The 57,227-nt window shown below is 54.5% G+C and carries 55 protein-coding genes, 2 pseudogenes and 1 riboswitch (1 of these 58 running past the window's edge); of the genes and pseudogenes, 44 read left to right on the forward strand and 13 right to left on the reverse strand.

Going from position 1 to position 57,227, the window contains the following annotated elements; genetic code table 11:
- Positions 1 to 862 (forward strand): annotated as a pseudogene (locus DNH61_RS26430) (hypothetical protein); the annotation flags it as partial.
- Between the two features lie 132 nt (positions 863 to 994).
- Here the strand turns inward: DNH61_RS26430 and DNH61_RS14415 are convergent.
- Positions 995 to 1,381, reverse strand: coding sequence for a cupredoxin domain-containing protein (locus tag DNH61_RS14415; protein ID WP_111147386.1), 387 nt, complete (start codon positions 1,379 to 1,381; stop codon positions 995 to 997).
- 364 nt (positions 1,382 to 1,745) lie between these two features.
- Positions 1,746 to 2,114 carry a phage holin family protein gene (locus DNH61_RS14420; protein WP_111147387.1) on the reverse strand — a complete coding sequence of 123 codons (369 nt, stop codon included), beginning with the start codon at positions 2,112 to 2,114 and terminating at the stop codon, positions 1,746 to 1,748.
- A gap of 154 nt (positions 2,115 to 2,268) precedes the next feature.
- Between DNH61_RS14420 and DNH61_RS14425 the strand changes: the two genes are divergently transcribed.
- The 6 genes from DNH61_RS14425 to cysK all read left to right on the forward strand — a co-directional run bounded on the left by DNH61_RS14425 (position 2,269) and on the right by cysK (position 8,122).
- Positions 2,269 to 4,626 (forward strand): endonuclease MutS2, encoded by a 2,358-nt coding sequence (locus tag DNH61_RS14425; RefSeq protein WP_111147388.1) that lies wholly within the window; start codon positions 2,269 to 2,271, stop codon positions 4,624 to 4,626.
- 37 nt (positions 4,627 to 4,663) lie between these two features.
- Positions 4,664 to 5,086: a DUF350 domain-containing protein gene (locus DNH61_RS14430; RefSeq protein WP_111147389.1), complete on the forward strand. Its 423-nt coding sequence runs from the start codon at positions 4,664 to 4,666 to the stop codon at positions 5,084 to 5,086.
- Between the two features lie 23 nt (positions 5,087 to 5,109).
- Positions 5,110 to 5,262 carry a hypothetical protein gene (locus tag DNH61_RS26435; protein WP_181438719.1) on the forward strand — a complete coding sequence of 51 codons (153 nt, stop codon included), beginning with the start codon at positions 5,110 to 5,112 and terminating at the stop codon, positions 5,260 to 5,262.
- Complete coding sequence (locus DNH61_RS14435) at positions 5,210 to 5,755, forward strand: hypothetical protein (protein ID WP_111147390.1); 546 nt, start codon at positions 5,210 to 5,212, stop codon at positions 5,753 to 5,755. The genes DNH61_RS26435 and DNH61_RS14435 overlap by 53 nt, the downstream gene beginning before the upstream one ends.
- 92 nt (positions 5,756 to 5,847) lie before the next feature.
- The gene (locus DNH61_RS14440) at positions 5,848 to 7,161 is read left to right on the forward strand and encodes an MFS transporter (RefSeq protein ID WP_111147391.1); all 1,314 of its coding nucleotides are present in this window, start codon (positions 5,848 to 5,850) and stop codon (positions 7,159 to 7,161) included.
- A gap of 46 nt (positions 7,162 to 7,207) precedes the next feature.
- A complete protein-coding gene (gene cysK / locus DNH61_RS14445; RefSeq protein WP_111147392.1) occupies positions 7,208 to 8,122 on the forward strand; it encodes a cysteine synthase A in 915 nt (304 codons plus the stop codon).
- Here the strand turns inward: cysK and DNH61_RS14450 are convergent.
- On the reverse strand, positions 8,119 to 9,189 hold the full coding sequence (locus DNH61_RS14450) for a CotH kinase family protein (protein ID WP_111147393.1): 1,071 nt from the start codon (positions 9,187 to 9,189) through the stop codon (positions 8,119 to 8,121). The two genes, cysK and DNH61_RS14450, sit on opposite strands and share 4 nt — an antisense overlap.
- Before the next feature lie 91 nt (positions 9,190 to 9,280).
- The gene (locus DNH61_RS14455) at positions 9,281 to 9,706 is read right to left on the reverse strand and encodes a hypothetical protein (RefSeq protein WP_111147394.1); all 426 of its coding nucleotides are present in this window, start codon (positions 9,704 to 9,706) and stop codon (positions 9,281 to 9,283) included.
- Between the two features lie 146 nt (positions 9,707 to 9,852).
- Between DNH61_RS14455 and DNH61_RS14460 the strand changes: the two genes are divergently transcribed.
- From DNH61_RS14460 to rpmG, 14 genes are all read left to right on the forward strand, one after another.
- On the forward strand, positions 9,853 to 10,581 hold the full coding sequence (locus DNH61_RS14460; protein ID WP_111147395.1) for a hypothetical protein: 729 nt from the start codon (positions 9,853 to 9,855) through the stop codon (positions 10,579 to 10,581).
- 121 nt (positions 10,582 to 10,702) lie between these two features.
- Positions 10,703 to 10,915, forward strand: coding sequence for a hypothetical protein (locus tag DNH61_RS14465; RefSeq protein WP_111147446.1), 213 nt, complete (start codon positions 10,703 to 10,705; stop codon positions 10,913 to 10,915).
- A 41-nt stretch (positions 10,916 to 10,956) separates the two neighbouring features.
- Positions 10,957 to 11,676, forward strand: coding sequence for a spore coat protein (locus DNH61_RS26790; protein ID WP_245948185.1), 720 nt, complete (start codon positions 10,957 to 10,959; stop codon positions 11,674 to 11,676).
- 317 nt (positions 11,677 to 11,993) lie between these two features.
- A complete protein-coding gene (locus tag DNH61_RS14480; protein ID WP_111147398.1) occupies positions 11,994 to 12,485 on the forward strand; it encodes an Lrp/AsnC family transcriptional regulator in 492 nt (163 codons plus the stop codon).
- 57 nt (positions 12,486 to 12,542) lie between these two features.
- Positions 12,543 to 13,709 carry an aminotransferase class I/II-fold pyridoxal phosphate-dependent enzyme gene (locus tag DNH61_RS14485; RefSeq protein ID WP_245948188.1) on the forward strand — a complete coding sequence of 389 codons (1,167 nt, stop codon included), beginning with the start codon at positions 12,543 to 12,545 and terminating at the stop codon, positions 13,707 to 13,709.
- Positions 13,710 to 13,809: 100 nt separating this feature from the next.
- The gene (locus tag DNH61_RS14490) at positions 13,810 to 14,046 is read left to right on the forward strand and encodes an aspartyl-phosphate phosphatase Spo0E family protein (protein WP_111147400.1); all 237 of its coding nucleotides are present in this window, start codon (positions 13,810 to 13,812) and stop codon (positions 14,044 to 14,046) included.
- A 135-nt stretch (positions 14,047 to 14,181) separates the two neighbouring features.
- On the forward strand, positions 14,182 to 14,757 hold the full coding sequence (locus DNH61_RS14495) for a cob(I)yrinic acid a,c-diamide adenosyltransferase (RefSeq protein ID WP_111147447.1): 576 nt from the start codon (positions 14,182 to 14,184) through the stop codon (positions 14,755 to 14,757).
- Positions 14,754 to 15,722, forward strand: coding sequence for an RluA family pseudouridine synthase (locus DNH61_RS14500; protein WP_111147401.1), 969 nt, complete (start codon positions 14,754 to 14,756; stop codon positions 15,720 to 15,722). The genes DNH61_RS14495 and DNH61_RS14500 overlap by 4 nt, the downstream gene beginning before the upstream one ends.
- Positions 15,723 to 15,758: 36 nt before the next feature.
- Positions 15,759 to 16,124 carry an arsenate reductase family protein gene (locus DNH61_RS14505; protein ID WP_111147448.1) on the forward strand — a complete coding sequence of 122 codons (366 nt, stop codon included), beginning with the start codon at positions 15,759 to 15,761 and terminating at the stop codon, positions 16,122 to 16,124.
- Between the two features lie 127 nt (positions 16,125 to 16,251).
- A complete protein-coding gene (locus DNH61_RS14510) occupies positions 16,252 to 16,995 on the forward strand; it encodes a methylenetetrahydrofolate reductase (RefSeq protein ID WP_111147402.1) in 744 nt (247 codons plus the stop codon).
- Positions 16,996 to 17,233: 238 nt separating this feature from the next.
- Positions 17,234 to 18,712 (forward strand): methyl-accepting chemotaxis protein, encoded by a 1,479-nt coding sequence (locus DNH61_RS14515; protein ID WP_146241030.1) that lies wholly within the window; start codon positions 17,234 to 17,236, stop codon positions 18,710 to 18,712.
- Positions 18,713 to 18,761: 49 nt separating this feature from the next.
- Positions 18,762 to 19,643 (forward strand): 5'-3' exonuclease, encoded by an 882-nt coding sequence (locus DNH61_RS14520; protein WP_111147404.1) that lies wholly within the window; start codon positions 18,762 to 18,764, stop codon positions 19,641 to 19,643.
- A gap of 280 nt (positions 19,644 to 19,923) precedes the next feature.
- A complete protein-coding gene (locus DNH61_RS14525) occupies positions 19,924 to 21,159 on the forward strand; it encodes a GTP-binding protein (protein WP_111147405.1) in 1,236 nt (411 codons plus the stop codon).
- Positions 21,160 to 21,178: 19 nt separating this feature from the next.
- Positions 21,179 to 21,328, forward strand: coding sequence for a 50S ribosomal protein L33 (gene rpmG / locus DNH61_RS14530; protein WP_111147406.1), 150 nt, complete (start codon positions 21,179 to 21,181; stop codon positions 21,326 to 21,328).
- An 83-nt stretch (positions 21,329 to 21,411) separates the two neighbouring features.
- Here rpmG and arfA read toward each other — a convergent pair whose 3' ends face one another.
- A complete protein-coding gene (gene arfA / locus DNH61_RS14535; protein ID WP_111147407.1) occupies positions 21,412 to 22,923 on the reverse strand; it encodes an arabinosylfuranosidase ArfA in 1,512 nt (503 codons plus the stop codon).
- Between the two features lie 167 nt (positions 22,924 to 23,090).
- On the opposite strand from arfA, the gene DNH61_RS14540 reads away from it, so the two are divergent.
- A complete protein-coding gene (locus DNH61_RS14540) occupies positions 23,091 to 23,999 on the forward strand; it encodes an ArsR/SmtB family transcription factor (RefSeq protein ID WP_111147408.1) in 909 nt (302 codons plus the stop codon).
- Positions 24,000 to 24,120: 121 nt separating this feature from the next.
- On the opposite strand, the gene DNH61_RS14545 is transcribed toward DNH61_RS14540, so the two are convergent.
- Together DNH61_RS14545 and DNH61_RS14550 are read right to left on the reverse strand one after the other, a co-directional pair.
- Positions 24,121 to 24,402 (reverse strand): hypothetical protein, encoded by a 282-nt coding sequence (locus tag DNH61_RS14545; protein ID WP_111147409.1) that lies wholly within the window; start codon positions 24,400 to 24,402, stop codon positions 24,121 to 24,123.
- 44 nt (positions 24,403 to 24,446) lie between these two features.
- Complete coding sequence (locus tag DNH61_RS14550; protein WP_181438720.1) at positions 24,447 to 24,740, reverse strand: DUF3055 domain-containing protein; 294 nt, start codon at positions 24,738 to 24,740, stop codon at positions 24,447 to 24,449.
- Between the two features lie 256 nt (positions 24,741 to 24,996).
- Here DNH61_RS14550 and DNH61_RS14555 point away from each other — a divergent pair, with 256 nt between their 5' ends.
- The 7 genes from DNH61_RS14555 to DNH61_RS14585 all read left to right on the forward strand — a co-directional run bounded on the left by DNH61_RS14555 (position 24,997) and on the right by DNH61_RS14585 (position 32,159).
- Entirely contained in the window at positions 24,997 to 25,983 is a 987-nt protein-coding gene (locus DNH61_RS14555) for an HRDC domain-containing protein (protein WP_111147410.1), read from the forward strand.
- Positions 25,984 to 26,114: 131 nt separating this feature from the next.
- Positions 26,115 to 26,573, forward strand: coding sequence for a chemotaxis protein CheX (locus DNH61_RS14560; protein WP_111147411.1), 459 nt, complete (start codon positions 26,115 to 26,117; stop codon positions 26,571 to 26,573).
- 78 nt (positions 26,574 to 26,651) lie between these two features.
- Positions 26,652 to 27,425: an SDR family NAD(P)-dependent oxidoreductase gene (locus DNH61_RS14565; protein ID WP_111147412.1), complete on the forward strand. Its 774-nt coding sequence runs from the start codon at positions 26,652 to 26,654 to the stop codon at positions 27,423 to 27,425.
- Positions 27,426 to 27,459: 34 nt separating this feature from the next.
- Positions 27,460 to 28,917: a DEAD/DEAH box helicase gene (locus DNH61_RS14570; protein WP_111147413.1), complete on the forward strand. Its 1,458-nt coding sequence runs from the start codon at positions 27,460 to 27,462 to the stop codon at positions 28,915 to 28,917.
- 154 nt (positions 28,918 to 29,071) lie between these two features.
- The gene (locus DNH61_RS14575; protein ID WP_111147414.1) at positions 29,072 to 29,839 is read left to right on the forward strand and encodes an ABC transporter ATP-binding protein; all 768 of its coding nucleotides are present in this window, start codon (positions 29,072 to 29,074) and stop codon (positions 29,837 to 29,839) included.
- Entirely contained in the window at positions 29,823 to 31,067 is a 1,245-nt protein-coding gene (locus tag DNH61_RS14580) for an ABC transporter permease (RefSeq protein ID WP_111147415.1), read from the forward strand. Before DNH61_RS14575 ends, DNH61_RS14580 begins: the two co-directional genes overlap by 17 nt.
- Before the next feature lie 24 nt (positions 31,068 to 31,091).
- Positions 31,092 to 32,159, forward strand: a complete 1,068-nt coding sequence (locus DNH61_RS14585; protein ID WP_111147416.1) for an aminopeptidase — start codon at positions 31,092 to 31,094, stop codon at positions 32,157 to 32,159.
- A gap of 31 nt (positions 32,160 to 32,190) precedes the next feature.
- On the opposite strand, the gene DNH61_RS14590 is transcribed toward DNH61_RS14585, so the two are convergent.
- From DNH61_RS14590 to DNH61_RS14600, 3 genes are all read right to left on the reverse strand, one after another.
- A complete protein-coding gene (locus tag DNH61_RS14590; RefSeq protein WP_111147417.1) occupies positions 32,191 to 32,643 on the reverse strand; it encodes a hypothetical protein in 453 nt (150 codons plus the stop codon).
- A gap of 5 nt (positions 32,644 to 32,648) precedes the next feature.
- Positions 32,649 to 33,005 (reverse strand): (2Fe-2S) ferredoxin domain-containing protein, encoded by a 357-nt coding sequence (locus DNH61_RS14595; RefSeq protein ID WP_111147418.1) that lies wholly within the window; start codon positions 33,003 to 33,005, stop codon positions 32,649 to 32,651.
- Between the two features lie 211 nt (positions 33,006 to 33,216).
- A complete protein-coding gene (locus DNH61_RS14600; protein WP_111147450.1) occupies positions 33,217 to 34,527 on the reverse strand; it encodes an aminotransferase class I/II-fold pyridoxal phosphate-dependent enzyme in 1,311 nt (436 codons plus the stop codon).
- A 216-nt stretch (positions 34,528 to 34,743) separates the two neighbouring features.
- Between DNH61_RS14600 and DNH61_RS14605 the strand changes: the two genes are divergently transcribed.
- Positions 34,744 to 35,529, forward strand: coding sequence for a helix-turn-helix domain-containing protein (locus DNH61_RS14605; RefSeq protein ID WP_111147419.1), 786 nt, complete (start codon positions 34,744 to 34,746; stop codon positions 35,527 to 35,529).
- Positions 35,530 to 35,722: 193 nt separating this feature from the next.
- On the opposite strand, the gene asd is transcribed toward DNH61_RS14605, so the two are convergent.
- Positions 35,723 to 36,511 carry an archaetidylserine decarboxylase gene (gene asd / locus DNH61_RS14610; protein ID WP_181438721.1) on the reverse strand — a complete coding sequence of 263 codons (789 nt, stop codon included), beginning with the start codon at positions 36,509 to 36,511 and terminating at the stop codon, positions 35,723 to 35,725.
- 348 nt (positions 36,512 to 36,859) lie between these two features.
- On the opposite strand from asd, the gene DNH61_RS14615 reads away from it, so the two are divergent.
- From DNH61_RS14615 to thiD, 10 genes and pseudogenes are all read left to right on the forward strand, one after another.
- A complete protein-coding gene (locus DNH61_RS14615; RefSeq protein WP_111147420.1) occupies positions 36,860 to 36,973 on the forward strand; it encodes a cytochrome c oxidase subunit 2A in 114 nt (37 codons plus the stop codon).
- Between the two features lie 16 nt (positions 36,974 to 36,989).
- Complete coding sequence (locus DNH61_RS14620; RefSeq protein WP_111147421.1) at positions 36,990 to 37,460, forward strand: cytochrome c oxidase subunit II; 471 nt, start codon at positions 36,990 to 36,992, stop codon at positions 37,458 to 37,460.
- A gap of 140 nt (positions 37,461 to 37,600) precedes the next feature.
- The gene (locus DNH61_RS14625; protein ID WP_281272406.1) at positions 37,601 to 39,208 is read left to right on the forward strand and encodes a cbb3-type cytochrome c oxidase subunit I; all 1,608 of its coding nucleotides are present in this window, start codon (positions 37,601 to 37,603) and stop codon (positions 39,206 to 39,208) included.
- Positions 39,209 to 39,331: 123 nt separating this feature from the next.
- On the forward strand, positions 39,332 to 40,528 hold the full coding sequence (locus tag DNH61_RS14630) for a glycosyltransferase family 4 protein (protein WP_111147422.1): 1,197 nt from the start codon (positions 39,332 to 39,334) through the stop codon (positions 40,526 to 40,528).
- A gap of 43 nt (positions 40,529 to 40,571) precedes the next feature.
- Positions 40,572 to 40,677: riboswitch (TPP riboswitch) on the forward strand.
- 330 nt (positions 40,678 to 41,007) lie between these two features.
- The gene (thiC, locus tag DNH61_RS14635; RefSeq protein ID WP_111147423.1) at positions 41,008 to 42,768 is read left to right on the forward strand and encodes a phosphomethylpyrimidine synthase ThiC; all 1,761 of its coding nucleotides are present in this window, start codon (positions 41,008 to 41,010) and stop codon (positions 42,766 to 42,768) included.
- Complete coding sequence (locus DNH61_RS14640; protein ID WP_111147424.1) at positions 42,761 to 43,873, forward strand: ThiF family adenylyltransferase; 1,113 nt, start codon at positions 42,761 to 42,763, stop codon at positions 43,871 to 43,873. The genes thiC and DNH61_RS14640 overlap by 8 nt, the downstream gene beginning before the upstream one ends.
- Positions 43,874 to 43,893: 20 nt before the next feature.
- A complete protein-coding gene (thiE, locus tag DNH61_RS14645) occupies positions 43,894 to 44,730 on the forward strand; it encodes a thiamine phosphate synthase (RefSeq protein WP_342771444.1) in 837 nt (278 codons plus the stop codon).
- Positions 44,731 to 44,734: 4 nt separating this feature from the next.
- A pseudogene (locus DNH61_RS14650) lies at positions 44,735 to 45,502 on the forward strand (thiazole synthase); the annotation flags it as partial.
- A 160-nt stretch (positions 45,503 to 45,662) separates the two neighbouring features.
- On the forward strand, positions 45,663 to 46,802 hold the full coding sequence (gene thiO / locus DNH61_RS14655; RefSeq protein ID WP_111147426.1) for a glycine oxidase ThiO: 1,140 nt from the start codon (positions 45,663 to 45,665) through the stop codon (positions 46,800 to 46,802).
- Positions 46,799 to 47,659, forward strand: coding sequence for a bifunctional hydroxymethylpyrimidine kinase/phosphomethylpyrimidine kinase (thiD, locus tag DNH61_RS14660; protein WP_245948186.1), 861 nt, complete (start codon positions 46,799 to 46,801; stop codon positions 47,657 to 47,659). Before thiO ends, thiD begins: the two co-directional genes overlap by 4 nt.
- Before the next feature lie 224 nt (positions 47,660 to 47,883).
- On the opposite strand, the gene DNH61_RS14665 is transcribed toward thiD, so the two are convergent.
- The gene (locus DNH61_RS14665) at positions 47,884 to 48,780 is read right to left on the reverse strand and encodes a ferritin family protein (protein WP_111147427.1); all 897 of its coding nucleotides are present in this window, start codon (positions 48,778 to 48,780) and stop codon (positions 47,884 to 47,886) included.
- 97 nt (positions 48,781 to 48,877) lie between these two features.
- Here DNH61_RS14665 and DNH61_RS14670 point away from each other — a divergent pair, with 97 nt between their 5' ends.
- The gene (locus tag DNH61_RS14670) at positions 48,878 to 49,618 is read left to right on the forward strand and encodes a DUF421 domain-containing protein (RefSeq protein ID WP_181438722.1); all 741 of its coding nucleotides are present in this window, start codon (positions 48,878 to 48,880) and stop codon (positions 49,616 to 49,618) included.
- Between the two features lie 185 nt (positions 49,619 to 49,803).
- Positions 49,804 to 54,930 carry a WIAG-tail domain gene (locus tag DNH61_RS14675; protein WP_111147428.1) on the forward strand — a complete coding sequence of 1,709 codons (5,127 nt, stop codon included), beginning with the start codon at positions 49,804 to 49,806 and terminating at the stop codon, positions 54,928 to 54,930.
- Positions 54,931 to 55,196: 266 nt separating this feature from the next.
- Here the strand turns inward: DNH61_RS14675 and DNH61_RS14680 are convergent, their stop codons facing one another.
- On the reverse strand, positions 55,197 to 55,391 hold the full coding sequence (locus tag DNH61_RS14680) for a hypothetical protein (RefSeq protein ID WP_111147429.1): 195 nt from the start codon (positions 55,389 to 55,391) through the stop codon (positions 55,197 to 55,199).
- A 46-nt stretch (positions 55,392 to 55,437) separates the two neighbouring features.
- Here DNH61_RS14680 and DNH61_RS14685 point away from each other — a divergent pair, with 46 nt between their 5' ends.
- On the forward strand, positions 55,438 to 56,421 hold the full coding sequence (locus tag DNH61_RS14685) for a glycosyltransferase family 2 protein (protein ID WP_111147430.1): 984 nt from the start codon (positions 55,438 to 55,440) through the stop codon (positions 56,419 to 56,421).
- Positions 56,418 to 57,227: the 5' portion of a glycosyltransferase gene (locus tag DNH61_RS14690; RefSeq protein ID WP_111147431.1), read on the forward strand. The gene runs 78 nt beyond the window's last position; 810 of the gene's 888 nt are visible here — the first part of the coding sequence; its start codon is at positions 56,418 to 56,420; the stop codon falls past the right edge of the window. The genes DNH61_RS14685 and DNH61_RS14690 overlap by 4 nt, the downstream gene beginning before the upstream one ends.

Here is a 57,227-nt window from a genome sequence, read left to right on the forward strand (position 1 = left end):
GCGGAAGGCGGCAGAGCTGCGCGAGGAAGCTGAGCTTGCGGAGCTGCAGGCAGCGGAAGAACGCGAAGCAAAAGAGGCGAGGGAGCGTACAGCAGCGGAGCTTCGTGAGCAGCTGGAGCGTCTGGGCCGTGAGCGCGAGGAAGAGCGAGCAGCACTGGAGCGGAAGGCGGCAGAGCTGCGCGAGGAAGCTGAGCTTGCGGAGCTGCAGGCAGCGGAAGAACGCGAAGCGAAAGAGGCGAGGGAGCGTACAGCAGCGGAGCTTCGTGAGCAGCTGGAGCGTCTGGGCCGTGAGCGCGAGGAAGAGCGAGCAGCACTGGAGCGGAAGGCGGCAGAGCTGCGCGAGGAAGCCGAGCTTGCGGAGCTGCAGGCAGCGGAAGAGCGCGAAGCGAAAGAGGCGAGGGAGCGTATAGCAGCGGAGCTTCGTGAGCAGCTGGAGCGCCTGGGCCGTGAGCGCGAGGAAGAGCGTGCGGCGCTGGAGCGGAAGGCGGCAGAGCTGCGCGAGGAAGCTGAGCTTGCGGAGCTGCAGGCAGCGGAAGAGCGCGAGGCCAGAGAGCAGACGGCTGCTTCCCTCAGCGGTCGGCTGGAGCAGCTTGAGCAGCAGCGGCTTAGCGAGCAGGAGCGGCTGGAGCAGCAGTATGAGGCCAAGCGTGCCGAGCTGGAGGAAACACTGGAGCGGCTGCATGAAACGCTTGAGCAGCACAGACAGGAGCGTTCCGAGGAGCGTATGGCCGCTGAAGAAGCAGCCGCAGCGATGGAGGCCGTATATAACCGTCTCGTCCGGGAGCATGATAAGCTGAAGGATGAGTACTCCAAGCTTCAGAACGAATACAATGAGTGGATCGAACTAATGGAGCAGAGCTGATAGCTTGTTTGAAAACCCGTATTGGCGGCATACGTATATGCCTGCCGGTGCGGGTTCTTTCATTGCTTTCCGGGCAAAATAAAACAGCCGCCTGCCGGTTTAAGGGCAGACAGCTGCTGTGGAGAGTCTATGCTATTGTACAATCAGCTTGGAGACCATCTTGACATGGCCCACGCCGCAAGGAATGCTGCAGGCGATCTGATATTCACCGGGTTTGTCGAAGGTTACTGTCTTCGGCTTGCCATCAACAAGCTTGATCTCGCCACCTATGTTAACGCCATGGACGCCTTGTACATTCTCAAGCACAATGGTAACAGGCTCTCCCTGCTTGACCACATATTCCTCTTGGTCGAACTCGAAATTGCTTGCCTTGATGACGAGCTCGGTTGCTCCCGCCTCTGTCGTCTCTGTAATTCCGCCGGATGTATGGGTTGAGCCGCCGCTGCTTCCCCCGCCGCACGCTGCGAGTGTCAGCGCGAGAACGGCTGCTGCTGCGATGACGCTAAGTTTCTTGGCCATATATGAAGCCCTCCGTTCATAGCAGTGATTTTTCTCATGCTCATTTATTGTAGATGATTTTGAGGGAAAAATCAGTGACAAACTGTTGAACGCTTGACCACAGCATATACAAACTAGGTTATGTAGAAATCATTTAGAATTTGTAGGATTTGAACGAAAGCTCAGAGCGGGAAAAAAATGAAGGACATCTTCAAAGATCTGGGGCATGGTAGCGTACCGAAAACAACACGAGCGGGTTGAACGATAATTCGTTCAAAAGGGCGTCGCAGTGACCCCAACAGGGGCAGGTTGCATCTTAAGTTATGGGTTTAACTTATACAGCAGCCGCCTTTCGTAACGGAAAGAACGGCTGCTGCTTCAGGCTTCATCTGCCACGGCTGCGTTCACGGCGGCCAGCATCGTAAGGTGTGCTGACGGGTATGAACAGGTCAATAATACCGACAGCCAGAGCGGCCAGAATGGCACCAACCATCGTAACACGTACGTCTCCAACGATAAACTGGGCGACCCATATAACAACGGCACTTGCCAGGAAACCGACGATTCCCCTGCCGAAAGGCGTAACCCGCTTGCCGAAGATGCCTTCAATGACCCAGCCGAGCAGGGCAATGACAACGGCGAGGAACAAGGCGCTCCAGAAGCCGCCGACGGAGAAGCCGGGCACAAGAAAACCTACGATCATCAAGACCAGCGCTGCGACAATAAAGCGAATGACTGTTCCAAGAAATTGCATGGCTTAATGCCCTCCTTGTATTGGAATAATGGATAGGTCCGCATCCAATAGCTTCACCCGAAACCGGCTGAAGCATGTTTGGAAGGTTTCGTCAGCTTACGTGGCGCATGCGCGCGGCTTCCGCTATAATAAGGGACGAGAGGAGTTGTCGGTTTTGGACGGCAAAATTTTGAAGACACTTGAATATTTCAAGATTATCGATAGATTAACGGCTCATACGGCTACGCCGCTGGGTGCGGCCGCCGCGGAGGCGCTTAGGCCAAGTCCCGATCTTGAGGACGTGAAGCGCATGCTTCAGGCAACGGATGAGTCCTATAAGGCCGACAGACTGAAGGGTGCTGCCCCGTTTGGCGGTGTGACGGATATTACGGCGTCTCTTCAGCGGTCCCGGATCGGCGGGATGCTGAATGCGGCTGAGCTGCTGGATATCGCACTGACGGTCAGGGGGGCCCGCCGGGTGAAGCGGCATGTTGTTACGCTTCATGATCAGGACCCGATACCGCTGCTAAACACGCTGGCTGAACAGCTGTCCGAGCACAAGTCTCTGGAAGATGCTATCCTGGACTGCATTGACGAGCAGGCTGCAGTCATGGACAAGGCGAGTACGGAGCTGGCAGCCATCAGGCGTGAGCTGCGCAGCGGGGAGTCGCGCGTCAGGGAGAAGCTGGAGCAGATGATCCGGTCGTCCTCCGTGCAGAAGATGCTGCAGGATGCCATTATTACGATCCGGGGAGACCGGTATGTGATCCCGGTCAAGCAGGAGTACCGCGGCAATTTTGGCGGAATCGTTCATGACCAGTCCGGTTCGGGCGCAACCCTGTTCATTGAACCGGAAGCGATTGTGCAGATGAATAACCGCCTGCGCGAGCTCCGTCTTTCGGAGGAGCGGGAGATCGAGAAAATTCTGCGGCGCCTTACAGCGTTGACTGCTGAGTATGAGAGTGATCTGAGAGCAGACCTGGATGTGCTCGGTCAGCTGGATTTTGCGTTTGCCAAAGCAAGGCTTGCCCATGAGATGAAAGCGTCGCTGCCCCGGATGAATGACCGCGGCTTCATTAAGCTGAAGAAGGGCAGACATCCGCTGCTGGCGCAGGACGCGGTTGTCCCGCTTGATGTGGAGCTTGGCAACCAGTATTCGGCGATTATTGTGACCGGACCTAATACCGGCGGCAAGACGGTATCGCTGAAGACAATCGGCCTGCTCAGCCTGATGGCCATGTCGGGCATGTTCGTCCCGGCGGAGGATGGCAGCCAGCTGTGTGTGTTCGATGCCATCTACGCGGATATTGGCGATGAGCAGAGCATTGAGCAGAACCTGAGTACATTTTCCAGCCACTTGACCAATATCATCCGCATCCTGAAGTCGATGACACCGAAGAGTCTGGTTCTTCTGGATGAGCTGGGAGCGGGTACCGATCCGGCTGAAGGCTCGGCGCTTGCAATTGCGATTCTGGAGCATATCCACAAGCTCGGCAGCCGGCTCGTAGCCACCACCCACTACAGCGAGCTTAAAGCTTACGCATACAACCGCAAAGGCATTATCAATGCGAGCATGGAATTCGACGTTCAGACCTTGAGTCCCACGTACCGGCTTCTGGTCGGCGTACCGGGACGCAGTAATGCGTTCGCAATCGCTGAGCGGCTTGGACTGTCACGGAGCATAATTGAACACGCCCGCGGTGAAGTGAGCGAAGAAGACATGCGCGTAGAGAATATGATCGCTTCTCTGGAGGAGGACCGCCTTGGTGCTGAGACAGAGCGGCAGTCAGCCGAGCGGCTCCGGGAGGAGATGGAGAAGCTGAAGGCCAGACATGCGGCAGAGCTCAAGAAGTTTGAGGAGCAGCGCGACCGGATGATGGCCAAAGCGGAAGAGCAGGCTCATGAAGCTGTTGCCAAAGCCAAACGCGAGGCAGAGCAGATTATTGCGGACCTGCGCAAGCTTGCCTTGGAGGAAGGGGCTTCCGTCAAGGAGCATAAGCTGATCGAGGCCAGGCGCAGGCTCGAAGAGGCGGCTCCGAAGGCAGACAAGCCGAAGAAGCCTTCCGCTGCCCGAGCCGACAAACCGCAGAAGATCGAGCCTGGCGATGAAGTGCGGGTATACAGCCTCGGGCAAAAGGGTCATGTGGTGGATATCGGCGCATCTGAAGCCACTGTGCAGCTGGGCATATTGAAAATGAAGGTGAGCTTTGACGATCTGGAGCTTGTGAAGGCAGCTGTGAAGGAGCAGCCCAAGCAGGCAGCGAGCTTGAAGCGGTCTAGAGATGACAGCGTTCGGACGGAGCTGGATTTGCGCGGCTCGAATCTGGAGGAGGCCCTGCTCGAGGTTGACCGCTTCCTGGATGATGCATTCCTGTCCAATATGGGCCAGGTCTACATTATTCATGGCAAGGGCACAGGCGTCCTTCGCTCAGGTATTCAGGATTATCTTCGCCGACACAGGCTGATCAAGAGCTTCAGGCTCGGTAATTATGGTGAGGGCGGCGATGGTGTAACCGTCGTTGAACTGAGCTGAGAGAGCCTGAAGGCTGCGGCTGGGAGGAGAGACAAGAATGGTTCACGCTGTTGATGCGCTGCTGGATAACCCGTATTTTGAGACACTTGCGTACTTGTCGGTTGCTGTACTTGCTCTGATTGTCTTCTTGTACATCTTTGAGGTTGTCACCCGGTATAATTGCTGGGAAGAGATCCGCAAGGGCAATCTGGCTGTAGCTATGGCAACCGGAGGCAAAATATTTGGCATATGCAACATATTCCGCTTCTCAATAGAGGCGGGCGATACCGTATACGAAAGCATGATTTGGGCCGCCTTCGGCTTTGTTCTGCTGCTGGCTGCCTATTTCCTGTTTGAATTCATGACACCCGTTTTCCGGATTGACGAGGAAATCGAGAAGGACAACAAGGCTGTAGGCTTTATTGCCATGGTATTATCTGTTTCGCTTTCCTACGTTATCGGGGCTGCGGTCATTTTCTAACCATCATAAAGGAGTTACAAGCATTGAAGTATTTATGGGGTACACTGTTCGTTCTGGCGCTGCTGTTTGTTGTAATTGGCGTTATCTATTGGATTGGAATGGAAGAAGAGGGGGAGAACACAGATGGAAGAACCGGTCATTTGTCCGTGGTGTCATACGGAGATCGTCTGGGATGAGGAGCTCGGTCCTGAGGAGCACTGCCCGCACTGCGAGAATGAATTGAATGCCTATCGCACGATCAGTCTGGAGCTGGATGGAGAAGATGAGGATGACGCATCCGGAAAATCCCAACTGAAGGAACGGCAATCGCGTTATGGCAGGGAAGAAGAGCAGGAGGAAATGGATGAGTTTCCTTACGGCGGCTACCGGGAGATTAGTCCTGCGCAGATGATGCTGCAGGGGAAAGTGGAAGCGATCCTTGATGGACAGGATGAAGTGCCTGAATGCCCCTCCTGCCGCGAATACATGCTGGAAGCCGGCGTTCAGGCGATCGGGCCCGAAGGCTTTACGGCCAAGGTTGACAAGCAGAGCGGCGCCGCCCTGCTGGAAGCCCCCTTCGAGGTCATCTGGTACGTCTGCCCTTCCTGCTTCCAAACATCGAGCCGTCTGGCCGGGGCAGACAGGGAGAAGCTGCTAAAACGTATAGCGGCGAGTGAGACAACGGAATAACAGAACATTATAAATTCCAGTTACTGGACAGCATGCCTTCCTTCCTCCCGGGGTATCTTACCTGAGGTATACACGGAACGGGGGGCATGCATATGGAGCAGGGAAAGCATACGGTACGTTCCCGCCTTGCTGCTGCGGCTTACCGCTTGCCGAGAACAGGCGGGGGAGCAGGCAGGCAGGAGGACAATCCGGAAGCTGCCGGCAAGCTGGACAAGCAGGCTGTTCTTCTGCTGATTGTCCAAAGCCTGCATGGCATCGCAACAGCGCTTTCAGGTACGTTTGTGCCCGTGTATCTGTGGAAGGCAAGTCAATCCTTCAGCGCAATCGGGTGGTTTACCCTTAGCCAGCACCTGATATCAGGCTTGACCTTCTGGCTGGTGGGCAAATGGGTGAAGGAATATAACAAGATGAATAGTCTAAGGGCGGGAGTAGTGCTATCCGGCCTTTTCTATTCCAGTGTGCTGCTGCTCGGCAAGCAGGCTGCACAGTACGTCATTCCGCTTGGCATGCTTAATGGAGTGGGGCTAGGATTTTTCTGGATGGCTTATAATGTCGTCTATTTTGAAATCACCGAACCGGATAACCGGGACCGGTTCAACGGGTGGGCAGGTCTGCTTGGTTCGGGAGCAGGAATTATAGCTCCATGGCTTTCCGGGCTTGTGATCGGTCTGATGAGCGGAGACCAGGGCTACCGGATTATTTTTACGGTATCACTGGTCATATTCGGTATCGCTACACTGCTCAGCTTCTTCTTGGCCAAGCGGGAATCAGTAGGCAAATATGAGTGGCTCTACGGATTTCGAGAGCTCGGCAGGAAGGGGAGTCTGTGGCGAAGTGTTACGTCTGCCCTCTTCATGCAGGGAATGCGTGAAGGGCTGTTTATGTTTCTGCTCGGCCTGCTGGTATTCCTGTCAACCGGGAAAGAACAAAGCCTAGGGAACTTCACCTTCTGGACCTCACTTGTAGGACTTATGAGCTTCTTATTGGTTGGCAGACGGCTGAATCCCCGCAACAGGAGTAAGGCCATGCTTGTCGGAACGGCTATTCTTGCGGCGTCAACAGCACTGCTGCTGGCAGGGACTGAATTTTATACTTTACTGGCGCTCGGTGTGGCAATTGCGATATTTATGCCGCTTTATGTTATCCCTATGACGTCGGCTGTGTTTGATATGATCGGATCAACGAGGGAAAGCGCGGTACACCGGGAGGAGCTGATTGTGCTGCGGGAGGCCGCCTTGATTACAGGACGGGCCGCGGGTCTAATTATCTTCCTCTCCGTTGTCACGGCTACCGATTCCAAGGCGGCGCTGACCTGGCTGCTTATAGCGGTTGGCGCTGCTCCCCTGCCCGCCTGGCTGTTCATGCGCAGGCTGCTGACCCGTTCGGCAAGCAGTCGGCCAACCTGAGGAATAAGCTCAGCAATAGTGTTAAGGCTGGGAGGAGATATGTGAGATGGTACGTGTTGTAAACAGCGTAGCGGAATTAATTGGGAATACCCCGGCGGTGAGGCTGCGTCAGGCGCCTCCAGGCTCAGCTGAGCTGCTGGTTAAGCTCGAACGCTTCAATCCTAGCGGGAGCGTCAAGGACCGTGCCGCCTATTCACTGATCCGGGCAGTGGAGGAGAGCGGCCACCTCCAGCCTGGAGGCACGATTATTGAGCCGACAAGCGGCAATACGGGTATCGGCCTGGCCATGAATGCAGCGGTTCGGGGATACCGCCTGATTCTGGTAATGCCGGATAATATGACAATTGAGAGAATCCGGCTTGTCCGGGCTTATGGAGCGGAAGTTGTGCTGACGCCTGCGGCTGAACGCATGCCCGGTGCTATCCGCAAAGCACTGGAACTGCAGGCGGAAATCCCGGGCAGTATCATACCGAATCAGTTCGAGAATACGGCCAACCCGGCCATACACCGCACAACAACTGCGGAGGAAATCCTGCGGCAGACTGAAGGCAGGCTGGATGCCTTTGTCGCAACTGCCGGTACGGGAGGAACGATTACCGGGACCGGTGAGGCTTTGAAGGAACGTTTGCCGGATTTGTACATTGCTGTAGTAGAGCCGGAAGGCTCGCCCGTTCTGTCCGGCGGCTGCCCTGGGCCCCATAAGCTTGTCGGCACGAGTCCTGGTTTCGTCCCTGCCATTCTCAATACTGGCATCTACAATGAGATCGTACAGGTAACGGATGATGATGCGCTGGGTACAATGAAAATGCTGGCCAGGCAGGAGGGGCTGCTGCTGGGTCCATCGTCAGGTGCCTCTGTCTGGGCTGCGATGCGGATCGCCCAGCGGCTTGGGCCTGGCAAGCGGGTACTGTGCATCGCTCCGGATACCGGGGAACGTTACTTGAGCATGGATATTTTCTAAACCCAGCGCTTCAGCTCTCCTTGAATAATTCGCCGTCTTTCCCGGATATACTGCCGGATGAAGGACGGCTCTTTTGCATATTCCTGATAGCTGAACGGCCTTGTTGGATCCATGCGGACGGCAGGGGTTATTGTCCGGTACATGCTATCTACGACGGAGTTTATGGCAGAGGTGTTGAAGGGGTGACGCAGCAGTCTGCGCAGCAGCTTGCGGTAGGCAGACCTGTTGGCGGGAATAGAGAGAACCTTCCTAGTCAGTCTGTTATACCCCCTGATGCTTACCAGTCGGCTGCCGCATGGCTTGCCGAAGCAGTTGCGCCCCCATGTGCCCTCATAATCCCAGGGTATGATCCGGTATTTTCCAGAGCGGGCTTCCTCGTACAGGGCATAGTTTTGCTCAAAGCCGTCATAGTTTCCGGTTAATACCGCACCGGCCAGCCACCCTAAATAATTGCGGATATCCAGCTTGTGAAGAAGTATTCGCTGCAGCTTGGGACCGCTAAGAAGGTTGATGGAGCGGATAAATTGTTCCAGCCTGCGAACTGCCGCTGTTCCGCCTGCCACAAGCTCGTAACCGGAAAGATGAGCGGGGCCGCTGCTCCGGCTCGAGGGCAGGGAGAAGTCTGCATGATCATTGACCGCATACAGGATGGAACGGAATTGAATCCCCCGTGAGGCGAAGAAAGCCGTTGAGACAGCTTCGATCTCAAGATAAACGCCGAGCGGCTGGCCGTTGACCATGAGCTGGAAGTGGCGGGTTTTAGGCGCGGGAACCCCAATTCTGTTAAAGAAGTGGAAGGATAATGCGTTGCGGATCATGGAGGGATCTTCGTATTCCGCATTCCAATGAAAGGTATGGCCGCCTTTTATCCGCAGCTCGTAAGATTTCTTGGGACAGCTCCTGGTATGTCCGCCACGGACCATCAGAACAGCTTGATATACCCGCCTGCCGCTTGTCACACTGACAGGTATACGGATTGATTCGGAAGAATTCCGGTGAATAAGCGCCCATTGAGAGGGCAGGACGGATAGGTGCCGGACGGGCAGCGGGTTGGGGGCGGAAGTCATACAGTTTCCCTCCTGGGTTGGTACGAATGGTTACACACAAAAGCCTATCGTCATTGGACGATAGGCTTTTGTAGTAAACAGCATATTCGGATTACTGCTCGCCCGTTCCGCTCTCATTGGTCACGTACCAATGCGAAGGCCAGTTGCCCTGCTGGTAAGGCCAGTCAATAGTCTGACCGGGCTGGCTGCCAGCCGATCTGCCAGCCGATCTGCCAGCCGATCTGCCAGCTGACCGGCCAGTCGAGCGGCTGCCTGCACTTTGCTGCCCAGCGGAACGCTGTCCTCCCGAGCGACCGCCGGCGGAATGTCCGGCCGCCGGAGTGTCGCTTCCCGGAAGCAGCTGCTGCACAGGCGCGCCCCATATGCTGTCTTGGAATTGGGGAATTCCTACCGATTGGGCAGGAGCCTGGGTGCCTCTGCTTGCAGCGCCTATGCTTTTGTTCAGAACAGGCGATTTAACCTTTTTCTTGACCGTACGCTTACCAGTTATTTTCTTAGGCTTTCTCTTAATAGCCATGAATGTGATGCCTCCTTCCTTGTCCTCTATAAACTATGAATCAAATGTGAGCGGGTAAACGGGCAATTCGCATATTTTACAAGAAACAGGCAGCATCCCGGTCCGATCAAGCTTGTCCCACATATCGTTATAGGAGAAAGGCTGGGATGAAGGAGGCCACGCAGGAGATGACTGTTACCGGAAAGGAATGGCTCCAGTGTCAGGTCGAATTGCAGCTGGCAGGTGCGGAAAAGACACTTCTGGGAACATTGGCTGAGCTGGGGACTGACATGGCGGTGGTGGTGCATAGCAGCGGGAAGCCGTTCTATGTTCCTCTTCCTCAGATCAGAAGAATGAAGCTTAAGGAGCAGTGTGCCAATCCCTGCGACGGGCTAGTGGAGAAGGCAATAGCGGAGTACCCGGACTTGCTCGGCAGAGCCCGTACAGAAGGTAATGCAATTTCATACCGGAAGATGCTCCTTCACGCGAAAGGTATGTTCACGGAAGCAGTGCTGAACGGAGCGAATGCGGTCTTAAGCGGCTATTTGTCTAGCATCATGAATGACTACCTGGTCTTTTATTCCCCGGTATGGCAAACCGTTATGGTCCGGCTTGACCGGATCTGCTATATTTCTCCCTTCAGGGAAGGGGCAGCCCCATTCAATCTGCCGCCGGAGCAGCTGCCGCTTCGCCCGTCTTCCTTGACGCTTGCCCGGGCGTTTGAGCAGCAGCTGCAGAAGATGGCGGGGCGGGTCGTTTCCTTTAATCTGGATACAGGGCGAGGAGCAACAGGCATGCTTATCCGTGCAGAGGATAAGATGATTTGGCTGTGTACGGTAACGGGCCGGATGGAATGGCTGCATGCAAGCAGTATTAGCAGTGTGCATCTGCCTTAGAGCAGGACGGCTGCCAGGTCATTGAAAGTTTTGGCGTCCCTACGGGCGCATACATATTCCGCCAGCAGGCGGGAATCCTACTCGTGCAGGATTAATTTGGATGCCGGAAGGGGGAGAAAGCATGATGCAGATGACGGTTAAGGAACTGGAATATATCGCAGACTCGCTGTCGAACGAGAATTTGCTCATCAAGCAGTGTGCCGTGGCAGCAGCGGCAGCAGGAAACCCGGCGATCCGTCAGACCTGTTCGCAGATGATTGAGGTGCACAGACAGCATTACGCATTGCTTCTTAACATGCTTGAGCAGCATCAACAGACTGCTCCTGGCCATTAAGCAGGATTAGACAAGCTCTGAATAACGGAAGGAAGATGAACGTGGAACATACCAGATCGCAAAACAATTTGCAGCAGTACCAGCAGAATATGATGCGCCAGCTTCATAATCAGACCTTGGAGCAGCCTGGACAGAACCGGCAGCAGACTGAAGATAACAGGCCGATTCCTTATGCATCGTCTGTCGTCCAGCATTATAATCAGGCGGACAGCGGCCGCAGCCATTACCAGGGCAATCAGCATAACAGCGGCCAGCACACTGTACAACAGCAACAGCAGCAACAGCAAGGCATGCAGCAGCATTACAGCCAGCACTACAGCCAGCAGTATACCGGCCAGGTTCATGCTCCAGAAGACCAGCATCGTCAGGCATTAATGTCAGATGCTGATATGGCGGGAACTATTCTTGCGGACCTGAAGCGGGTATCCCGCGAATATGCGACAGCTGTCACGGAGGCCGCTTGCCCGGAAATCAGAAGAGGGTTCAATGACCTTCTGTCAAGCACGCTGCAGCTTCAGGGAAAGCTGTATGAACTGATGCGCGACCAGCACATGTACAGCACGCCTTCAGCAGCGGCACGGAATGAGATTTCCAGCAAGCTGGAGAACAATCGTAATGAAGCTGGCCAGACCGAGCACTACCTTCATCAGCTGGGGCTTCTGGGCGGCGTATCGCATGCCTTGCAGCCTTACGCGGTTACAGAGGCGAATGACGGACGGCGTCCTGGGACAGAGGGCAGCCATCAACCAGTATACATGTAAGCAAGGAACCGGCCGGCTGCTTCTCTGAAGAGGGCGACGGCCGGTTTCTTTTGACTTCATAATTATTACATAACAGGTAAAATAGTCAAAAGTCCCGGCCTGCTGCACGCATCTGAAAACTGTGGCGGAAATCTGCTTGTGATTTCGACAAAATACGACCGAAACCAGCGTCTATCCCGCCGATAGTCTTGTTTGTTTTTCGTTTAAGCGGGCCGTTCGAAGCAACTTTCCCGGAGGGTTTTTTTATTTTGCAGAAAACGTGCTATCGTTGTAATATAGGAATAACAATTGCAGACGGTAGCAGGAGGGTGCAGAAAGTGGATGAATTGAAACGTAAAGTTCTTGAGCTGTTGAAGGAAGACGCCAGAAGAGATACGGCTCTCATTGCCACGATGCTGGGTGTGCCGGAGGATCAGGTAGCGAAGGCTGTCAAGGAAATGGAAGACGACCATGTCATCGTCAAGTATACTGCGGTTGTGAATGGCAGCAAGGTGGATAACGATAAGGTAACGGCGTTGATTGAAGTTCAGATTACACCGGAACGCGGCCGCGGATTTGACTACCTCGCAGAACGCATCTACCTGTACCCGGAAGTGAAATCCGTTTATCTGATGTCAGGCGCCTATGATCTTCTCGTCGAGGTAGAGGGGAAAAACCTGAAGGAAGTGGCTTCCTTCGTATCGAACAAATTGTCTCCGCTGGAGTCGATATTATCAACCAAGACTTTCTTCATTCTCAAAAAATACAAACAGGACGGCATAATCTTCGAAGAGACCGAAGGCGATCATCGTCTGGTCATATCGCCGTAAAGGGTGGTTCCCATGATGAACGAGACAGTACGGCAGCCTCTGCAGCAGCGGGGGTCCATGACCGAATATTTGAATAAAGAGGCGCGTGCGATCAAGCCCTCGGGAATCCGCAAGTTTTTTGATCTTGTCAGCGGACGCAAGGACATCATAACGCTTGGGGTTGGCGAACCTGATTTTATAACCCCGTGGCATGTGCGTGAAGCCTGTGTATACTCGCTGGAGAGAGGCAAGACCCAGTACACATCCAATGCCGGCATGCCCGAGCTTCGTGAAGCGATTGGCCAATACCTGAACGACCGGTTTGCCGTTCCTTACGATCCGGCCAAGGAAATTCTCGTAACAGTAGGCGGCAGCGAGGCGATTGATCTTGCGCTGCGTGCGCTTGTGGCGCCAGGTGATGAAATACTGATCCCCGAGCCTTGCTACATCTCGTATTCGCCGATTACGGCGCTTGGCGGCGGCGTGCCGGTTGGGGTTGAAACCTTTGCCAAGGATAACTTCAAGCTTCGTGCTGACCAGCTGGAAGCGGCGATTACTCCCCGTTCGAAGGTACTGATCCTGTGCTACCCGAGCAATCCGACCGGCGGAACAATGACCCGTGAGGACTGGCTGCCGATCGCTGAACTGGTGGAGAAGCATGACCTGATTGTCATCTCGGATGAAATCTACGCAGAGCTTACTTATGATTCCAATCATGTCAGCTTTGCCTCGCTTCCTGGCATGAAGGACCGTACTATACTGGTCAGCGGCTTCTCGAAGGCATTTGCCATGACAGGCTGGCGGATGGGTTATGCATGCGGCCACCAGGATCTGATCGGGGCGATGCTGAAAATTCACCAGTACACGGTCATGTGTGCACCTGTTATGGGCCAGGTAGCAGCGCTTGAAGCGCTCACGAACGGTATGGAAGAGAAGGACCGGATGGTGGAATCCTATAACCAGCGGCGGCGCCTGATCGTGAAAGGGTTCCGCGAGATTGGGCTGGAATGCCACGAGCCGCAGGGCGCCTTCTATGCCTTCCCATCAATTCAATCTACTGGTCTGGATTCCGAGACGTTTGCTGAGCGGCTTCTGCTTGAAGCGAAGGTTGCTGCTGTTCCCGGCAATGTATTCGGACTTGGGGGAGAAGGACATCTGCGCTGTTCCTACGCAACTTCCGTTGCGCAGCTGACAGAGGCATTGGAGAAAATTGGAGAGTTTGTCGAAAAAGTCAAGAAATCTTGAAATTTTTGATAGGCAATCCGGTCTCTAACCTGATATAATTTAACAAAGTTATGCAGATCGTGATGTCGCTTGCGCAGCAGGAGCCAGGGAGGGAGAGACAATGCCACATACCGGGAAGGACCGGCCATCGACAGGCCGGAACGGACGGACAGCCAGAACGTTGTCTTCACCCATTCATTCACTGGAGGATGAAATCTACGTGCTGCGGAGGAAGATGGAGATGACCTATCTGGAGGAAGCGTCCTTCAGTGCGGACAGGGTCATTGAACTCAGCCGGAAGCTGGATATCAAGATTAACGAATATATGCGGTACAAGCAGCTGTGCTCAAACGGCTGAGCAGCTGTGCCGCCAATGGAAGCTCCCGCTGGGAGCTTCTTTTGTATGAACAGGAGAATGGGGCGGGACGGATATGCTATAGTGGTATTTATAAGGATTGAGATTGTTTACATACTGAGAGGAGCGGTAAAGCCAATGAAATTATATACTCGCACTGGCGATAAGGGACAAACCTCAATTAAAGGCGGACGGGTCAGCAAGGATGATGTCCGGATTGAGGCATATGGCACAATTGATGAGCTGAACGCTTTCGTAGGACAGACGGCTGCAGTCCTGGGACGTTCCGGCAAGCTGGATGACCTTGCTGCAGAGCTGATCGGTATCCAGCAGGAGCTGTTCGACTGCGGTTCGGATTTGGCTTTTGCCAAAGAGCCTTCCGTTTACAAGGTTGGTCCTGAGCCGGCTGCCAGACTGGAAGAGAGAATTGACGTCCTAATTACGGAGGCGCCGGAAATTACAAGGTTTATTCTTCCTGGGGGCTCCGAAGAGGCATCGCTGCTGCATGTTTGCCGTACCGTGTGCCGGCGTGCTGAACGAAGAGTGGTTACCCTGGCTGCCGAGCATGAAATTAATGGTGAGGCAGCGAAATATATCAACCGGCTGTCGGATTACTTCTTCGCAGCGGCCCGGGCTGCCAATGCCCGCTTAAGCGTACCGGATGTCGAGTATGTCCGCAGTGCGGAAGTATTCCGCAAGCCAAAATCCAAATGACGGACAAGTATTACAGCCCGATAACCTGGACAGTTGGCCCGGAGGATTCGGGCAAGCAGGTGAGGACGGTACTGGAGCGCAGGCTTGGCGTTTCCCGCAAGCTGCTGTCCCGACTGAAGCTGACGGAGGAAGGGCTTACCCTCAATGGCGGGCGGGTATATACCACGGCGTTGGTAGAAGAAGGGGACGAGCTGGCGCTGCGGATGGAGCGCGAGCAGTCAGACGACATTTTACCGCAGGAGATGCCGCTTGATATCGTCTATGAGGATGAATACCTCCTGCTTGTCAACAAGGAGGCCGGTGTGATTGTGCATCCGACGCACGGCCATTATACGGGCACGCTGGCTAACGGCATTGTTCATCACTGGCGGCAGAAGGGGGAGACGGTCCGTTTCCGTCCGATTCACCGGCTGGATCAGGAAACGTCGGGGCTTGTCGCCGTCGCCAAGAATCCCTACATTCATCAGCAGCTGTCCGAGCAAATGCAGCGGGGAGAGATTGGCAAGTCATATATTGCCTTCGTCTTTGGCAGGCCCGAGCCATCAGCTGCTACCATTGATGCGCCGATTGACCGGAATCCGGACGATCCTCACTACCGTATTGTCACACCATCAGGCTACCGGTCTGTCACGCATTATCAGACACTTGCAGTGTATGGAAAAGAGGAAGCCTCGAAGGTTGCGCTGCAGCTTGAGACGGGCCGTACTCATCAGATTCGGGTTCATATGCAGCATATCGGCTGCGCGCTGCTTGGAGATAAAATGTACCACCCGGCGGTTGAGAATCAAGCTGAGTTAAGAGAACGTGCAGAGCAGCTGATTACACGCCATTGCCTGCATGCGGCAGAGCTGTCCTTCACGCATCCAATGACAAGGCAGCAGATGATCTTCCAGGCCCGTCTGCCCGAGGATCTTCGGCTACTGGAGCATGAGCTGCGCAAGCTGGAACAGCCGGCACAGCAGTGACAACGATAATTTTTTGAAGGGAAGGATTTGGAGAAGATGAGTAAAACGTTAAAAGTCTATTACTACCCAAAATGCGGCACCTGCCGCAATGCGTTGAAATGGCTGGAGGCTAGAGGCTTTGAGCTGGAGCTGCAGAATCTGTTCGAGCAGGCGCCAACTGAAGGTGAAATCAGGGAGTGGCTGGAGCTGAGCGGTCTGGATGTGAAGAAGTTCTTCAACACCTCCGGCGAGGTTTACAAGGAACAGCAGCTTAAGGACAAGCTGCCTGGTATGACACAGGAAGAGAAGGTTGCCGCCTTAGCAGCCAACGGCAGATTGGTTAAGCGTCCGGTTGTGACCGATGGCAGCCGGTTGACGGTTGGCTTCAAGGAAGCTGAGTTTGAGCAGGTGTGGGCTGAGTAAGGGTTAACTATTTCCGGGGAAATGAATGTTTAAGCAAGTGGTGTAAGGAAACCGGGCTGATTAGGGTATGTGCCGCTCGGTTCCTGCTGGGAATAACCGATTTAGGGGAATGGGTGGTTAGACTTCTATGCGTATATCTATTGAATTGATTCCCAGGGATCTGACCCGGCTCCAACAGGAGCTGGATATGATAACAGCAAGCTACAGACAGATCAATATGGTTAACATCCCGGACTTGATGCGGCTGCAGGTCAGGAGCTGGGAAGGAGCTAAGCAGGCAGTTGACTGTTTGCCTGAAGCCGTTCCTCATATCAGGGCGATTGATTTTGACCTGCGGCAGCCCTTCGTGCTGGGTGAAGAGCTGATGCGCGGCGGTATACGTGAGGTATTGATCGTAGCCGGAGACCCGCCTGCTGACATGAAGCGGAAGGTCTTCCCTACCACTTCAACGGAGCTGATCCGCAAGCTAAGACAGGAATATCCGGAACTGAAGGTTTATGCAGCAATTGACCCTTACCGGGCCGGCCTGCGTGAAGAGCTTGAGTATGCACAGCGCAAGCTTGAGGCAGGAGCGGCAGGCTTTTTTACCCAGCCGTTCTTCGACCTGCGGCATATGGAATTATTTGCTGAGCAGCTGGAGGGAATTGAACTCTATTGGGGTGTTTCACCCGTCATGACGGACGGTTCGCAAGGCTACTGGGAAACAAAGAACCGAGCGGTGTTTCCGAGGGATTTCAGGCCGACGATGGAATGGAATGTGGCTTTCGCCCGCCGTGCCCTGCAGTTTGCGAAGGATTCAGGGAACTATTTTTATTTTATGCCGATTAAAGTTGATCTTAAGACTTATTTGGATGGTGTATTTGCCGAATAAAAAGTGACACAGCGGGTCCGTCCAGGACCCGCTTTTTCTCTGTAAATAATTCTCTGGGCCGTGGAAAGAGAGGCTTAGGACCTAAAGATTCGCCAAAAAACCAAGAGATTCATTGACGATTTATGTCGTAAATTTGTATAATTTTAATGCTGAACGTATTGGCATTATTATACATGCACCTACTGTCTCCATCAGGGTATGTCACCGGGAGCTGTACGGCATAGTCGGAGGGACAGAAGTGGATAAGCTGACAGTATTCAATGAACGCAACAAACTGCTTGTGAAGTTAGCCTGGTTATCGGTTGTGCTGGGGGTTGCCGCATCGGTTTTGGCGAAGAGCAACACGGAGACGGTTCTTGTTGTGGCTGGTGTGGGAGGAAGCATTTCGGCTGTCTTTACACTGCTAACGTATAAGAAGTGGCTCGTTCCGTACATTCAGTACATTGCGGCGGTGCTGTTGAGTGTGCTCGTGTACTCCTTCGCGGCTACGACGCCTAATGTGAACTCGCTAATTCTCCTTTTTTATGCATTTGCCATCATTACACTCTATCATAATTACATATCCATCTTGATTAATGGATTTATAGGACTTGTACTGATTAATATCTTCTACCAGGTCTACCGGACTGAAATATTCGGTGAGCTTGGGGTCGCCGGCTTTATTTCGCTTAATGTCGTCTTCAGTCTGGTCATGCTGATTACGGCTCTTCAGGCCCGAATCGGCGCCAAGCTTCAAGAAGAAACCGAGAAGAAATCCGCCGAAGCGCTTGCTTCCCAGCAGCAGGTGAGGGATATGCTGAAGGAGATTAAGCAAACGGTGGGTACCTTGTCAACGGTCCACACTTCACTGGACAGCCATCTGACCGAATCGGGCGAGGTTACTACTGAGCTCGCGGCAACCTTCCAGGAAGTATCAGCTGGCGTCGCTTCCCAGGCTTCCAGTGTCAGCGGGATCAGGGATTCCATTCAGGGGATCGACGGAAAAGTGACGACTGCGAGCGACAGCTCCCGCACCCTAATCGAAATTTCTCATAAGACAACTGATCTGACTAGGACAGGCAATGAGGAGCTGGGTTCGCTTAATGAGCGGATGCGCCAGGTATCAGGTACGGTAGACCAGGTTTCAGTGCTGATGAAGGAACTGCAGGAGCAGAGCCGCAGCATCGCAGAGCTGCTGCTGCAGATCGAGGAAATTTCCAATCAGACGAATCTGCTCGCGCTTAATGCATCTATTGAAGCAGCGCGTGCTGGTGAGCATGGCCGTGGATTTGCGATTGTAGCCGGAGAGGTGAAGAAGCTGGCGGAGTCAACCGGCAGTGCGGCAGAAAAGGTGGAAGCGATGATCCGCTCCATGCTGGATAAGACCGCTCACGTGGCGGCATTTGTGGAGGAAAGCCGTGTTGAAATGAAGCAGGGCCTTGCTACTACGGAAAAAACCAATCAGGTATTTCATCAGATTCATGAGAATACGGTGAGTGTGCAGGAGCAGACCGATGGTTTGACGCAGCTGCTTGGTGCTCTTAAGAAGGATTCGAACGTAATTGTGAATGAAGCCGTCTCAATTGCCAATATAACGGATCAATCCAGCGCATCGGTCGAGCAGGTGCTGGCGTCAGTTGAGCAGCAGAACGGCCGGATGAGTACAGTTATGGATGATTTCCGGAAGCTGACGGTTATTATTGAACAGCTGGAGAATCTGACCAAGCGGGCTGTCTGAGACGAATCTATGTTATAATGTCTGAAAAGAACATAGGAGCGATCGATAGATGGAACTGGCACAGGAGCAGCAGCCGCGGGCGCTGCTTGTAGATGGAATGGCGCTGTTGTTTCGCGGGTTTTTCGCCAATTCGTATGGAGGTTACATCCGCAAGACCAATGCTGGGCTTCCTACTAATGCGGTCTATGGATTTGTGAAGTATTTGCTGGATGCCTGCAAGGTATTTCAGCCTACCCATATTGTGTGCTGCTGGGATATGGGCAGTACAACGTTTCGGACCGGACAATATGCCGGGTACAAAGCCAATCGTCCTGAAGCGCCGAACGAGCTGCTGCCGCAGTTTGATTTGGTCAAGGAGGTTGTTGAGAGTTTTGGCATACCAAATGTCGGTGTAGCCGGGTTTGAGGCTGACGACTGTCTTGGCACTTTGGCCAAGATGTATCGTGAGCATGCCGAGGTTTTCATCCTAACAGGTGATCATGATATGCTGCAGCTGGTCGATGACCGAACAACTGTCGTGATCATGAAGAAGGGACACGGGAATTATGCGGTCTATACCCCGCAGTTCCTGCTGGAGGAAAGGCAGCTCAGCCCAGCCCAGATTGTTGATCTCAAGGGACTAATGGGAGATACAAGTGATAATTATCCGGGGGTACGCGGCATCGGCGAGAAGACGGCCTTGAAGCTTGTGCTTGAGTATGGATCAATTGACGGCATACTGGCTAATCTGGACAGTCTGTCGAAGTCGGTACGAACGAAGATAGAGGCAGATCTTGAGATGCTGCATATGTCCAGGGACTTGGCTACAATCCGCTGTGATGCTCCCGTGGAGCTTGAGTGGGAACGCTGTTTGTGGGTGATGGACAGGACAAGCGTGGCAAACAAGTTTGAAGAGCTGGAATTTGGCAGTCTGATGAAGCTGATTGGGTAAACCGTTTGCGGCACAATAAGCAATCTTACTTTCGTAAAAGACCTAGCTGGTAACGTGTCAAGCGTTGCGGCCAGGTCTTTTTTTTCGGTAATTAGGGCTGTTTTGTTTGCGCACAGCATGGAATCGCTTGACAGGACTAGTATTATGTTTTACTATTTAAACAGTAATAATTACTAATTATAAAGTGCGTTCACGGGTTTTAGGACAACAAGGGGTCTATAGATTGTTGTTAAAAATTATGTTAGTTTGTGTTCGTAAATTTTACATGTGGGGGGCTTGTATGGAGAAGTCAAATCGTTCAGACGGTGTATTCAAGCTGCCGGTTACCGTACTCAGCGGCTATCTTGGTTCGGGTAAGACGACGCTGCTGAATCACGTGCTGCATAACCGTCAAGGACTGCGGGTTGCCGTCATTGTCAATGACTTGAGCGAGGTAAATATTGATGCAGGATTGATCAAGGATGGAGGCGGTTTATCTCGGACTGATGAGAAGCTGGTAGAAATGTCCAACGGGTGTATATGCTGTACGCTTCGTGAAGATCTGCTGCAGGAGGTCGAAAGGCTGGCTGGAGAAGGACGCTTCGATTATATACTGATTGAATCTACCGGGGTCGGGGAACCGCTTCCAGTCGCCCAGACATTCAGCTACCGGGATGAGGAGCAGGGCATAGACCTGACCGAGTACTGCCGGCTGGACTGCATGGTAACGGTGGTAGATGCCTACCGGTTCTGGCATGACTTCTCGTCCGGCGAGACGCTGCTGGACCGGGGTCAGGAGGTAGGGGAAGAGGACAGCCGTGACGTTGTTGACCTGCTGATTGATCAGATCGAATTCTGTGATGTTCTGGTGCTGAATAAGTGCGATTTGGTAAGTGAAAAGGATCTGGCAGAGCTCGAAGGTATTCTTCGCAAGCTTCAGCCAAGGGCGAAGCTTATCCGTGCCGTACACGGGGAGATCGAACCGGCTGAAATCATGAATACCGGGTTGTTTGACTTTGAGAAGGCAAGCACATCCGCCGGTTGGATCAAGGAAATGGAGAAGCCTTCTCATACACCTGAAACAGAGGAATACGGCATCTCGTCGTTTGTATACGAGCGCGCGATTCCCTTCCATCCGCAGCGGCTTGCTGAATGGATGGCGAATTGGCCGGAGGAAATTGTGCGTGCGAAAGGAATCGTCTGGCTGGCTACCAGGAATTTGACCGCGCAATCGATCAGCCAGGCGGGCCCCTCCATCCAGTTTGGTCCGGCAGGCTACTGGGTGTCTGCACTGCCGGAGGAAGAGCGGCGCCAGCTGCTGCTTGAGGAGCCAGAGATTATGGAAACCTGGCATCCGGTATACGGAGACCGGATGAACAGAATTGTATTCATCGGCATGGATATCAACCGGCAGGAGCTGGAAGCAGCACTTGACCGCTGCCTGTTGAACGATGAGGAATTGGGCAAGGATTGGAAGTCTTTCGCTGACGAGCTGCCTGGTGCAGCCATGGAGACTGAGATGGCCTCCGTCAATTAAACGAGAGGGGTGAATGAGCATGAGAGTTATAGTAACTCTAGCCTGCACAGAGACAGGCGACCGCAATTATACGACCACGAAGAACAAGCGGACACATCCAGGACGGCTGGAGATGCGCAAATACTGCCCACGGTTGAAGCGGCATACGCTTCACAGGGAGACCAGATAGAGGATGGCGGCTGATTAGCCATCGTAAACGATACAGCCCGCCTTGTTCAAGGGCGGGCTGTTTTTTGTATTGCTTTACGTATTTTATGGACGTGTAGTTAAGCGAATGACGTTCCAAGAAGCAGGAGCAAGCTGAGCGCTGATCTTGGCTCCGTCGGCTTTCGCATTGCCGCCTGTATGCGGCTTGACCGTTCCTGGCGACTGGGCGGTATTAACGGCCTTAAGATCTTCATTTTCCAGGACGAGATGCTCAACAAGCTTGCAAGCTCCGAAGCTTCTGAGATCCGCTTCGAAGGACAGCTTCTCGCTTAAGTGACGGTTCACCGCGAAGATGGTGATCTCTCCGGTTTCTTCATTGTGGGTCGCGACCGACTCCAGATAAGGGACGTCCGTGATCTCCTTCGTATCATACTTAGGCGATTGGATGAGCGGTACCAGTGACTGCCCGCGGCCGTAAAGCGATGCGTGCATGAACGGATAGTAAATCGTCTGAGCCCATGCGGAACCGCCATTTTCAGTCATGATTGGTGCAATGACGTTGACAAGCTGAGCCAAGCAGGCCATCTTCACACGGTCTGCGTGCTTCAGCAAGCTGATGAGCATGCATCCTACGACAAGAGCATCCTCCATATTGTAGATGTCTTCCAATTGCGGCGGAGCAATTTGCCACGGATCCAGCTTTTTGTCGGATTCGTGCGAGTGGAACCAAACGTTCCATTCGTCGAAGGAGAGAAACATCTTTTTCTTGCTGCGTTTCTTGGCTTTCACGTAATCGCAGATGGCAGTCACACTGTCGATAAACTCATCCATCTGCACGGAACGCGCCAGGAAGGTGGCCGTGTCGTTGTCGGGATTTCCATAATACTGGTGCAGGGAAAGGTACTCGACATGGTCATAGGTATGATCGAGTACGGTCGCTTCCCATTCCGCGAAGGTAGGCATCGCGAGTGCGGAGCTTCCGCAAGCGACAAGCTCAATGGAAGGATCGACCCATTTCATGACTTTGGCTGCTTCATGTGCGAGTCTTCCATATTCCTCGGCTGTTTTGTGGCCGATCTGCCATGGGCCATCCATCTCATTGCCGAGACACCATGTCTTGATGTTATGCGGCTTACGATAACCGTGGCTGGCTCGGAGATCGCTCCAATAGCTGCCTGACGGATGGTTGGCATATTCGACGACATTCCGTGCTTCATCAATGCCCTGTGTTCCCAGATTGATGGCCCACATGACGTCAGAACCGGCTGCCTTGGACCAATCCACGAATTCGTTCATACCGAATTGATTAGGTTCTACCGTTCTCCATGCGAGGTCCAGCTTGCGCGGCCGGCTCTCGAGGGGACCGACTGCGTCCTTCCAGTCATACCCGGAAACGAAATTTCCGCCCGGATAACGTATGATGGGTACGCGCAAATCCTGAACCAGGCGAAGTACATCTTGGCGGAAGCCTTGCTCATTCGCCTGAGGGTGACCTGGTTCATAAATACCCCCGTATACGGCCCGGCCGAGATGCTCAATGAATGAACCGTACAACCGATCGTCAACATTACCGATAACAAAATCCTTATCCACTACCATTTTTGCCAGCAAAGCCATTCTGATCACACCTTTTCCAGAAATAATGGTTTGAATTACATACAGGACGTTCTAAGTAAATTAGATCATAGTTGCCATATTCTTTTCAATATTATAAATTTAAAACGCATACTTTTTATCTTGAATTTATATTTATGTGATTTTAACTAGGCGGTGGGGATTTGGTAATGAAGGTGAACGGGGACCCTGAATATATGGCGCTTTACGAAGCATTAGCCAGTGAGGTCAGATGGAGAATTATGGAGCTGGTCTCAGCCCAAGAGATGAATGCAAAGGACATTGCGACTTGCCTGGGTCTTACACCCGGTATCGTGACCATGCACCTCAGGAAACTGGAGCAGGCAGAATTGATAAGCTGTCAGCGGGTCCGGCGCAACGGGGGAACGCACAAGCTGTGCCGTCTCAAACAGGATGTTATCGAGATCGAACTGCCGTTTCAGGCTACAGCCCGTTCAAGTCGTGAGCAGTCGATTCCCGTTGGACATTATACGGCGTTCGAGGTTTTCCCAACTTGTGGACTGGCGACCAAGGAGAAGTATATTGGACACTTTGATGATCCGCGTTATTTTCTGGATCCCGAGCGGGTGAATGCGGCCATTCTATGGTTTGGCAGGGGTTATGTCGAATATAAGACACCAAATTACTTATTATCGGGAGATAATCCAGAGGAGATTGAAATTTCCGCTGAGTTTGCTTCAGAAGCTCCGGGGTTAAATGATCACTGGCCGTCGGATATCCGGTTCGTATTCAACGGCGTGACGCTTGGTACGTGGACAAGCCCGGCTGATTTCGGAAGAGCTGCCCGCGGAAAGCATACCCCGGACTGGTGGATGAGGGACGTTAATCAATACGGATTATGGAAGACGATTCGGGTGAATGCGGACGGCACGTTTATTGATGAGGAGCGGCTGTCCGATGTTACAATCGGAGACTTAAGACTGCACGAATCTTTCTGGACCTTGCGGTTTGCGGTGGATGAAACCGCCGAGCACGTAGGAGGATTGACGCTATATGGCTCCGGATTTGGCAACCATGACAAGGACATTGTGGTTAAAGTCTATTATGCCGGGAAATAATCATTTAGCACTGGAACATAGACGCTGCGGCAAGAAGATCTCTAACACAAACCAAGGCTGCCGTTTAACCCGGCAGCCTTGGTTTGTGTTAGAGATCCGGGATTGCTAGCTGACCTTGATCCTAAGGTTCATCCATTACCTCAGGAGCAGCGTTGCCTACGCCTTGATCCCCCGGGAAATCGCGGTCCAGTCCCTTGTGAAGCTGCCGATTCTCATAATCGAAACGATTGGGCGGGCGCTGATCAATTCTCCAGGGTCTGCTCTTCCCGAGTGATTCGGTAAGCAGCGCTGCTCCATAAGGACCCTCCGGAAATTCCTCGGCGGTCAGATCGTTGCGCTGTGATTCGACCGTACTGACATCACGGTACGTTCTCCGGTCTTCCTGCTTGAAGCCGTCAGCCACTAGAATCCCTCCCTTAATGGTGGTCTACCATTAAGATGCCCCAGTTAATCGGTAAAATTCACCGTGCCGACAACAAAGTAGAGAAACTGCTCCAGTTCAGCGGCTTCCTCGTCCGAGAGCTTGAAGACGTGAGCGAGATAGCCCTCTTCCTCCAGATCATCCGCGCCAAGAATCGCTGTTATGCCATTCTGTAAATCCGTTACGAGCTTCTTCCCGTAGAAACGGCTCGTGGTTGTAATGGACAGATCGAACCGCTTCATACCAGGCGTGATAAAGGTTACGAACCGTGTGGAAGTATCCTCAGTCGTATCAGACATAAAATCATAATCAGGCAGCATATTAGACCTCCGGGTTTAGATGTTGTTAGCTTCATTATAACTCTACTCCCGGAAAACTCCACTTTAAAGCTCTTCTTGTTCGTCTTGTCAAAAGCATACAGAGGTGGTATATTGAGTGCAGTCGAATATTTGATCGTGAGGAAGCACCTCTCCGCAGCTAAGCCGGAGGGGTGCTTTTTTTGTATGTACTGCCTGTGTGGTGGAGCTGCGGTGAGGGCACCCGGTCAGGGTTCGCAATAATCGGGAGGTGCAGAAGATGAGAGTTGTTTTCTTGAACACACTGGAGAAACAGCAGGAAGACGGGCGGGTTGTAACGGCGCAGGTAACCATCGGGGAGGAGCATGGCCGCTGGAGCGTTCAATGGCTGGAAGAGACAAATGGTGAGAGCAATCTTTGGTACGAAGGTACCTCATGGGAAGAGATGCTGGCAGCCTTCCGGCACGGTGCTGCCGTGAAGATGGGAGATGGCTATGAGCCAATGCTTGATGGCATGCTGGACGACCGCAAATCGGTATCTGGAGGGATCGCCGGGATGCTTCAATGTTACGCTGAGCAGCATGTCCGGGAGGAAATATTCGAAGAGCTGCGCGAGTGGCGCAGAGGCCGTGCGGCAGAAGAGAAGAAGGCAGCCTATGTTGTTGCCAATAACCGGATGCTGCGCATGATTGCGGCTTTTATCCCGCATACGGAGGAAGAGCTGAAGAATATACCGGGTTGGGGGGAAGCACGTACTGCCACTTATGGTTCGGCAGTTCTGGACATAACGACCCGTTATGAACGCTCGACGGCGTTTCCGCTCGACTGGGTGGAGGGTCAATTGGACCAGGAGATCTATACGAAGTGGCTGTTCCGGCAGAAGGAGGACAAGTACCGGATGGAAATGCAGCGTCATCAGGTGAACCGGCTGATCTTAAGCGGAATCCGTGAGGGCAGCAGTCTAGATGAGCTGCAGGAAGTATCCGGCATGCAGCGCAGAGACTTAATTATCCGAATTGAACAGCTTGATGAGGCCGGTTATGATACGACCCCGCTGTTAAGACAGGAGCTCGAGCGTTATCCGCAGGAGGAGCAGGAGAAGATTATTCTGGCCTTGCATACGGTTGGGGATATGTATCTGAAACCAGTCCTTCAGCATGTTTATAACGAAGAGGAGCTGCAGGGTAAGCCGCTGGAGCCGCTTTATGAGAAATTACGGCTAATCAGGCTTCATTATCGTCACAGCACAGGGGTGAAGGCAGGTTAATTTAGCGATCCTGCTGTGGCCGAGGGGTGGATCTGACAAAAACAGTAGTATACTTGACCCATATGATCAAGTATAATAGGAGCATAGAAGATGATCGAATAATGTCGAACAGAAGGGGGAAATGACATAATATGAAGGCAGAATATATCAATCCGTTTCTGGAATCGGCAAGAGTCGTCATTGAGCAGATGGTCAGTATCCGCCCGGAAACCGGGCAGCTAGGCATTAAAGAAGTTATTTTCGTCGAGAACTATATCTGGATACAAATTGGTATGACAGGTCAAATGAGCGGCGATATTGTATTTGGTATAAGTGAGCCTGTGGCTTTGAAGCTGGTTTCAGCTATGATGGGCGGGTTTGCAATTACTGAAATAGATGAGATTGGCAAGAGTGCGATCTCGGAGCTTGGCAACATGATTAGCGGTAACGCCAGCACGATGCTGTTTAATCAGGGCGTCAAGGTTGATATTACACCACCTAAGGTATTGCATTCCGCGCAGGCAGCCGGTTTTACTCCTCATAAAGCACTCACCATTCCGCTTATAATGGAAGGGATCGGCGAACTGGATATCCAGGTACTGATCGCGTAACATTTTACTCCCCGGCAGGGGAGTTTTTTTTGCTTATTGTGCCAGATTTTTAGTAAACTGATAAGCAGGTGATGCGAAATGCTGACAGGGAAGAAAGTACTGATAACCGGTGCAAGCAGCGGTATTGGGGCATTAACCGCCCAAATGCTGGCAAAGCGGGGGGCTGTCCCGATTCTGACCGGACGTAACGAAGCGAAGCTTAAGGAGGCGTCCTCGCTTATTGGGGGCAGGCACGGCGTCTACGTTCTGGATGTGAATGACAATGCAGAGGTACAACGGGTCACGCAGCAGATTATAGCAGACTACGAGGGCTTGGACGTGCTTCTTAACAATGCAGGTTATGCCGTCTTTGATTATTTTGAAGACGCGAAGGTTGAAGATTTTGAAGAGATGATGAATACGAATTACATGGGAATCGTCCGGTGTACGAAGGCAATTCTTCCCGTCTTTCTCCGCCAGGGGTATGGGCAGATCGTGAATGTCGCCTCAATGGCAGGGAAGATTGGAACGGCGAAGTCTACCGCTTATACGGCGACCAAGCATGCCGTACTGGGGTTCACGAATGCGCTGCGGGCTGAGATGAAGGGCAAAGGGATAACGGTGTCAGCCGTCAATCCGGGACCGATTGACACACCGTTCTTTACGAAGGCCGACCCGGAGGGGACTTATGTCCGGAACGTCCAAGCCTTTATGATGAAGCCCGAACGGGTATCCGCTGCCATTCTGAAGGTGATTGATAAAGGAATTGCGGAAGTAGATCTTCCGCTGTCGGCCGCTGCCGGAATCAAGCTGTATCAGCTGTTCCCGAGACTGGCAGACAGACTGGTCGGCCCTATGCTTAATAAAAAATAGTTTACAATCGAGACGCGGCATGAGGAGGATCATCATGGTGACAAGCTGGGAGCAGCTGGAACTCCGTTCCGAGCTTATCGGACAGTTGAAGGATTTTGAAATAACCGAACCGACAACGGTTCAGCAGGAAGCAATTCCTGCAATCGCATCCGGAAGAGACTTATATGCCAGATCTCAGACGGGTACGGGAAAGACGCTGGCCTATCTGCTGCCGCTGCTTAACCGCATGGATGCGGCTGTCCCGGATATTCAAGCGGTTGTACTTGCGCCGACACAGGAGCTCGCCATGCAGATTGTCCGTGTGGCGGAGCGCTATGCGGAGGCTTGCGGACTGCGGGTGCAGCAGCTGATCGGGGGAGCCGCATTGAAGCGGCAGGTTGAGAAGCTGAAGCTGAAGCCGCATCTCATTGTGGGAACGCCAGGCCGGATTAATGAGCTTGTAGGCCAGCGCAAGCTGAAGCTGCACAACGCGCGAACGATCGTGATTGATGAAGCGGACCAGATGTTTGAGCTTGGCTCGACCAAAGAGGTTGAAACGGTTATATCGGCTCTCGGCCCGGACCGCCAGATCGCCTTCTTCTCGGCGACGCTTCCAGAGGAGATGGAACGGCTTGCCGGCAGATGGATGAAGGAACCCGTGCGAATTGATGTGCAGCCTGAGCACCGGGTGGCTGAGACGATTAGCCACTATTACATCTTTAGCGAAGGCAGGGACAAGTTTGAGACGGCGAAGAAGCTTCTGCATGCCTTTGCGCCATCCTCGGCGCTTCTGTTCATGAATGACACAGACCAGATCGCGAATTGGGAAGCGAAGCTTTCGTTCGAAGGATTTACTGTTGAATCCCTGTATGGAGACGCAGATAAGCTGAAGCGGTCTCAGACACTTGAGCGTTTCAGAAGCGGCCGGTGCCAGCTGCTGCTTGCGACCGATGTCGCGGCAAGAGGGATTGATATCGAGCATCTGCCGCTTGTGCTGAATATCGATGCGCCGCAGGACCCCGACCGCTATGTGCACCGCGCCGGGCGGACAGGCCGGATGGGCCGGGAAGGTACCGTTTTTACAATCGTAACCTTCCGGGACAGTTACCTGGCTGAGAAGCTTTCCAAGCGCCTTGGTATTGAAATTAAAGAACGGGTCCTGTTCGGCGGGAAAATTCTGGCGCGTGAAGAGCTGAAGCGCGGCACAAGGAATAGTTCTTCCCCAAGGAGCGCTGGAACCGGCAGAACTCCTGCAACCAGGGGAGATAAGGATGTCAGGAGTGGTAAAGGACGCTCAGGAGATGCAGGTAAGGGCGCATCCAGCGGCTTGACCGGAGCTCCGTCTTCCCCTGCAGGCCGCAAGGAGCTTCCCCCAGGGCACGGCAGAGAGGCTGTAAGGAAGCTTTCGCCAGCCAAGGCAAAGGCGGAGAAGGAGAAGGAACGGAAGAACAAGGGAGCGCCCAAGTGGCTTAAGGCCAAGCGTGAGAACGGCAGCGAAGATCAGCAGAAGTAGAAGCATTAAGCCCAGGATGAGCAATCTCTTAATGACGGGCATTTGCTGGCTGCCAGCCTAGATTTGAGCCGCAGGTAGATGCGCTGGCTGCACCAGTGGATACCCTGCGGCTGTTTCTCATAGCCGGGCCAAACTATGAATATGAGGTGATACGGTGAGCAAGGAACCGATCTTGAAGGTAAGCGGGCTCACAGGAGGATACAGTCCAAGGAAACCTGTTCTGCATGATGTAACCTTCGGAATTCAGCCGGGGGAAATGGTGGGCCTCATTGGACTTAACGGTGCGGGTAAAAGCACGACAATCAAGCATATTCTGGGTTTGATGCAGCCTCACAGCGGAGATGTGCGCATCAAGGGTACGTCGCTTGATGATAACCCGGAGGTATACCGTTCGGCATTTGCCTATGTTCCAGAGACACCGGTGCTGTTTGACGAGCTTACGGTAGAGGACCATCTCCGTTTGACCGGAATGGCTTACGATGTGCCCGATTCCGCCTATACGAAGCGATGCGACGACCTGCTTAAGGAATTCCATATGAATCCGAAGAGAAAAGCATTCGCAGGCCATCTGTCCAAAGGGATGAAGCAGAAGGTCATGCTGATGAATGCGCTTCTGGCAGAGCCGCCGCTGTACATAATCGACGAACCGTTTGTGGGTCTTGACCCGCTAGGCATACGTTCGCTCCTTGAGCGTCTTGTAGAGGTTAAGCGCAAGGGGGCGGCCATTCTGATGAGCTCGCATATTCTTGCGACTGTAGAGTCGTACTGCGATCGTTACCTGGTGCTTCATGGCGGCAGACTGGTGGCCAGCGGTACCCTGGAGGATGTCAGGAAGACTGCAGGCGATTCTGCTTCTTCACTGGAAGAGGCCTTCTACAGACTGGTCATAGAAGAGGGAGACACCAATGGACCGGTCGCTTGAGGGGCTGTGGCGCAGACGGTCGGCCGACTTCTGGAAGGAAGCATCCCCTTACATCCGTTACATGCTGCAGAGCGGTTTTCCCGCCTTTCTCTCTCTCGTCGGCATTGCATTCCTCGTCAGCTATGGCAGCTTCCTGAGACAGGTGCCGGAGCATTACCCGATTGCCTTGACGGGAGCCGCCGTACTGCTGCCATTCGTCTGCTGGTCGCCGCTGCGCAGCTGGCTGGTTCCAGCGGATACCGTCTTTCTGATGCCGCGGGAGAGTGGAATGAAGCCTTACATACTCCGCTCGGCAAGGCGCGGCCTAATTGTCACATCCATCTGGACGGCGGTCGTTCTGATCGCTTTTCTGCCGCTTTACTACAAGGGAACAGTGCCGGTGCATCCGCTGGCAGCGGCAGCCGTGCTGGCCGTGCTGAAATGCCTGCATGCCTATGCAGCATGGATAGAGAGACGAATGACCTATTCGTCTGCCCGCAGATTGTATCGTCTGCTGAGGTGGGCACTGACCATCATCATACTCGTATCCTTGTTTACCTTCCCGCTGTGGAAAACACTGCTGTTCCTGCTCGGAGCCGCAGGTGTCGTATACGCGGCGCTCAAGCTGCCGCGCAAGCACAGATTTCCTTGGGAGCGGCTGATCATCGAGGAAGCGCGGACGAGACGGGGGTACTACCGTTTCTTCAGCATGTTTATTGATGTTCCTGCTGCAGGGACTGCAGTGGCCAAGCGCGCTTATCTGTCCTGGCTGCCATCTCTGGTGCCCTACAGGAGACGAAGCACTTATACCTTTCTGTATACCCAGACGATTACCAGAACGGAGACCGGAGGAATTCTGCTGCGACTGACAGGACTTGGGGCGCTGTCCTCGTTCTTTGCTGCGCAGAGCGGGTCACTTAACGGCTGGGCCGCTGTCGCTCTCTGCTGCTTGTTCACAGCAGTGCTTGGCATGCAGCTGGGAGCGGTCCGCCATGCCCACCGGTATACGGTATGGCAGCATGTATATCCGCTGCCTGTCGCGACGCGCTTTCAGTCGCTGCTGAGGGCTGCGCGCACTGCACATCTCATCTGTGCCGTACTGATTGCATGCTTTACTGTCATTCCGCTGGCTCTTCAGAGCTTGTGGCTGCCGGCAGCGACTGCCGCACTGTTCGTGCTTCTATATGCGGCTGTCATTGCCCCTTACCGCCTCTCAGCGAGAATGGCTAAGGAGAACGAGGATGACTAACAGATTCTAAGGAGGAAATTAATCATGGGAGATCCGCGAGTGAAGGAATTGGCCCGCATACTGGTGCATCATTCGATTGATGTGCAGCCCGGGGAGAAGATATTAATCATGGGAGATGCCGAGACGGCTCCGCTCATTAAGGAGGTTTACCGCTCGGTACTGAAAGCCGGGGGGCATCCCATGCTGCAGGTTGGCCTGGCCGAGCTGAACAAAATTATGTACGATGAGGCGAGCAGCGCACAGCTTGATGATGTAGACGTGCTTGAATGGCTGTATCATCGGGCTGATGGTCTGATACGCATTCTGGGTTCTGCAAACAACAAGGAACTGACGAACGTTGATCCCGAGAAGCTGAAGCAGCGCAGCCGTGCGACCTCCAAGCTTTCCCGTTATCTGATGCAGGGCGGCGCCAAGTGGGTGCTCACGATGTTTCCTACACAGGCGCAGGCACAGGACGCGGACATGTCGCTGGAGGAGTATGAGCATTTCGTCTACAGTGCAACCAATGTGGATTATGCGGCGATGGAGCGCTCCATGCTCGGTGCTATCGAGAAGTTTAACGCGGCCAGCAAGGTTCGTATTGTCGGCAAAGAGACGGATCTGACCGTTGATATCGCGGGCCGTTCGGCAGTTATCTGTGCAGGCAACCGCAACGTTCCCGATGGGGAGTTCTATTTTTCTCCGAATCACCTGCTCACGGAGGGCCATATCTATTATGAATGGCCAACCATTTATAACGGCAGGGAGATCTCGGGCATCCGACTGCGTTTTGAGAAGGGCAGGGTAGTGGATTCTTCAGCGGAAAAGGGCGAAGAAGCGCTTGCTGCTGCGCTGGATACGGATGAGGGGGCAAGATTTCTTGGCGAGCTTGGGATTGGCGTAAACTATGGCATTACACGGCCAACCAAAGATATTCTGTTCGATGAGAAAATCGGGGGCTCGGTCCACCTGGCTCTTGGACGAGCCTACGAAATGGGCGGCGCCGGCAATGAATCCGATATTCACTGGGACATGGTGAAGAACCTGAAAGATGGCGGCGAGATTTACTTGGACGGTGTTCTGGTCCAGAAGAATGGCCAGTGGGTATTCTGAGCCTGAAGATGGCTGCGATTCCTTCCCTTCCCTAGAACTGCCGGGCTGCCCGCTCAAGCTGCAGGCAGAACGAACGGTTATGCATAATGAAGAAGGAAGACAGGTCATAACGGTTATTGGCCGGCTCCAGAGTCACGAGCAGACGATGACGCATCTGCTTTATGGCATGCTGCACGAACTGATCGGCCCGTCTGGTACGCTCGCAGGTTACGTAAGCATACAGGGAATGATCGAACGGTTCATCCAGCAGGCTGACACCGGCACAGGAAAATTCCGTTTGAATGCCAGCTCTTCTGAGCGCCTGAAGCGCAGGAAGCAGCTCGGCATCAACGGCGGTGTCGTCCCAGCCGACTGTTTGCTTTGGCTTCTTGACCAGCTTGTCCCGTTCCACCCAAACCGCAAGCTCCTGTTTCCGGCGAATCCACCGTTCCCGGGAATGGGAGCTTATTATATTTTCTGCATGTTCGTGCTGTGCGTTCGTCATTTCAACTACCCCTTTAAAGTTCCTTCTGCAGAGCTTCCCGCTGCTATGAATGTCCGGTCGAATGAATAGCTGATATGGGATTCAAGACGCTCGCCCGCCAGGTGCCTTCTTACTAATTCTCTTCCGGAATCGGGCGTAATATCTCTATACCATACTCCTTCAGGATAGGCGATTACAACACATGCATCCGCACAGCGTCCGTTGCAGCGGGTGCGGGTGGTATGAATTAGGCGGTCGGCATTAAGGGCGGAGATTTCCTCTCTTATGGCCTGTGTGACTTCTTCCCCCAATCGCTTCATACAGCTGCCGCCATTGCAGATCAGCAGGTGACAGCTGGTCTCCTCCAAGTTCCATGTAGCCATTACGGGCTCCTCTCTGTACTTCATCCAAAATATGCCTTGTGAACTTACACATCCATAAGATTTCACTGCATCGGGCAGAAACTAATAGTAATTATTACTATTATAATAACAAGTATATGCGTGAGCGTCAATTTCGACCTGTATATAATAAAGGCTGTCACGGTCGATATTGGCCGTGACAGCCTTGGTGCTAAGCTGCTTAGTGGCGGCGCTAGACTCCGGTCTTGGCAGCCGTGACGTCCTGAACAGCCTGATAGATCGTATCATACAGCTCTTCCAGGTGAGGCTCCTCAATACAAGAAAACGCGACCCGAAGATCGGTTTCTCCCAGAGCGATTGTACCGATTCCATATTCATCCAGCAGCCGCTGACGCACGGATTCGGCATCTGCCTCTTTGAGCTTAAGGCACATGAAATAACCTGAGTTAAACGGATAATAGGTCCATACATCTTCATAGCGGCCGCTGTCGAGAAGCTCCTTAACCCGGTTGGCACGGCCCTTCATGATCGTGTACTTCTCTTCCTTCTGGGCTTCAAATTCCGGTGAATTCAGTGCATGCAGTACGAACGTCTGGGTAGGGTGCGGGCCGCTCGAGATCGTGGCACGGATAATACCCAGTGTCTTCTGCTCCAGCGCATTCAGCAGGTCAGCCGACTCGGATGCATAGGTGATGAAACCGACGCGGAAGCCCCATACATACTCTTCCTTCGTAGCCCCGTCCACCTTCACAGCAAGAACTCGCGGATGCAGGCCGGCAAGCTTGCCGAAGAGCGACTCTTGTGCAGAGTCCTCGAAGAACAGGCCGAAGTATGCGTCATCGGTAACCGCTACGACGTTTACCCCGGCTTCCGCTGCATCACGGATCGCTGCTGTGATTTCGTCATATTCCTGAGCCCCCGGCGTGTAACCGGTCGGATTGTTCGGGAAGTTCAGCAGAACGATCGCCTTGCCTTTGTCTTTCTGCGCGAGCAGCGCTTCCCGCAGCGCGGCGCTATTGAATCTGTATTGTTCATTATAGAGCGGATACTCGACGATTGTGGCGCCGCGCCGCACGCCGAAGGTCAGCTCATAATTTTCCCAGTTCTTGTTAGGTATAACGACGGCATCACCCGGCCCTGCGAACAGGTCAGCTACAATACTGAGCCCGTGCGTGAGCGCGTTGGTAACGATCGGATTGCCGAATGACTTTCCTTCGAGGGAAGGGTTTTCCTTCAGCATCTTGGACCGCCAGGCTGTACGAAGCTCCGGTTTGCCGGCAGGAGGGGCATATTCATACAAGTCTTTCGGATTGTAAGCGGAGAGTGTCTCCTGAATCACTTTGAGATGCATCGGCTGGCCCCCTTCGGTGGCGATGCCGATCGTTGCGTTGAACTTCTTCGCCTTGGCTTTGGCCTCCGCTGACTGGCTAAGAATACCTACCTTTGGGAAATAGATGGCTTTGCCAAGGTCGGACAATACAGCGTGGACATGCGGATTTTCCCGCTCAATCGTTTCATTCAACTGCTGGGCAAGTGGGTTCATGAATTCTTCTCTCATCCTTCCGAATAAGTCGTATCTTGGTCTCATGTCATGCAGAAACCGTTTGGCGACTATTATAACATCTTTTGGATACAAGGTACTATGATAAATGTCAGTTTTTTTGACGATGCCGGGACTAGTTGCGCGTTCTTTCACCCCTGTTGTATCATGACATCAGCAAGCCAGACAGGTTGAAGCTTAGGATTAAGGAGTGCCGATATGCTGCATGTTTCGCCCTCATCGCTCGTTCTGCTGCCGGCTTTCGCCAAAATTGTGTGTGAGCCCGGATGGAAATGGCAGAAGCGGGAAAAACCGATGGCTAACTATGATTTGTTCTATGTATGGAGCGGTGAAGGGGAGGTCGTCCTGAACGGGCGTCCTTACAAGGTGGGTAAGGGGAGCTGCTTCTTGTTCCGGCCGGGCGACCATACAAGCGCGACCCATGATCCGCAGAAGCCGCTTGTGCTGACCTATATTCACTTTGATGTGAATGAGCAGGTTGATATTATACCGGAGGCTTATCGCCGTCTGCATGAAGTGGTTGATTTTGAGTACCTGCTCTCGCGTTACGTCAGGCTCTTCCTTATCCAGACCTACGCAGCGGAGGAGGAAGCCAGACTGGTGCTCAAGATGCTGCTGATCCATCTGCTGCGCGAGGATAATGAAGGGCCAGTGGAGCGGAAGGCCAGTAATCAGCTGACCGAATCCATTCATGAGGTAGCCAATTATATTCGGCAAAATCCCGGCATTGCTCATCGTGTCGAGGACTTGGCGAAGCGCGCGCAGCTGTCTCCACGATACTTCTCGATCAAATTCAAGGAAATGACGGGCATGTCGGTGCAGACCTACATGATTCGGACCCGGATCGAACGGGCCCAGCATCTGCTGATGCATGCAGGCATGAATGTGACGGAAGTGGCGGATGCGCTAGGCTACCGGGATATCTTCTTCTTCAGCCGGCAGTTTAAGCAGTATACAGGAAAGAGTCCATCGGAAATCCGGTAAGCGGATTACAAGGCTGCAGGCGAGTGTGCGAGAATCGCCATGAGAAGCAGGAGCAAGAAGCACGGCTAAGGGCTGTGCTTCCGGCTTCAATTACCGCCTGCGGAATGAACAAAGAGGAGCTGACAAGCAGATAGATCTGCTCGCAGCTCCTCTTTGCTGTGGTTGATTAGGGGTGTCTCTCTAGAACCGCTGGTTAAGGCTGCTTCAATGTGCCAAGGGCTTCGCCCATCCGGACCTTCTTGCCCGGCATAAGGTCCTCCCGGAGAAGGAACGTGTCATCTTCCATAAGCAGTACAACCGTGGAGCCGAACTCGAAATAAGCGAGCTCTCCGCCGCGTTCGGTACTCTCTGCTGCGGGATCAATGTATTTGATACTGCTCACATTCATGGCTCCGACTTTAACGACCGCGATCTCCCCGGTCTGGTGCCGGATGTAGGTGACAAGCCGTTCATTGCGGCTCAGCACCCGGCGCATCTGTCTCAGGCCAAATTCATTGACCGGGTAAACCTTGCCCTTGATATGCTCGCGCTCGACGATCCGGCCTTCGACCGGCGCGTGGATGCGGTGATAATCAGTTGGACTCAGGTAGAGCACCAGGCAGAAGCCATGCTTGTAATTCTCCATTCGCGGCGAATAGGCAAGCAGTTCCTCAATGGTGTAATCCTGGCCTTTAATATTAAAAATAGAGCCGGCATCAACGGGACCGGCGCCTGTTATTAGCGCGTCTACAGGGCTGACAACCAAATCGGGAGCCTCGTCAATTATTCTCATTCCGGGCTTCAGCCTGCGGGTGAAGAATTCGTTAAGCGTCTTGTATTCACCGATCTGTTTCTCCGCTTCGTCCACCGAAATTCCGTAAATCTTGGCAAAACGGGGGATCAGCCTGCGGCTGGCAGTGGACTGGGCAAATCGTCCGGTAAGCTGCGAAATCCACTTTCTGGAGGTAAGCTCGGTCATTGACCTCAGCAGCCATCTCATCATGCGGGTACATTCACGTCCTCTCTGGCAAGCAAACCGCTTGCCTCGCCCCTAAGTGTGCCATATCCATCTGGACAAATCAATAGACCAGGCCGATCTTAATTCTCGTTTCCTGCTGCTCCGGCACAGCAAAATATACTAGTCTTGACAGTCTCCGCATGAGATTTATCTCACGCCAGGGGCTGTTTTTTGTACAGAACTAATCTCTACTTCTTGTATAGTGCGCCGCAGCAGTCTTTTTCGCGTTCACACCTCTGTCATATTTAGTCGAAATGATGTGATTGGAATCACAGCCTAGTGAAGGGGGGCTCCATACAATTTAAGAGAGTAAATAACGGGGGGAGCTTGCTGATGAAACAGAATCAAGAGCCGCAGTTAAAGGGAACCTTGGCCGCCGTATTGGTGCTGGCCGTCATATTGGCGGCATCCTGGACAGCTGTATTTGTGCTTTTTATCAATCGATAGTCAGGGGGACTTAGGTGTGCATATTCACAAGCTCGAAAAAATATGGCTGGCAATCGGGATTGCCATGCTGGCTCTATTTCTGACCGTTCTCGGCATCTCAACCTTTGCGTTCGGTATGGCGCCGCCGGGCGGGCATCATGCGATCGACCCGGAGAAGGCGCAGGAAACAGCCCCATTCAATAGTCTCGGACTTAAGAAGCTTGGCGACAACTCATATGAAGCTGTCATGCTGGCTTTCGCATTCGGTTATGAACCGCAGACCATTGAAGTTCCTGTCGGGGCCAAGGTGAAGTTTACGTTAACCAGTACAGATGTCGTGCACGGCTTCGCAATTCCGCGGACCAACGTCAATGTAATGGTTATACCAGGTGAGGTCAGCCATGTCACGCATACGTTTGACGAGCCGGGGGAGTACTTGATTCTGTGCAATGAGTACTGCGGGATCGGACATGAAATAATGCAGGCGAAGATCGTGGTGAAAGGGTGAAGACAATAGTGAGCGCAACTGCAACCAGGATACGAGATATTGAAGCCGCAGGCTCCAAGGAGGCAGCCGAATATAATCAGCGGCAGAACAAAGTCAAGCCCGCCAAGAGCTTCACTGCGTTTGACAAGCGCGACAGCGCCCTGGTACTGGCGCATCTAATGTTCGCCTTCGCTGCGCTGCTGGCAGGGGGCATAGCTGGTCTGCTTCAAGGACTAGTACGGGGCGGCATGGTCACACTGCCTGCAGGGATCGGTTATTATCAGCTTCTGACCGCGCATGGCGTGCTGATGGCCCTTATTTTCACAACCTATTTCATTATGGGCTTTATTTATGGCGGATTGGCACGTACATTAGGAGGGAAACTGCTGGCTAGCTCGCGTGCGCTGGGCTGGGGCGGGTTTGCGGTGATGTCGCTCGGCACGGTGCTCGGTACCATTATGATTCTGCTGAACAAAGCGACGGTTCTCTACACCTTCTATGCCCCGCTTAAGGCCGACAAGCTGTTCTATATTGCGCTGGTGCTTATCGTTGTGGGGAGCTGGATCAGCGGTGCTGGGATGATTCAGAATTATGTTTACTGGAAGCGCACGCATAAGGGCCAGACCTCGCCGCTGTTTGCCTTCATGGGTATCGTCACGATGGCGCTATGGCTGATCGCCACGCTGGGTGTTGCTGTTGAGGTGCTGTTTCAGCTGCTGCCCTGGTCGCTCGGCTGGACCAAGACGGTAAACGTGATGCTCAGCCGTACCTTGTTCTGGTACTTCGGACATCCGCTGGTCTACTTCTGGCTGCTGCCGGCGTATATGTGCTGGTATGTATGCATTCCGAAAATCATCGGCGGCCGGCTGTTCAGCGACGCTCTCGCCAGGCTGTCATTCCTGCTGTTCCTGTTGTTCTCCATTCCGGTAGGCTTCCACCATCAGCTGATGGAGCCGGGCATATCTCCGTTCTGGAAATACCTCCAGGTCGTGCTTACCTTCCTCGTTGTGATCCCGTCCCTTATGACTGCCTTCTCGCTGTTCGCAACCTTCGAGCTGGCGGGTAGGGCGAGAGGCGGAACAGGCTTATTCGGCTGGCTGAAGAAGCTGCCGTGGAAGGATGCCAGATTCTTCGCGCCTTTCATGGGCATGCTGATCTTCATTCCGGCAGGCGCTGGCGGGCTCATCAATGCGAGCAATCAGATGAATGCCGTGGTCCACAATACACTGTGGGTTACCGGCCACTTCCATCTGACCGTCGCATCAAGCGTGGCGCTGACCTTCTTCGGCATCACCTATTGGCTGATTCCTGCTGTGACAGGACGGAGGCTTACCCCGCGTCTGCATAAGTGGGGCATCATCCAGACTCTTGTCTGGGCCTTCGGCATGTTTATCATGTCGGGCGCGATGCATCTGGTCGGCCTGTTCGGTGCTCCGCGCCGGACGGCGTATACCACTTACGGGGACAGTGCGGAAGGGCTGTCATGGCTGCCTTACCAGGCTGCGATGGCAATCGGTGGCATCATTGTATTCATTGGTATCCTCATTCTGATCGGCATCATCATCGGTCTGTTCCGGGCGCCGCGCGGAGAAGAGGAATTTCCAATTGCTGAGCCGGAGCCGGATGCGCTGCCTGTGCCGCGTTACCTGGAACGGTGGAGTGTCTGGATCGGCATTGCGGTTGTCCTGATTCTTGTTGCCTATACCATCCCGGTTATGGATATGCTTCAGACCGATTCACCGGGTGCGAGGGGCTATGTGACCTGGTAAAATCGCCGCTGGGACAGTGCCGTTCCGGGATGTCTCCTCCGCGTGTATGCTGGATTAAACCATGCGTTGACATGCAGGCTGCAAGGCCTGCCAGCATGATGTCCGAGGAGGGATGCATCCGTCATGGCACCGTCCAAAGCTGCTTTTATTACACCCGGCTCCTTCGTTATCCCGTCACCGAGCGGCAGCTCGGTCGAACGGGTCGTCGAACATATCGTGCCGCTGCTTGACCGAAGCAGGGTTGAACCGCGGATTTACGGCAGGTCCAGCCGCAGGCTGAAACGGATCGGCAGCGTAAGAGGCGTGCGCTGTGAACGGTTTCCCGCTGTGGATAAGGCGCTGTACGTCCGCAAGGTAGGCCGTGCGGCTGCACGCTTCGGTCCCCGGCTTATCCAGGTGGAGAACCGGCCGGCATATGCGCTCAGGCTCAAGCGTCTGCTGCCGCGATGTGCCGTGTGGCTGAACCTTCATTCCTCGACGTTTATCGGCAGCCGCTATATCAGCAGGGAGAAGCTGAACCGCTGCCTGGCAGCCGTCGACCGGATTATTGTGAACAGTCACTATCTGCTTGGCTTGGTTGCCGCCATGGCACCGCAGCACGCCCACAAGCTGCGCGTTATTCACCTGGGGGTGGATACGAACCGCTTCATGTCACGGTTTACGCCGGAGGGCATGGAGCGAAGAGCGGCACTGAGGGCGGCAAGAGGCTGGGATGGCCGCAAGGTGGTGCTGTTCGTCGGCAGGCTGATTCCGAGGAAGGGTGTTCATCACCTGCTTCGTATCGTCCCTAAGCTCGCGGCAGCACATCCCGATGTACTTGTCGTGATTGTGGGCAGTCCTTACTACGGATCACACCGTATGACAACCTATGCCCGCCGTCTCCGGCAGCTGGCAGAAGCGGCTAAGGGGCATGTCCGGTTTGTTCCGTATGTATCCTATGCCGAAGTGCCGGATTGGTTCATCGCTGCTGATGTTGCCTGTGTACCCTCCGGTGCCGATGAGGCCTTCGGGCTTGTCAATGTGGAGGCGATGGCAGCCGGACTGCCTGTTGTGGCATCACGCGCAGGCGGCATGCCAGAGATCGTGGAGGACGGGGTGACCGGCTATCTGGTTGGACCCGAGCAGCTGGCTGAAGGACTTTACGACCGGCTATCCCTGCTGTTGTCAAACGCCGAGCTGCGCAGCTTCATGGGGAGCATGAGCAGGCAGCGTGTAGAACAGTACTTCAATTGGCAGCGGGCCGCGAACCAGTGGATAGAGCTGCTGAAGGAATTCGAAGAGCAGCAGGAAATCCATCACCGGAGCCTGCTCACACGATAAAACAAGTTGACAAAAGGTACCAACGGCATTTATGCTCTAGACATGAATCCACTAGGGGCGCCCTCGCGGGCTGAGATTAGGCATCTTGCCTTTGTCCCTTCGAACCTGATCTGGGTTATACCAGCGTAGGAAAGTGGGAATGTACGGACAGTTGCCGACACCGTTTAAGGCTGGGCCGCGCAGGATGAATGGCTGCGAGGTTGCCACAGCCTGCCGGATGAAGGCCTTGGTCTCTATCATTCTGCCGCTTCCACGCCGGAAGCGGCTTTGCTGTGTTTACAGGCAGAATCCCCGCTGGGGAATGATGCAAAGCAGCGCGCTGAAGGCATGTAAGCGGAATACGGGCAAACAGGCACAGAGCCGCAGCGAGCCGCAGCGGCGCGAATGCAGCCAGCCTGCCCGGATCACATTTTCCATGCGCCTCCTACTGGATTCCAATGTACGAAATTGTACGTATACCATGGGGAGGTTTTTTTGTTATGGCAATTTTGACAAATGCACTGCCGGGAAGCCGGAAAGTATATGTGACTGGCTCAAGAGAAGATATCAAGGTTCCTATGCGGGAAATTGAGCTGTCCGCGAGCGACGTGCGGGGCGTAGAGGTGCCGAATGAGCCGCTGCAGGTCTATGATGCAAGCGGTCCTTATACCGACCCGTCCTATGTAACCGATGTGGGCAAGGGCCTGCCGGCACTGCGGGCTGCATGGATCAGCGAGCGCGGGGATACCGAGCACTACGAAGGACGTGACGTCAGACCGGAAGACAACGGCTTTCGTTCTGAAGCCAAGGTGGCGGAGCAGGGTGCAGAGCAGTTCCCGAGCCTGAACCGCAAGCCGCTGCGCGCCAAAGCGGGCCGCAATGTGTCCCAGATGCACTACGCCAAGCAGGGCATTGTGACGCCGGAGATGGAATTTATCGCAATCCGTGAGGGCATGGACCCTGAGTTCGTCCGAGCTGAAGTGGCGGCAGGCCGTGCAGTCATCCCGGCTAATATCAATCACCCGGAGAGTGAGCCGATGATTATCGGCAGACATTTCCACGTTAAGATCAACGCAAATATCGGCAACTCGGCCGTAGCTTCTTCGATTGAGGAAGAAGTGGAGAAGATGACATGGGCAACCCGCTGGGGCGCAGATACGATCATGGATCTGTCTACCGGACGCAACATACATACCACCCGGGAGTGGATCGTCCGCAATTCGCCGGTACCTGTCGGCACCGTGCCGATCTACCAGGCGCTGGAGAAGGTTAACGGCGTGGCTGAAGACCTCAGCTGGGAAGTGTTCCGTGATACGCTGATCGAGCAGGCCGAGCAGGGCGTGGATTATTTTACCATCCATGCAGGCGTGCTGCTGCGCTACGTGCCGCTTACAGCCAAGCGGGTTACAGGCATCGTTTCACGGGGCGGTTCGATCATGGCGGCCTGGTGTCTGGCCCATCACAAGGAAAACTTCCTCTATACGCATTTTGAAGAAATCTGTGAAATTATGAAGGCTTATGATATAACGTTCTCGCTTGGAGACGGCCTGCGTCCCGGCTCGATTGCCGATGCCAATGACGATGCCCAGTTTGCGGAGCTGGAGACGCTCGGCGAGCTGACGAAGATCGCATGGAAGCATGATGTCCAGGTCATGATCGAAGGGCCCGGCCATGTGCCGCTGCATATGATCAAGGAAAATGTAGACCGCCAGATGGAGGTCTGCCAGGAAGCGCCGTTCTATACGCTGGGACCGCTGACGACAGACATCGCTCCAGGCTATGACCACATTACGTCCGCCATTGGCGCGGCGATGATCGGCTGGTTCGGCACTGCGATGCTGTGCTATGTTACACCGAAGGAGCATCTTGGTCTGCCGAACAAGGAAGATGTGAAGGAAGGCGTTATCGCCTATAAAATAGCAGCCCATGCCGCAGACCTTGCCAAGGGCCACCCGCGGGCGCGGCTGCGTGACGATGCGCTGTCCAAAGCACGGTTCGAGTTCCGCTGGCGCGACCAGTTCCATCTGTCCCTTGATCCGGAGCGGGCGATGTCCTATCACGATGAGACGCTGCCGGCAGAGGCGGCGAAGAATGCCCACTTCTGCTCGATGTGCGGTCCCAAGTTCTGCAGCATGCGGATTACGCAGGATATCCGTGATTATGCGGCGGAGAACGGGCTGGAAACCCGCGAAGCGATCGAGGCGGGCATGAAGGAGCAGTCGGAGGCGTTCAAGGCATCCGGCGGGAAGATCTATGTCTAAACAAGAGCCGGATCAGCTCTTGGGCGGGAATGAACGCTATTCCCGCCAGATCCGGTTTGGGCCGATCGGCCGTGAAGGCCAGCGCCGGCTAAGCGATGCCACCGTGCTGATTGTGGGTGTTGGCGCGCTTGGCGCTTCCATCGCCCAGCATATGGTGCGGGCAGGTGTCGGGAGCGTCCGTATCGTCGACCGCGATTATGTGGAGCTCAGCAATCTGCAGCGCCAGGTGCTGTTCGATGAGGACGATGCCCGTGAGGCGCTTCCGAAGGCGGTCGCTGCGGCCGCCAAGCTGAAGCGGATTAACAGCGAGGTAAGAGTTGAGGCCTACGCCGCTGATGTGACTGCCGCAAGCGCTCCGGGGTTTGCCGAAGGCGCGGATCTGGTGCTGGATGGCACGGACAATGCGCCGACGAGGCTGGTGCTCAGCGACTTGTGCTACCGGCTCGGTATTCCTTTTCTCTATGGGGGCGCAACAGCTGCCAGCGGAATGAGCGGCGTGTTCATCCCCGGTGAAACGGCCTGCCTGCGCTGTCTGATCGGCGGCGAGGACGACGGATCAACCGAAACCTGCGATACGGCGGGGGTAATCTCGCCGACCGTCGATTTTGTCGCATCTCTGCAGGCTGCGGAGGCGCTGAAGTGGCTCACGGGAAATCATGAGGCAGTACGGCGGACCTGGCTCACGGCGGAGCTGTGGCCATTCCGGATCCGTGAGCTGCGGATGCCGCCGCCGGGCGCCGATTGTCCGGTATGCGGGGAACGTCATGTCCGCCAGACTGCGGGTGAGACTGCGGAGAATAATATTATCCCTGGAGGTAGTGAGGCTGATGCTGGTTCGGCGGCTGTTGTGCTGTGCGGACGCGATACCGTTCAGGTCACAATGGCAGGCAAGCCTGACATGCTGAAGCTTAGGGGCGAGCTGAGCCAGAAGGGCTGCAGAGTCGAGCAGAATCCGTATCTGCTGCGCACAGAGCTGCCGGATTCCGGCATCCGGCTTGTCATTTTCCCCGATGGAAGAGTGCTGGTACAGGGAACATCTGATTTGGAAGAGGCGGTGAGGCTGTGCAATGCTTATTTGCCGGCCGCATCAGCTTTGTTGCTGTAAAGAGGAGGCAGTGGACAGCTATGGGTAAAATGCGGGAGTTTTCCCTTTACGTTATTACAGGTGAGCAGTATCACCCCGGCCGCTCCATGCTGGAGGTTATGGAGGCGGCACTCGCGGGGGGAGCGGATATTGTACAGCTGCGCGAGAAAAATTTGCCGGCTTCCGAGCTGCTCGAGAAAGCGCGGGCACTCAGGGAACTGACCCGCCGCTACAATGTTCCGTTCATCGTGAATGATCATCCTGATATTGCACTCGCCGCCGAGGCGGACGGCGTGCATCTCGGGCAGGAGGATATGCCGATTGCGGAAGCCCGTGAACGGATGGGGGCTGACCGGATCATCGGGATTTCAACACATGCCATTGAAGAGGCGCGTGCAGCTGAACGTGACGGGGCCGATTATATCGGAGTCGGACCGGTGTTTCCGACTGGGACGAAGCCCGGACGGCAGGCAGTGACGACCTCGTATGTCCGGCAGGTTGCGGATGAGATCCGCATACCATGGGTTGCGATCGGCGGCATTACGCCGGATAACGCAGACCAGGTGCTGGCTGCAGGGGCTTCCAGGCTGTGCGCGGTATCGGCTGTCGTTGGCAGCAGCGATCCGGCATCCGTATGCCGGCGGCTGAAGGAGCAGATCGCTGCAGCCCGGGGAGAGCTGGTGCCGATTAAGCTGAACGGCAGGGAAGAGCAGGTTAGAGCGGGGACACTGGAGCAGCTGATACAATCCTACGGGCTGGCCGACAAGCGGATTGTGGCTGAGCTCGACGGTGCTATTGTACAGCGGAACCGGTGGGAGAGCACGCAGGTAAGGGCGGGTATGACGCTCGAGCTTGTGCATTTTGTAGGAGGGGGCTGAACATATGTCATCCGAGCAGCACCAGAAGGACGGGTTAACTATTGGCGGCAGAACGGTCAACTCCCGGCTCTTCCTCGGTACGGGACGGTTTCCGAGCCCTGCTGTCATGCAGCAGGCACTGGAGCAGTGCGGGGCCGACGTTATTACATTTGCCGTGCGCCGCGTGAATCTGGACTGGGTCCAGGATGATGCGATTCTGCAGCATCTGGAGGACCGGGGCCTGACTTACCTGCCGAATACATCCGGAGCGACGAATGCGGCGGAAGCGGTAAGGATTGCCAACTTGGCCAGAGCAGCCGGGCTCGGCAGCTGGATCAAGGTGGAGATCAGCGCCAATCCGCGTACGCTGCTGCCCGACCCGATCGAAACATTGAAGGCGACAGAGCTGCTGACGCTCGCAGGCTTTACGGTCCTGCCTTACACTTCTGATGATCCTGTGCTGTGCAAGCGGCTGGAGGAAGTCGGAGCTGCCGCTGTTATGCCAGGCGGTTCGCCAATCGGAACAGGGCTTGGCATTCTGAATCCTTATAATCTTGGTTTAATTGTTGAGGAAGCGAACGTGCCCGTCATAGTGGATGCGGGGCTTGGCAGTGCAGTAGATGCGGCTCAGGCGGCAGAGCTTGGGGCAGACGGCATTCTGGTCAACACGCCGATCGCGAAGGCGAAGGACCCCGTTGCTATGGCGAAGGCGATGGCAATGGCCTTCGAAGCGGGCAGACTGTCCCGTGCAGCCGGACGAATTCCGAAGAAGCGTTATGCCTCCGCTAGCAGCACGCCGGAAGGTGTGCCGGAAGCTTACTGGGCAGAAGGAGATTTGGGAGGCCGCAGCATCTCTCCGGAGCGGACTGCTGAACAATCTGCACACACGGGCCTGCAGGCGGGTTCAGATGCTGGTGCTGAGCGTCCCGTGACGGTGAAGGGCGGTTAACGGTATGGCAGAGCACATTCTGGTCCTTGGCGGCGGGATTATCGGATTGTCCTGTGCCTTCACGGCAGCAGAACGCGGCTTCCGCGTTACTGTAGTTGAGCCGCACATGCCCGGCGGCCAGGCCTCCGGAGCGGCGGCAGGCATGCTGGCTCCGTTCTCGGAAAATCCAGAGCAGCCGGATGATTTTTTTCACTTGTGCAGAGAAAGCCTGAAGCTCTACCCCGGGTGGATCAACCGTATTGAAGCTGCCTCCGGCGAGAAGATCGAGTGGCACGAGACGGGGAGCCTTAATGTGGTGTATCACGAAGCAGATATTAACCCGCTGTACAGCCGTATCCTGTGGCAGAACCGCTATGGAGCCGATGCCCGGCTGGTTATGCCGGAAGAGCTGCGTGAGATGGAGCCTGCACTGTCTCACGATGTGAAGGCTGCCGTATACTATCCGCACGAAAGCCATGTGTATGCTCCGGGGCTTGTGGCTGCGCTGGAGAAGGCATGCATCGCACGGGGGGTAACCATCGTCTGCCAAGCCGGAGACGTAGAAGATGTGCGTGTATCGGATTCGGGTATTGCTGTCACAACAGCGAATGCGGGAGACCTGTGGGCCGACCGGCTGGTTGTCTGTGCTGGGGCGTGGTCGGGCTTGTACGAGCGCTGGTTCGGCATCACGGTTCCCGTTCATCCGATCCGCGGGCAGATCTGCGCTTATGAGGTTCCTTTTGGCGAGGTCCGCCACATGATTTTCTCACCGCAGGCATACTGGACATCCAAGGCTAACGGAACACTGGTATGCGGAGCATCGGAGGATGTCGCCGGATTTGACACCTCTGTAACCGACAAGGGAATTGGCCGGCTGGTCCGCTATGGACCGAAGACACTGCCCATGCTGGAACAGCTGCCTGTGGTGCACCGCTGGGCGGGCCTCCGTCCCGCGACCCGCGATGGCCGGCCGCTGCTCGGCTTTGTCAGCGGAATGCCGCAGGTGGTGATGGCAGCAGGCCATTACCGCAACGGTATCCTGCTCAGTCCGGTCACCGCGGAAGCGGTCGTCAGCCTGCTGGAAGGCCGGCCGGCTCCGGTGCCGCTGACAGCATTCTCGCCAGGCCGGTTCACAGCCGTTGCGGGAGGGGGAAGGTTCAGATGATGAGGAAAATGCAGCAGAGCCAGCAGCGAGAGTACCCGCTGGCATTGACGATTGCCGGTTCTGATTCAGGCGGCGGAGCAGGGATTCAAGCAGATCTGAAGACCATGCAGGAGCTTGGCGTGTTCGGAACGAGTGCCTTGACAGCTGTAACCGCACAGAACAGCATGGGCGTGCATGGCGTATACCCGCTGTCCGTGGAAACAGTTGCCGCGCAGATGGATGCTGTGCTGTCGGATATGGGTGCCGATAGCGTCAAGACAGGCATGCTGTTTGCGCCTGATATTATCCGCGTGGTATCCGCGAAGCTGGGACAGTACGGAAGAATACCGGTTATCGTAGATCCGGTTATGATTGCCAAGGGCGGGGCTCCGCTGCTTCAGGAGGAAGCGGTGGAGACGATGAAGGTCCATCTGTTCCCGCTGTCGGAAGTGGTGACGCCGAACATACCGGAAGCCTGTGCACTGCTTGGGCTGCAGGAGGATGATATCCGGAGCGAGGCGGATATGGCGGAGGCCGGCCGGGCGCTGCTCCGTTATGGCTGCGGCGCCGTACTGATCAAAGGCGGTCACCTTCCGGCAGGATCAGCGGGAGGAGAATGCGTCGATGTGCTGGTAACTGGCGGAGCGGAGCCCTCCATGTTCCGTACGCCAAGACTGCCAACCAGGCATACGCATGGAACGGGCTGCACGCTGTCTTCTGCTATTGCGGCTATGCGGGCGCGCGGCGAGAATCTGCCAGACGCGGTCAGGGCAGCCAAGCATTTTGTCACCGCTGCTATCGCAGCGTCAGTGCCGACGGGACAGGGAATCGGCTCCTTGTGGCATGCCGCTCACAGGGAGGTTCCTGCAGGACGGTAGCGTGAGGTGGCCCTATTAGTTCCAAGATTTTGGCTGCTGATAGGAGAACACTGTGACGATGTCAGGAAATTTTTGAAAGATATCAATGAAAGAGACGGAGATCACCCATTGCGGGAGGTCTCCTTTTTATTGGCTCTGTAGAAGTCAATAGTATATATCCTATTTTGGATTTATACCAAGATGCCATTAGAGATAGTTTCTTTGCTCCCTTTCTTCCGTACTTATTATTCCTCCCTCGCTGCCCCTCTTTCAAAAGCCGTTAGATGGTTTCTTGATGTATCCCTCAGTCTGGTGAAAACGGCACGCATATCAGACGGAATTTCAAACGTCAGAAATCGTTCGTACATTGCGATGTTGTCAATTTCGCCTTCAACACCAAGTGAGTAAGCGTTTTTTAATGTTGAAGGTACGGAAACTAATGTGGGCGCAATGTTTTGAGGAACTGGTGTATTATACTTTTGGAAAAGCGGCAAGAGTGCTTCAATATGTCTCTGTTCGGCTTCTTTGATTTGTACGAAAGTCCTTACATCCCCGAATGCGTTAATTACCTCATCATATCTGGCCTGCGCTAAATATTCATCTTCAATTGCATAAGTAAGCATAGATGGCAGCGTATAGGATGAAGCTTGCAATGCTCCTTTTGCCCCGTAATCTGACGGTTCAGGCTGCCTGCATGCTCTAACTTCGGATGGAACGGTCAGGAAGGACAGAAACCATACAGCGTGATTTTGTTCGTCTGCAGAGGCGCGGCGGAATTTTTCCTGGATCGCCGGGTCAGAAGCCTTCTCGGCAATATCTAAATAAAAGTCTGTTGTCTCTTGTTCGTCCTTAAACGAAGCCCAAAGCCTATCTGTATAGCTTCCCTCGCATTGTTCGCTCATTTGAGGCATATGCTGACTGCCGGTTAAATTCACATAAATCTGCGAAAAAGTCTGATAATGCCGGATTTCATCTTGTCTTATCTCCTGAATTTGTTTTCGAACATCCTCGTTAGGCGCCAGGTTTGCTAGTTGCTCATAACAAGTAATTGCACTGTGCTCGCCGTTAATCGCTTTTGCAATATCATCAACTAACTGCCTGTCGCTTGACCTGTAAAACCTATATTGGTTGGGGTAATACATACATGGTCTCCCTTCAAACAAGAATACTTACACAATATGGGCTTAGGTTATTATGGTGATTTGTCCTTGATTTAGGTGGCTGATATTTTCGGAGTAGATGAAAACAATACGATTGCGGGTGATAGGCGTGGAGGAGCACTTTATCATTCTAGGCAGGAGTGCTGCTGCTTTCATAATATATTTGCTGATAACAAGAATTTTGGGCAAGCAGACATTATCGAATATGACATTTCACGATTTTGTCGCCGCAATCATATTAGGAGCGATCTCTGCAAACCTGGCCTTTAACGGGAAAATTCAAGTGACACATTTCCTTATTTCTATCGGTGTGTTTACTGGGGTGTCATACCTTCTCTCTAAATTAGCGGTGAAAAGCCGTAAGATAAGGAAAGTTATTTCGGGAGCGCCAACCGTATTAATTGAGAACGGAAAGATTCTTGAGGGAAATATGAAGAAGAATAAATACACGCTGGATGCGCTCAATGAAATGTTACGGGAAAAGGTTATTTATGACATAAATGAGGTTGAATATGTAATACTTGAGAGTAATGGGCGTATTTCGGTTATGCGCAAGAAGGAGTATAAAACCGTTACGTTAAAGGATTTGAATATGATAGTACCAGGAGAACAACGGTTCCCTGTGGAACTGATCATGGATGGACAAGCGATAAATGAAAATATGAGCCACGCTGGTGTAAGTATGGAAAAGCTTGTTGATGATGTAAAGAAACGAGGGAGAAGTCTCGAAGAGGTGTTCTATGCTGTAAGAAGTACGGACGGAGCAATTTATTACGACTTTCACTCGGACAGAATTATGCGGCCAATTGATAAAGAATAAAGGGCTTGAGCAGCACCGCTAGGAAAATCTCCCCTGATGCCCCCCACAATTAATCATTGGCCCCTGGACACGCCCCTGCCGCGTCAGTCTGCCTATTTTCCGCCCATAGACGCTTATCCTCAGTGACCTGCCTATAGACTCATGCATAAGATGCCCTATATTACCAAGTACGAAGGAGAGGGCACATGGCTAAGAACAGGAAGGGCAGGCCGGTAAAAGGAACCCGCAAGCGCAGGCCGCTTTATTATGTGGATAATCCAAAGACTTCGGAACTCAGTATGCTGGACGAATGGAATGCAGGCTCAGAAGCAGAATTGTCCGGGGGCAGCAGTGTCACGCCCAAGCCGAGGAATACGGCTAAGGTACATGCTGCGGGAAGCCGGATTTTTGCACCGAAACCGATAGTTGAGCCAATTGATTATTCACCTTCTTATTGGGAGGAATTGAGTGATCTGGATGAACTGGACGGTCTGGATGATCTCGATGAACCCGATGAACCCGATGAACCCGCTGAACTAAAAAAACCGGGTAACGTCATCCGGGATGCAGGGCAGCAAGAGCAGGAGCGCTTGAACAGGCTGGGCAGGCTTGAGGAGAAGAAGCTGCCTGATAAACCAGCTCCCATTATCTATACCGATGACCTGGCGGATGAATCTGTCACGGGGGCGAAAATTTCGCGCGGGGCAATTGACTCGGAGCGACTGAAGCCGGGCAGCATTACTGCAAAATCACTCGCAGATTATGCGGTAGAGAGCATTAAGCTGGCCGACCGCTCGGTTACGAGCACGAAGCTGGCTCATGAGTCGGTAGAGGAAGCCCATCTGGCTGCTAATTCCATTACCGGACGGAAAATCGCCGACCGCTCCATTACTGGCGATAAGCTCGCGGAAGGCAGCATCTCTTCGGAGAAGCTGGCGGACCGCACAATCAGCTCCGACAAAATCGCCGAGCGTTCAATTGGTCCGCGGCATCTCCAGGAAGCGTTCGTAACAACGGAACTGCTGGCCGACCGTTCGGTTACAGGAGACAAAATTATCAGCGGAGCAGTGGTGAGCGAGCATTTGGCCAATGAAGCTATAGATACGTCTAAGCTTGCTGACAATGCGGTCACAACGTCTAAACTGCGTAACGACAGCATTACGGGCAGCAAAATTAAGGATGGAGCTATAACTGGCAGCCATCTGCAGGATGGCCTGCTGCTGGCTCAGCATGTAGCACTTGGGGCAATCGAGGGAAAGCATCTGGCCCCGGAGTCGGTATCCGCAGATCACCTGGCGGCTTCATCAGTGGGCAGCAGGGCGCTGCAGACCGGAAGCGTAGGAGCCGAGCAGATGGTAACCGGGGCGGTTGGTGATCTGCAGCTGTCAGCAGAAGCGGTAAGGGCAAGGCATATTAAAACCGGGGAAGTCACCACAGGTCATTTGGCCGATGGAAGCATTACGACGGCAAAGCTTGCTGAACAGTCCATTACGACGATCAAGCTGGGGAACCATGCCGTCACGTCTACCAAGCTCGCGGATCAAAGTATTATTGCCAGTAAAATTGCAGCCGATGCCGTGACAGGAAGACATCTGGTGAAAGGGATCATTACATCTGATAAATTGGCGGACAGTTCCGTCAATGAGCAGCATCTGCGCGAGTCTGCGGTGCGGGCGAGGCATATCCTGCCAGGCTCCATCCAGAAGCAGCATGTGGAAGACGGTGCGGTCACGAGCGTTCACCTGGCGCCTGGCACTGTCAGTGATAAGCATATTCAGGCTGGTGCTGTGAGGAGCGCTCACCTGGCAGACGGATCAGTAGACCAGAGCAAGCTCGCTGAGAACAGTGTAAACGGCTATGCCATAGGTAACAGCATGGTGCAGAGCAGACATCTGGCTGACGGATCTATTACGTTTGATAAGCTGGCCGAAGGGGCAGTCAGATCTGAACATCTCGCTCGGGGTGCTGTAAGATCAGAGGCCATACGGAATGGTGCAGTCCAAGCGGATCATCTGGACAAAGGCGCAGTTGCACCGATCCATCTGTCAGCGGCAGCTGTCAGCGAAGAAGCGATTCAGGATGGTGCGGTATCGGAGGATAAGCTGCAGAACGAGATCATCAGGAGCCAGCATCTTACGGCAGGCGCGGTGCTGTCGAAGCATATCGGTGACTATGAGGTTAACTCGCTCAAGCTATCACCTGAAAGTGTATCCACTGATAAACTGACGGAGCTTGCGGTAACGGATTCGAAGCTGGCAGACGGAGCAGTAACGTCCAGGAAGCTGGCGGATGAGGCGGTAACCGGCGGGAAAATCGCGATAGGTGCTGTGGAGACAGCAGCTCTGGCAGACGGATCGGTAACAGCTGAGAAGCTGGCAGCTGGCGCAGTATGTGCCGAGCACCTGCAGGCAGGATCGGTGGACGGAAGCCGATTGGCGGCAGGAGCTATTGAAGCGGAGCATATCGCCGGTCAGGCAGTAGGCAGCGGTCAGATAGCGGACGGTGCCGTTGCAGCGAAGAAGCTGGCGGATGCGTCGGTGACGTCCTGGAAACTCGCGGACGGTGCGGTAACCGGCGAGAAAATCGCGGCAGGGGCCGTGGAGACAGCAGCGCTGGCTGACGGTGCAGTTGCAGCAAAGAAGCTGGCGGATGCGTCGGTGACGTCCTGGAAACTCGCGGACGGTGCGGTAACCAGCGGGAAAATTGCAGCAGGAGCTGTAGAGACAGCAGCGCTGGCAGACGGTGTGGTAACGGCTGAGAAGCTGGCAGCTGGCGCAGTATGTGCCGAGCACCTGCAGGCAGGGTCGGTGGACGGAAGCCGATTGGCGGCAGAAGCTGTTGCAGCGGAGCATATCGCCGATCAGGCGGTAGGCAGCAGTCAGATAGCGGATGGAGCCGTTGCAGCGAAGAAGCTGGCAGATGCGTCGGTAACGTCCTGGAAGCTAGCGGAGGGTGCAGTAACCGGCAGAAAAATCGCGTCAGGCGCAATTACAGCGGAGCATATCGCCGATCAGGCGGTAGGCAGTAGTCAGATAGCGGACGGCGCAGTGGCAGCCAAGAAGCTGGCAGATGGAGCAGTAACGTCCTGGAAACTGGCGGAGGGTGCGGTAACCGGCAGAAAAATCGTGGCAGGAGCCGTGGAGACAACCACACTGGCAGACGGAGCGGTAACGGCTGAGAAGCTGGCAGCAGGCGCAGTAGGCGCCGAGCACCTGCAGGCAGGATCGGTGGACGGAAGCCGGTTGGCTGCAGGAGCAGTAGGTTCGGAGCATATCGCCGTTCAGGCGGTAGGCAGCGGGCTGCTGGCGGATGACGCAGTCATTACAGAGAAGCTGGGGAACGCATCAGTTACGTCCGAGAAGCTGGCGGAAGAGGCGGTAACCGGCGGGAAAATCGCGTCAGGAGCCGTGGATACAGTCGCACTGGCAGATGGAGCGGTGACGGCTGAGAAGCTGGCAGATGACACAATTGTCGCCAGGCACCTGGCGGCAGGATCGGTGGACGGAAGCCGGTTGGCACCACGTGCAGTTGGAGCGGAGCATATCGCCGGTCAGGCGGTAGGCAGCGGCCAGATAGCGGACGGTGCAGTTACAGCGAAGAAGCTGGCAGACGGTGCAGTAACGTCCGGGAAGCTGGCGGATGAGGCGGTAACCGGCGGGAAAATCGCGTCCGGGGCCGTGGAGACAGCCGCGCTGGCAGACGGAGCGGTCACAGGGGAAAAGCTGGCAGCTGGCGCGATAGGCGCCGAGCACCTGCAGTCTGGCATGGTGGACGGAAGCCTCCTGGCGTCCGGGGCAGTTGCAGCGGAGCATATCGCCGCTCAGGCGATAGGCAGCGAGCAGATAGCGGACGGAGCGGTGACAGCTGAGAAGCTGGCGGATGGAGTGGTGACAGCTGAGAAGCTGGCAGCTGGCGCAATAGGGGTCGAGCACCTGCAGGCAGGGGTGGTGGACGGAATCCGGTTGGCATTCGGGGCAGTTGCAGCGGAGCATATCGCCGGTCAGGCGGTAGGCAGCGGCCAGCTGGCAGACGGAGCGGTGACAGCTGAGAAGCTGGTGGATGGCGCGGTCACAGCGGAGAAGCTGGCAGCTGGCGCAGTCATTACAGAGAAGCTGGCGGATGAGGCGGTAACCGGCGGAAAAATCGCATCAGGAGCCGTGGACACAGCCGCACTGGCAGACGGAGCAGTCACAGCGGAGAAGCTGGCAGCTGGCGCAATAGGCGCCGAGCACCTGCAGCCAGGCATGGTGGACGGAAGCCTCTTGGCGTCAGGGGCAGTTGAAGCGGAGCATATCGCCGGCCAGGCGGTATGCAGCGGACAGATAGCGGATGGTGCAGTTACAGCGAAGAAGCTGGCAGACGGCGCAGTAAGGTCTGGTAAGCTGGCGGATGAGGCGGTAACTGGCGGAAAAATCGCGTCCGGGGCCGTGGAGACAGCCGCGCTGGCAGACGGAGCGGTCACAGCGGAGAAGCTGGCAGCTGGAGCAGTAGGCGGCGAGCAGCTGGCGGACGGAGCGGTGACGGCTGAGAAGCTGGCAGCTGGAGCAATAGGCGGCGAGCACCTGCAAGCAGGGGTGGTGGACGGAAGCCGGTTGGCGACCGGGGCAGTTGCAGCGGAGCATATCGCAAGTCAGGCGGTAGGCAGCGAGCAGCTGGCAGACGGAGCGGTCACAGCGGAGAAGCTGGCAGCTGGCGCAGTTGCGGGAGATAAGCTGGCAGACGGAGCAGTCACTATTACGAAGCTGGCAGCGCGCTCTATAACCAGCAGCCACATTATACCGGGTTCTGTAACGACTGAGATAATTGACAATGCAGCAATTACGAAGGAGAAGCTTGCGCCGGAACTTATGGAGGAGCTGCTTGCCTCCATGCCGGTACAAGAGCAGGTTGGCCAGTTTACTGAAGGAGCTATCTGCGGTGAACTGCTGGCAGAAGGGGTCGTTGGCACGGGCCATTTGCAAGACAATATCATTGAAGGACGCCATATTCGGGAGGGTGCTGTCCATGCAAGTCATATTGCGGATGGCAGTCTGAAACCTTCCAAGCTCTCCTTCCAGCCGATCCACGCCTCACCTGGTTTGACGGGTGAAGTGCTTCAGCAGTTTGGAGTTGCTGTATTTGCCTTTGAGGGCATGGAAGAGCAGATGGATATTGTGATAGCCTTCGATGATGCCTTTAACGATCAGAGCTATGTCATGACGGCTTCTACGAACCACCCTTACTGTCATGCTTATATCAAACAAAAGTTCCGTGACTTTGCCGTTATCTCCGTTGTTCGTCAGCGGATTGGTGCAATAGAGGCAGGCGAACTGAACTGGATCGCAGTCGGTTAAACGGACCCGGGCAGTAGGGTTGAATGCTTACGGGCGAAAGAGTCAGCATGATGAGTAATAGGCAGTAAGATAGACATGGCGGTGCTGGGGAGGCTATCCCTGCGCCGCCATTTTTGACTTTTGCCTCGAAGGAGAAAACAACAATATCCCCGGTTGTCCTTATTTACTCCCGATACACTCCCCGGTTCAATCATTCTCCGTCATGCGACAGCGCTTATTCCGGCGTCATTTCTCTCCTGACTGCGATGCTGCACGTCTTACGAATCTCACATAACAGCTCCGTTCTTATGCCGTGTTACCTCCAGCAGCAGTGCCGTATCGTAAGCAGCAGGCAGAAAAAACGGCTTTTGTCTGGTTCCAACCGTACAGGTGCCGATACCGCACCTGTCTCCCGTACATACAATGAGATGGAAAAGGCCGGCGAAAGCGGTGGTTACCGGATATCCCTGCCGCTTGCCCATGCAGCCGGCCGCTTACGCAGCAGAGTTGCGTTAGGGAGGTGAGGGCATGAAGCCGGTTCGGCGAAAGGCAGCCGGCAGCCGGGGGCGAGGACGGGCCGGAGCCCGCAAGGGGCGCAGGCTGGTCCAGGCCAGGCGGAAGCCGCGTGCCGCACAGAGAAGGATAAGAGTCAACAGGAAGGGTAAGCCAGGCAAGACGGATAGTAAGCAGTCAACTGCCTGGAAAGAGAACATGCAGTCCAGTCCTGTCGCGGATGAGGAGTCATACTCCGGGCCGCCTGAAGGGGCAGGTTCACCGCCGGTCGTGTCGGTAATCATTCCGGTTATGAATGAAAGAAGAACAATAGCGGCAGTTATCAAGGAAGCAAGGAAGGTGCATCCGTCAACCGAGGTGATCGTCGTTGTGAACGGCTCGACGGACGGATCAGCAGAAGCAGCCCGCAGAGCTGGAGCAGTTGTGCTCGAATACGACCACGCGCTCGGGCATGATGTAGGCCGAAGCATCGGAGCAATGTCGGCAGGCGGGAAGGTGCTCCTGTTCATTGACGGTGATTTTGTTATCACTGCCGGAGAGCTGCGGCCTTATGTCCGGGCTGTCCTCGAACAGAAGGCGGATGTTGCCCTGAATAATTACCATGGACCCCGGCGGCGCAGGCAGGTGCATAACGTCGTACTCGCCAAGCATGCGCTCAATGCGATGCTGGGGCTCCCTGAGCTTGGCGGAGCATCCTTGACTGCTGTGCCTCACGCTATCAGCCGAAGGGCAATGACGGTTATTGGGACAGAAGCACTCGCCGTTCCGCCGCTCGCTCAGGCTAAGGCGGCAAGTGCTGAACTGGATATCCGGCTGGTTGACCGGGTACCAGTCGGCATTCGCAACCGTAAACGCCAATCAAGGGAACGCCGCAGCCCGCTTGAACGGCTGGTTACCGGCGATCATCTGGAGGCAGCGGCATGGCTGATTGGACAGCGGGGCCGGCGGGGCGGCTGTACGGATTTGCTGCGCAAACGGCAGCATTGTGAGGTGAGATGATGAAGAGGAGGCATGCTGCAGGATACCTCGGCAGGAAGAAACGTAAAGCCGGGGGACGGGGCAGGGCACGCAGCAGCCGGACGGGACGAAGAAGGGCTGCCGGTACCGCTTACGTACTGCCAGAGCATCAGTCCGCGGCAGCGGTTGTTTCGGTACAAAATGAAGAACAGACGATAGGCAGGGTGCTTCAAGAGCTGCGAAAACTTCCGCTTTGCGACATCATCACGGTTATTAACGGTACGACAGACGGCAGTCTTGCTGCGGCGCTGGATGTGCCGGGAATTACAATTGTTCACATGCCTGAACCTTTGGGCCATGATGTCGGCCGGGCGGTCGGCGCAGGAATGACCGATGCCGATATCGTGCTGTTCGTGGATGGCGATCTGCCAGTGCCCGCATCTGAACTCATGCCTTTCCTGACAGCCGTCAGCAAGGGGGCGGATGTGGCGCTGAATGATATCATGCCTTACCTCGGCAGGTTTGACAGGTGGGATGATGTTTCGGTGATCAAGGCATTCGTTAATACCGCACTTGGCCGCCGCAGCTTAAGAGCCAATTCGCTGACATCGGTTCCTCATGCCTTGTCACGCAAAGCGCTGGAGACGATAGGCACCGGCCGGCTGGCCGTACCACCGGCAGCGCAGGCTGCAGCGATTCTTGCGGGGCTGAAGGTGACGGCCTGCTATAGTGTGGACGTGATAACCCGCAACCGGGTTCGGAGGACCAATACGGGAAGAGGGAATGATGTGGCGAGGCTTATTATGGGGGACCACATGGAAGCGCTCAGTAATGCTATGGAGCAGGAA

Origin of the sequence: Paenibacillus sambharensis (genome assembly GCF_003233845.1) — a bacterium.
GTDB lineage: Bacteria > Bacillota > Bacilli > Paenibacillales > Paenibacillaceae > Paenibacillus_I > Paenibacillus_I sambharensis.

Bases quoted from the DNA above. Each gene is read 5' to 3' on its own strand.
- DNH61_RS14640 (WP_111147424.1), top strand. From the start codon at position 42,761: ATGTCTAAACAAGAGCCGGATCAGCTCTTGGGCGGGAATGAACGCTAT.
- asd (WP_181438721.1), bottom strand. From the start codon at position 36,511: ATGATGAGATGGCTGCTGAGGTCAATGACCGAGCTTACCTCCAGAAAG.
- DNH61_RS14540 (WP_111147408.1), top strand. From the start codon at position 23,091: ATGAAGGTGAACGGGGACCCTGAATATATGGCGCTTTACGAAGCATTA.
- DNH61_RS14465 (WP_111147446.1), top strand. From the start codon at position 10,703: ATGATGCAGATGACGGTTAAGGAACTGGAATATATCGCAGACTCGCTG.
- DNH61_RS14665 (WP_111147427.1), bottom strand. From the start codon at position 48,780: ATGTATTACCCCAACCAATATAGGTTTTACAGGTCAAGCGACAGGCAG.
- DNH61_RS14685 (WP_111147430.1), top strand. From the start codon at position 55,438: ATGAAGCCGGTTCGGCGAAAGGCAGCCGGCAGCCGGGGGCGAGGACGG.
- DNH61_RS14605 (WP_111147419.1), top strand. From the start codon at position 34,744: ATGCTGCATGTTTCGCCCTCATCGCTCGTTCTGCTGCCGGCTTTCGCC.
- DNH61_RS14565 (WP_111147412.1), top strand. From the start codon at position 26,652: ATGCTGACAGGGAAGAAAGTACTGATAACCGGTGCAAGCAGCGGTATT.
- DNH61_RS14510 (WP_111147402.1), top strand. From the start codon at position 16,252: ATGCGTATATCTATTGAATTGATTCCCAGGGATCTGACCCGGCTCCAA.
- DNH61_RS14550 (WP_181438720.1), bottom strand. From the start codon at position 24,740: ATGCTGCCTGATTATGATTTTATGTCTGATACGACTGAGGATACTTCC.
- DNH61_RS14595 (WP_111147418.1), bottom strand. From the start codon at position 33,005: ATGGCTACATGGAACTTGGAGGAGACCAGCTGTCACCTGCTGATCTGC.
- DNH61_RS14415 (WP_111147386.1), bottom strand. From the start codon at position 1,381: ATGGCCAAGAAACTTAGCGTCATCGCAGCAGCAGCCGTTCTCGCGCTG.
- thiE (WP_342771444.1), top strand. From the start codon at position 43,894: ATGGGTAAAATGCGGGAGTTTTCCCTTTACGTTATTACAGGTGAGCAG.
- DNH61_RS14485 (WP_245948188.1), top strand. From the start codon at position 12,543: ATGACCGAATATTTGAATAAAGAGGCGCGTGCGATCAAGCCCTCGGGA.
- DNH61_RS14560 (WP_111147411.1), top strand. From the start codon at position 26,115: ATGAAGGCAGAATATATCAATCCGTTTCTGGAATCGGCAAGAGTCGTC.
- DNH61_RS14585 (WP_111147416.1), top strand. From the start codon at position 31,092: ATGGGAGATCCGCGAGTGAAGGAATTGGCCCGCATACTGGTGCATCAT.
- rpmG (WP_111147406.1), top strand. From the start codon at position 21,179: ATGAGAGTTATAGTAACTCTAGCCTGCACAGAGACAGGCGACCGCAAT.
- DNH61_RS14570 (WP_111147413.1), top strand. From the start codon at position 27,460: ATGGTGACAAGCTGGGAGCAGCTGGAACTCCGTTCCGAGCTTATCGGA.
- DNH61_RS14450 (WP_111147393.1), bottom strand. From the start codon at position 9,189: ATGACTTCCGCCCCCAACCCGCTGCCCGTCCGGCACCTATCCGTCCTG.
- thiD (WP_245948186.1), top strand. From the start codon at position 46,799: ATGATGAGGAAAATGCAGCAGAGCCAGCAGCGAGAGTACCCGCTGGCA.
- thiO (WP_111147426.1), top strand. From the start codon at position 45,663: ATGGCAGAGCACATTCTGGTCCTTGGCGGCGGGATTATCGGATTGTCC.
- DNH61_RS14680 (WP_111147429.1), bottom strand. From the start codon at position 55,391: ATGGGCAAGCGGCAGGGATATCCGGTAACCACCGCTTTCGCCGGCCTT.
- DNH61_RS14520 (WP_111147404.1), top strand. From the start codon at position 18,762: ATGGAACTGGCACAGGAGCAGCAGCCGCGGGCGCTGCTTGTAGATGGA.
- DNH61_RS14580 (WP_111147415.1), top strand. From the start codon at position 29,823: ATGGACCGGTCGCTTGAGGGGCTGTGGCGCAGACGGTCGGCCGACTTC.
- DNH61_RS14430 (WP_111147389.1), top strand. From the start codon at position 4,664: ATGGTTCACGCTGTTGATGCGCTGCTGGATAACCCGTATTTTGAGACA.
- DNH61_RS14455 (WP_111147394.1), bottom strand. From the start codon at position 9,706: ATGGCTATTAAGAGAAAGCCTAAGAAAATAACTGGTAAGCGTACGGTC.
- DNH61_RS14500 (WP_111147401.1), top strand. From the start codon at position 14,754: ATGACGGACAAGTATTACAGCCCGATAACCTGGACAGTTGGCCCGGAG.
- DNH61_RS14615 (WP_111147420.1), top strand. From the start codon at position 36,860: ATGAAACAGAATCAAGAGCCGCAGTTAAAGGGAACCTTGGCCGCCGTA.
- DNH61_RS14525 (WP_111147405.1), top strand. From the start codon at position 19,924: ATGGAGAAGTCAAATCGTTCAGACGGTGTATTCAAGCTGCCGGTTACC.
- arfA (WP_111147407.1), bottom strand. From the start codon at position 22,923: ATGGCTTTGCTGGCAAAAATGGTAGTGGATAAGGATTTTGTTATCGGT.
- DNH61_RS14505 (WP_111147448.1), top strand. From the start codon at position 15,759: ATGAGTAAAACGTTAAAAGTCTATTACTACCCAAAATGCGGCACCTGC.
- DNH61_RS14675 (WP_111147428.1), top strand. From the start codon at position 49,804: ATGGCTAAGAACAGGAAGGGCAGGCCGGTAAAAGGAACCCGCAAGCGC.
- DNH61_RS14420 (WP_111147387.1), bottom strand. From the start codon at position 2,114: ATGCAATTTCTTGGAACAGTCATTCGCTTTATTGTCGCAGCGCTGGTC.
- DNH61_RS14435 (WP_111147390.1), top strand. From the start codon at position 5,210: ATGGAAGAACCGGTCATTTGTCCGTGGTGTCATACGGAGATCGTCTGG.
- DNH61_RS14490 (WP_111147400.1), top strand. From the start codon at position 13,810: ATGCCACATACCGGGAAGGACCGGCCATCGACAGGCCGGAACGGACGG.
- DNH61_RS14600 (WP_111147450.1), bottom strand. From the start codon at position 34,527: ATGAACCCACTTGCCCAGCAGTTGAATGAAACGATTGAGCGGGAAAAT.
- DNH61_RS14440 (WP_111147391.1), top strand. From the start codon at position 5,848: ATGGAGCAGGGAAAGCATACGGTACGTTCCCGCCTTGCTGCTGCGGCT.
- DNH61_RS14630 (WP_111147422.1), top strand. From the start codon at position 39,332: ATGGCACCGTCCAAAGCTGCTTTTATTACACCCGGCTCCTTCGTTATC.
- DNH61_RS14555 (WP_111147410.1), top strand. From the start codon at position 24,997: ATGAGAGTTGTTTTCTTGAACACACTGGAGAAACAGCAGGAAGACGGG.
- thiC (WP_111147423.1), top strand. From the start codon at position 41,008: ATGGCAATTTTGACAAATGCACTGCCGGGAAGCCGGAAAGTATATGTG.
- DNH61_RS14670 (WP_181438722.1), top strand. From the start codon at position 48,878: ATGAAAACAATACGATTGCGGGTGATAGGCGTGGAGGAGCACTTTATC.
- DNH61_RS14460 (WP_111147395.1), top strand. From the start codon at position 9,853: ATGAAGGAGGCCACGCAGGAGATGACTGTTACCGGAAAGGAATGGCTC.
- DNH61_RS14590 (WP_111147417.1), bottom strand. From the start codon at position 32,643: ATGACGAACGCACAGCACGAACATGCAGAAAATATAATAAGCTCCCAT.
- cysK (WP_111147392.1), top strand. From the start codon at position 7,208: ATGGTACGTGTTGTAAACAGCGTAGCGGAATTAATTGGGAATACCCCG.
- DNH61_RS14495 (WP_111147447.1), top strand. From the start codon at position 14,182: ATGAAATTATATACTCGCACTGGCGATAAGGGACAAACCTCAATTAAA.